A 57,671-nucleotide genomic window follows, 5' to 3' on the forward strand; every position below is an offset into this window, starting at 1 on the left:
AAAAATGTCGGATTTTTCGTCTATTATTAAATGAATAATGTTTGGAAGGGGATGTAATATGACAGAAATTAAAGTAGGGCTTACACAATTTTTAGACTTCACACTGAAAGGTAGTACAGCTAAAACAACCTTTATAAAAAATCTAAAATCCCAACCTGAATATCAACCAGCTTTTGATTACTGGAAACAATTACGAGAAACTGTTATTAAATTTCATCAAAACAAACTACCTTTTGAATATTTCGAAACATTAGTACAAACGGTTGATCAGAAAAAAAAACAAAACTACATTGATGTCATAAAGCAATACAAAAAATTCATTAAAAATAAAGACATCTCTTGGTTTGATCCAGGTAAATCACATTGGAAATCAGATGATTTAATCGTCCGTTCATCACCTGAACTTGGCTTATTCATTAATAATGAGCCACATCTTATCAAACTGTTTTTCAAAGGAAAAAAAGAGCGAATTGATAAATACAACATTAACTCGACACTCACACTATTAAATGAATCAACATTTTCAAATGAACGAAACGATGTGAATTATACGGTACTTAACATCCAAAAGAACAGAATGTATACGAATAACTCTATTAATAATAATCATTTAGTAGCGCTTAAATCAGAAGCTAACCAGTTTTGCTATATATGGAATAATCTATAAAGGACTATTCATCCCTTTCAATACATCGTTGATGCATACTTTAGTTACAATTTTTCTAGATTCATTCAGTTTCGTTTAATTATGGCTCACCCTCTTATTCCTCAGAAACAATGCAGGTGGGCCTTTTTCAAAAATGGTTTCTTTGTTAGTTTTAACATACTAGCTCTCCCCCGAAACAGCTGCAATTGAAATTATTTTTGTTTTATTATCCACTATACCCACCAAGCCCCTTTGTTAACATAATATAATTATAAATTACTATCGTTGCTACTTCTTCCATTCATATTCTAACATACTCATTTCCCATAAATTCCAATACGTTTCTCCTACTCTTTTTGACTCTCTTAATAAGCCTTCTTTTACAAACCCTATTTTTTCGTAACATGAAATGGCCGATGTATTAAAATCATACACACCAAGAGTTACTCTATGTAGTTTTAATTCGTCAAAAGCAATATGAAGTACTGCTTTCATCATATGTTTTCCTATAGAACGTCCTCTCATCTTCGTATTACCAACTAATACTTTTCCAATTCTAGCGGACTTATTAATATTATCTATTTGCCCAAGCGAAATATAACCAATAACGTCTGAAGTCTCTTCATCTACCACTTTGAAAGCGAGTGTATTTGCACTTTCTATATACTTCTCTAATTGCTGTTCGTCTAAAGGGAATGTGAATGCATTTCCTGACCATTGTATTAGAAATTCTTCGGAATTAATCCAATTTATTAATTGTTTAAAATCAGATTTCTTAAAACTTTCTAGTTTAATCACTTCCTTGCTCCTTTCGTACATCATGCTTTATAACCTCAAACTTATTTCTATATAAAGAATATATTCTCCTTTTATATGAAATTAAAATAAAGCCATTCATGTGAATGGCTTTACAAAAAAGCAGCTTAATTATGCTTTGTTTGCTACATCAATACCATTAAAATCAAAGTCAGCAGTAACCGTTGTAACAGGTGGGAAAATTGCTTCAATTTTACAAATGGAAATAATTACTCCAACCGATCCAGGAATAGCCGCAAGCCTAACTACATCACAACTGACAGACGAAACAGTACCTACATAAGTACGTCCCTCTGTATTAATTTGAACTGTTCGATTAATTAATTTCTTAAGTTCATCTCTAATTCCTTGTACACAAGAATTATCACATTTCTCATGCTGTTCTTTTTTACACTCTTCGAATACTTCCCAACAATCATCTTGTTTACATGTACACTTCTTTTTACAATTATTAAATCGAGAACCCAATACCTCACCCCCTAATCCTTTCTATTAGTAAAGTATGTCCACTAGCTTAAAAGGGTACGAGGCAAACACATAAAAAGAAAAAAACAAACAATTGTACCAAACTTTCTTTTCATTATTCATTATAAAAACAGACTTCTCCTAATTAAAAGCTTTTTAATGAGCGGCCGTGAATTTAGTCCTACTCCATTTAATGTTTAGACACCACTTTCTAAAACAAACCTTTTTTCTTTTAAATAAGACGCCCCTTAAAAACACACTAGATTTTCCCATTAACTCACATATACATAGACTTTATTTGTGGATTTCCCATTTTTCATTGTGAAATATACATTTAAAAAGCGTACTCGAAAATAAGATATTATTTGTAATCAGAACATTTTCTTCAACAAGTGTTTATTGAAAATACCATAACTAGTAGTAGTTCTCTCCACTTTCTCTTAAAAATTAGCATAGTTTGTATGAATTCTATATCGAGTAGAAGACACTCTATCATATAAAGATAAAATAGTAGGTTAATAAACAAGCCATTTTTTTATTAAAACATAGAATAATATGAACACTATTGAAAGGAGGTAGAAATAAATGTCCTGGAAAAATGATTGCTGGAGTTCTCAGAAAAAGCATTGCTGTGATGATTGGTGGAAATCTAAAGAAAAGCATCATTGTGATGATGATTGGAGTTCTCAGAAAAAGCATTGTAATGATGATTGGTGGAAATCTAAAGAAAAGTGTCATTGTGATGACGATTGGAGTTCTCAGGAAAAACATTGTAATGATGATTGGTGGAAATCTAAAGAAAAGTGTCATCGTGATGATAATTGGAGTTCTAAACGAAATAAGTGTCGTTGTAAATGTTTCTTTATTTGTTGCCATTGTAAAAGAAAAAATTGGTAATATTTTTAATGTCAACGTAAAGGAAAGAATATGTCTTTTGGAACCCATCGGGCTTTTCCGGAAAGTTGATCCCTCACCTACTTCCTTGCTTTTGCTGAATTTTTAGATGGGGGCATTACTGCCCGGCAAATACTAGAATGTAATATATAAAAAGCTGACTGCTTATAGTCAGCTTTTTATATATTAACACGTAAAGGTTTAAACAGACATATAAGCATTCACGCTTTGTCATCACCTTGTTGTTGTAAATTAGTATTTCTCCATTGAATAGACATTCCATAATATCGTATTTTGATTAAAACTAAAAAACATACTTAACACTAATAGTAAAATTTTTCTTCTTCATCAAATTCACTTCTTTTCTTTTTATAAACATAAAAAAAGGATCTCTATTTATATAGAGATCCTTTCTAACTTTATAATTTACTAGACTGTAACCCCTGAATAAACGGAACTACTTCAGGATTTACAAGCGATGATAAATCACCTAATTCTTTTCCTAAGTAAGCTGCTTTAATAACACGGCGCATTACTTTAGAATTACGTGTTTTCGGTAAATCTTCTACAACGTGGATGTCTTTAGGACACAACGCTTTTCCAATATGAGAGTTTACTAAACTCATTAATTCTTTCTTTAATTCTCCTGTGAATGTTACATGATCTCTTAACACTACAAAACAATGACAAACTTCACCTTTTACTTCGTCAGGTACACCAATTGCAGCAGCTTCGATTACATCGTTATGTTTCACAAGAATAGATTCATATTCAGCAGGTCCAATACGTTTACCTGCAATATTTAACGTATCGTCTGAACGCCCTGTGATGATATATTGTTCACCATCGTAAATGACCCAGTCACCGTGGACCCATTTATTTTCAAAACGCGACCAATATGTGTTTACGTAACGTTCATCATCTTCCCAGAAGCTTTTCGTCATACCTACCCAAGGTTTCTCTAAGCATAATTCTCCGACTTCATCTCGAATTGGTTTACCTTGATCATCCAGTACGACAGCTGCCATTCCTGGTAAAGATGCGTTAAAACTAATCGGTGCTATTGGCTTAATAAGAACATTACCGAAAATCCCACCAGAGATTTCAGTTCCACCTGAGTAGTTACAGATTGGGACATTTCCTTTTCCAACCGTTTCAAACAGCCACATCCATGGATCAGGATTCCAAGGTTCTCCTGTTGATGCGAATACTTCCAAACTCTTTAAAGAATGTTTATTGACATACTCATCACCTTTTGCCATCAATGCTCGGATTAACGTTGGCGAAATACCTAGATGAGTAATCTCATATTTATCAACTGTCTCCCATAACCGGTCTGCTTCTGGGAAGTCTGGAACACCTTCGTACATAACCATCGTTGCTCCATTAATGAGTGAACCGAATAATAGAAACGGCCCCATCATCCAGCCCATATCAGTTACCCATAATACACGATCACCTTGTTTAATATTCATTCCAAATCCTGCATCAAAAGCTGCTTTCAAAGGAAATCCTGCATGCGTGTGTACTGTTCCTTTCGGCTTACCAGTCGTTCCTGATGTATAAATGAGCATTAATGGATCATCACTTTGCATTTCCTCGGCATGTATGAATGGTTTTTCTTTTTCTAGCGTACTCCACGAAAAGTCATAGTTATGTGGTGTAAAATCATTTCCTGCATGACGAACGATAACAACTTTTTCAACAGTTGGGCAATGTTCACAAGCTTTATCTACTTCATCTTTTAAAGAAACAATTTTACCGCGGCGTGAAAATCCATCTGCGGTAATAATCATTTTTGAACCTGCCGCTTGCACACGTGTCATGACTGCATCAGACGCAAAGCCTGAGAATATTGGTGAAATAATTGCTCCGATTTTCATTACAGCTAGCATCGCAACAACTGTTTCTGGAATCATCGGCATATAAATTGTTACACGGTCACCTTTCTCAATACCCGCGTGTTTCAAACCATTTGCAACACGACTTACCCAGTTGTCAAGCTCTTCATATGTAAATGATTTTGAAGTTCCATTTTCCCCTTCGTACTGAAGTGCTGGCTGTATTCTCGTCTCTTCATCCGCAAGCCAGCGGGATAAAGCTGATTCTACAACGTTACATGTTCCGCCATTATACCACTGTGCAAACGGTGTACCATTTTCTAAATCTAACACGTCTGTATAAGGTTTCATCCATTGATAGCCTACTGCCTTTTCTGCCTCTCCCCAAAACCAAGCTGTTTCCTCGATAGATTTATTATAAAAAGTTTCATAATCTTCATATCCCAATGATTTCATCCAACCATATAAACGTGTTTTTTCCTTGTACTCTTCTGTTGGAAACCAAACTGCTTGTTTCAATGTTTTCCCCTCCTTAACTTTTTGAGCAAGAAAGCCCTAAATAGGGCTTTTAAACTGGATATACAGGATGTTTACGATCCGTGAATACTTGATATTTACTCATATACATTTCGAAACGTCCTTTTAATTCTTCACGTAAATTGTTTGGATGAACAATACCATCAATCACCATCTCTGATGCTAAATGATAAATATCAATATCTTTCTTATACTCTTCACGTTTTTCAGCAATGAAGCTAGCACGCTCTTCTTCTGGTAAAGCTGCAATTTTATTTGCATATACAGCATTAACCGCAGCTTCTGGACCCATTACCGCAATAGAGGCTGTCGGTAATGCCAGGCAACAATCTGGTTCAAATGCTGGACCTGCCATCGCATATAAACCAGCACCATATGCTTTACGAACAACGATAGAAATCTTCGGTACAGTTGCTTCACTCATTGCAGAAATCATTTTTGCACCATGGCGAATAATACCAGCACGCTCTACTTTTGTTCCAATCATAAATCCTGGTACATCCGCAAGGAATAATAATGGAATATGATATGCATCACATAAATTAATAAACTTAGCAGCTTTATCAGCTGAATCATGGAATAATACGCCGCCCTTCATACGCGGCTGATTTGCAATAATACCAACAGGCTTACCATCAATACGTGCTAAGCCTGTAATTAGCTCTTGAGCAAATAATTTTTTCACTTCATAGAATGAACCTTCATCAATAACTCTATTAATGAGATCTTTCATATTGAAAGGAGCATTTTGATTTTCTGGAATGATTTGTTCTAACGTTTTATCGAATTGTTTCGGTTCTTGAGGTGTAACCAATGGAGTCTTTTCTAAGTAGTTATTTGGAAAATATGAAATGTATTGTCTTGCTTGTGTAATCGCATCTTCTTCTGTCTTGCATAAAACATCTCCGCATCCTGATACAGAGCAATGCATACGAGCTCCGCCCATCTCTTCTAAAGTTACCTTCTCACCGATAACCATCTCAGCCATACGAGGAGATCCTAAATACATAGATGCATTTCCTTCTACCATCATTACAACGTCGCAAAAGGCTGGAATATAGGCACCACCAGCTGCAGAAGGTCCAAATAATAAGCATACTTGAGGAACTTTACCTGATAATTTCACTTGATTATAGAAGATTCTTCCTGCACCACGGCGCCCTGGGAACATTTCTACTTGATCTGTAATGCGCGCTCCAGCAGAGTCGACTAAATAAAATAACGGAACACGTAGTTTTTCAGCTGTTTCTTGAATACGTAAAATCTTTTCAACTGTGCGTGATCCCCATGATCCAGCTTTTACAGTAGAATCATTGGCCATTACACATGCAGTACGACCATGTATTTTACCCGTTGCCGTTACAACGCCGTCCGCAGGTAAGCCTGTTTGTTCACAGTTAGCAAATAATGCATCTTCTACATATTCGCCATTATCAAATAGAAGCGCTAAACGATCTCGAACAAATAATTTTCCTTTTGCTTTATTTTGTTCATGATACTTTGGTGCGCCGCCTTGTTTAATCGTTTCAACTCGTTCTTCAAATGAATTAGATTGTTGTTTTTGATCTAACATATTTACTCCCCCTTATACGTTGGTGTGCGTTTTTCCTTGAATGCTTGTAATCCTTCTAATCTATCTTTCGTATGGATTACACCTTCATACGCTTGTTTTTCCATTTGTAATCCGGTATGTAAATCAACTTGAATACCATTTGAAATTGCCTCTTTTGCTAATCGAACAGCAATAGGTCCATTACTAGCAATTTTCTCTGCTATTTCAATCGCTTTCTCTTCAAGTAAATTAGCTGGTACAACAAATTCTACTAAACCATATTCTTTTGCTTCTTGCGCTGAAATACGTCTACCTGTATAAATTAATTCTTTCGCTCTACCAACACCAATTAATCTCGGTAAGCGCTGTGTACCACCCGCTCCTGGTATAATTGCAAGTGTCGTTTCAGTAAGACCAAGACTTGCAGATTCAGCAGCAATTCTAAAATCACAAGCTAAACTTAATTCCGTACCACCACCAAGTGCAATTCCATTTATAGCAGCAATAACTGGCTGTGGTAATTGTTCAACCATCTCCATAGTCGTGCGAATCATACTAACAGCATGGCGAACTTGTTCCTCATTCATACCAGCACGTTCTTTTAAATCAGCACCAGCACAAAATGCTTTTTCACCAGCACCTGTTAGAATAACTACACGCGTATTGGACTCTTCACTTATTTGAGTTAATATGTTTTGTAACTCTTCTAATAACGCTAAAGATAATGAGTTTGCTTGTCTTTCACGATATAACGAAATCTTTACAACGTGAGGTGTTACATAATCAACTGAAATGTTTTGTAATTGTAGCATCTTCTCACCTACTTATCGTTTTATGTTGAAGCGCTCTATACACATGACTCGGTAATTGGATATTTAGCTTACTTTGAATAAATTGACTAGCTCGCAATAACTTTTCTTCGTCTATATTCGTTTGAACTCCTAATTTATGGAGCATATGTACTAGGTCATCAGTAGCAACATTACCTGATGCTCCTGGTGCATAAGGGCAGCCCCCAAGTCCACCACAAGAACTATCAAATGTTGTAATACCGTATTCTAATGATTTAACTACATTTGCTAGAGCCATTCCATACGTATTATGAAAATGCATAGCAAACTGCGAAGCATCATACTTCTTTAATAGATGTTCTAATACTTGTTCTACTTGTAATGGATTCGCTACACCGATTGTATCCCCAAGAGAAACTTCATAAATGCCGTATGAAAATAGTTGATTACATAATTCGTCAACTGCTGTGACACTTATATCCCCTTCATAAGGACATCCAAATACAGTAGAAACATAGCCTCTTACCTTTTTCCCTTCGAATAATGCCTGTTTTGTTATATCTTCGATTACAACTAACGCTTCTTTAATCGATTTATTAATATTACTTTTATTATGAGATTCACTTGCTGATAAAAAAACATTCACCTCATCTACATTTTGCAAAAAAGCTCGTTCCAAACCATTTTGGTTCGGAACAAGCGCAGCATATGTAACATTTGGATCCCTTTTCAGCTCAGAAAACACATCATTTGCATCCGCTAATGCTGGGACCCATTTTGGGTGAACGAATGAGGAAACTTCAACATACGACAATCCTGCTTCTGTAAGTAGTTGAATCCATTTTACTTTATCTTTTGTGCCAACAATCTTTTTTTCATTTTGTAAACCATCACGTGGTCCTACTTCTTTAATGACAGCAAAATTAGGTAGTTTCAATTCGCTTCCCCCTATATCTCCCTATTCAATTTCTAATAATACATCTCCTTCATTTACAAAATCGCCTTCTTGCACATTAATTTTCATAACTGTGCCGGCTTCTTCTGAAATGATTGGAATTTCCATTTTCATAGATTCTAAAATGACGACATCCTGCTCTTCCTCTACTGTATCTCCTACTCCTACAACAATCTTCCAAACGTTTCCTGCCATCGATGCGTATACTTTCGTCATCATTTTTTCCCCCTTAATATTGTTAGATCTTATTTTTTAACGAGTTGTTTCGTTACAAAACCCGTTGTATAAATACCCGCTTTGAACACTTCGTCTTCCAAAACTTGCAGTAGCATTGGCGTGTTCGTTTTAATACCTTCTACTTTTAATTCTTCTAGAGCATCATGTAATTTCGAAATTGCTTCTTCACGAGTCTCGCCATGTGCAATGACTTTCGCAATCATTGGATCATAGAAAGGTGTAATCGTTACATGATTTTCTAAGAAGTGATCAATCCGTACATTTGACGGTAATGTTAAATCTGTAATTTTCCCAGGTGATGGGAAGAATGTTTTCGGATCCTCTGCATAAATACGAGCTTCAATGGCATGACCACTACGTTTTACATCATCCTGAGTAAATGATAGTTTCTCTCCACTTGCGATAAGGAGTTGCTGTTCTACAAGGTCTAATCCCGTAATTTCTTCTGTCACTGGATGCTCTACTTGTAATCTCGTATTCATTTCTAAGAAATAGAAATTTTTCTGATTATCTACAAGAAACTCAACTGTACCTGCATTTGTATAGCCAAGTGCTTTGGCAGCTTGTACAGCAACTTCTCCCATCGCCTTTCGTGTACCTTCATCTAAAAATGGTGAAGGTGCTTCTTCGATTACTTTTTGATTTCGGCGCTGTACCGAACATTCACGCTCCCATAAATACACTGTGTTACCATGTGTATCTGCTAAAAGCTGAATTTCAATATGATGCGCATCTGCTATATATCGCTCTAAATACATTTCTCCGTTACCGAAGAAGTTTTGCGCTCTTGTTTTATTACTTTCAAACGCTTTGGTGAGCGTTTGCTCAGTTTCCATCAACTGCATACCAATGCCTCCGCCGCCTGCGGATGCCTTAAGCATTAATGGATAACCAATTTGTTTTGCAATTTCAATTGCTTCTTCAGCAGTTTCAATATTTGTAGTAATACCTGGGACTACTGGGACATCTGCTGCTTGCATTGCGATACGTGATTCAATTTTACTTCCCATCTTCGTAATGATTTCTTCTGAAGGACCGATAAATACGATTCCTTCTTCTTTGCAGCGAACCGGAAAAGACGGATTCTCTGATAATAAACCATAACCCGGATGAATCGCTTCTGCATTTGTCTTCTTAGCTATTTCAATAATTTTTTCAAGGTTTAAATAACTTTCTTGAACACGCGGTCCACCTACTAAGTAAGCTTCATTTGCCATCTTCACATGAAGGGCATTTTCATCTGCTTCAGAATAAATAGCAACAGTGCGAATGCCAAGTTTTTGACAAGTTTTCATAATACGAACAGCAATTTCCCCGCGATTCGCAATTAATATTTTTTGAAACATAGTGATTCCTCCTTTTATCTACATCCTAAATGTCTAGCAATTACGAGACGTTGAATTTCAGAAGTTCCTTCACCAATTTCTAATAGTTTCGCATCACGAATATGTCGTTCAACTTCATATTCACGCATATAACCATATCCACCATGAATCTGTACTGCTTGATTCGCAATACGGCTTGCTGCTTCCGATGCAAATAATTTTGCCATTGCCGCTTCTTTGCCGAAAGGTTTATCGTTATCTTTTAACCAAGCTGCTTTATGTACTAAATTGCGTGCTAGCTCTACTTCAGTCGCCATATCAGCTAATTTAAATTGAATCGCTTGGAAATTAGAGATTGACTTTCCAAATTGTTGACGTTCTTTCGCATATTGTAATGCACGTTCAAAGGCTGATTGCGCAATACCAACTGCCAATGCTGCGATTGAAATACGCCCTCCATCAAGTGTATATAAAAATTGTTTAAAGCCTTTATTTACATCACCAAGAATATTTTCTTTCGGTACACGAACGCCATCAAGTACGATTTCACAAGTATTAGAAGCGCGAACACCCATCTTATCGTAAGGACTTGAAATCGTTAATCCTTCACTCGTAGTAGGCACGATAAATGCAGAAATACGTTTTCTACCATTCTCTTCAATACCGTTGACAGCGGTTACAATAATTGTATTTGCATACTCTGCGTTTGTAATCCAACACTTCTCACCACTGATTACATACTCATCACCATCTAATACCGCTTTCGTTTGAGTACCACCTGCATCTGATCCAGCATTCGGCTCCGTTAATCCGAAGGCACCTAATGTTTTACCTGACGCCATTGGAACTAAATACTTTTGTTTTTGTTCTTCTGTACCGAAATAATAAATTGGAGAAGCACCTAATGAAATTGTTGCAGCATAGCTTAAACCGGTGCCACCACAAGCGCGACCAATTTCTTCAACTGCTAACGCATACGATACCGTATCGCCACCTGAACCTCCATACTCTTCTGGGAATGGGATGCCTAATAATCCTAGTTCGCCCATTTTTTGAAATGTTTCATATGGAAACTCTGCAGTTTTGTCATAATATACAGCTTTCGGTGCGATTTCCTTTTCAGCAAAGTCACGTACCATTTCTTTAATCATTTGTTTTTCGCGAGTTAGAGTAAATTCCATTCCGCTACACACCCCTTATCGAATATTGAGTTTCGACAGCGTGCGAGTTTCTACTACAAACATAACAACTTAAAAGACAAGAATATTAGTTAGACAATTGCTACAATTCTGTCATAACTTAATTTTAAAACAGATTCTGTACTAATGCACAAAAAAATTCCTACATTGTTCTACAACAACATAGGAGATTTTGTGTCGAATTATGTAATTTATTGTTTAATAATCTCTACCTTTTCCCGAATCAGAAATTTCTACTAATGCTTCAGGGTATGGTTCGAAATACGTTTGTCTTAATAAATACTTTTCATCAAATCGAATAGCCCATGATTTTAATATTGTAAGTAAACTACTAAGTGGTATTTTCTTTTCTGCATACTTTTGTAACAGTTCTATAAAATGATCTTTTTCTTGTTTTTTTAACTTTGTTTTAAAATATCCAAAAATGTGCTCGCATACATTTACATTCGATGTATAACGGGGCGCACGCATAAATAATTCATATAAAGTCTTCTCATAGTTTTCAAATACCACTTCAATCTTTTCATTTTTTTGATTTGCAATTATACGACCTAATTCCTTTTGTTTCACCTGATTATATGCCATAAATAAATATTTATTGTCCGACTGAAACGATACAAGTTCTTTCATATTTTTATTGTGTTTAATCATTTTGTAATATGCGATTGTAAATAACCTTGTAAAGAAATGCTCTCTAATAATAAAATTCGACAATCTACCTTCCTCTTCAATAGGAAGATGCGAAAAATTTTTTACTACTGCTCCGCCGAATAAGCCAGCTCCTTTTCCCTTTGCTGGCGCTTTTTCAAAACCAGAATAAATTTTCACATCACGCGTACCACAACTTGGTGAACGATTCTTTAAAATAAAACCATCCACATCCGGTATCGTTTGTAAAAAGTCATTTGAAAACTGCTCCATTTTTTCAGTTACATCTTCTCGTGTCGACGGTTGCACAAGTCTATTCTCACCATTTTCTTCTACAATTCGTATCGTTTCACGAGGAGTCCCCAATCCAATCTCCACTTCTGGACAAACAGGTATAAATGTAACAAATGGCTGCAAATTTCGTATTGTTACATCTGGAATCATCTCTCCATTATAACGACAAGCATCAAATTCTAAACACTTACTTACGACGATTGTAGGTTTTGCAAATTGTCGCATCTTATTACCTCCTTATTGCTAGCCCGTATAATATAAATTGTACTAAGATTAACATTTTAAGCAAAGTTTGATTCAGTTATTTTTATGAGAAATATATATCCAATGATATATTAACAATCATTCAACTCTATTTTCTATAAATGTGCGCCCTATTAATGAGGGTTTAGATATTGTGAAATGAATAATACACACATGCTTCGGAGAAATTAATGATTAAGAAAGGAGGATTGTTATGAAAAGAAATTATCATCTATCTTAAGTGTTTTAGCACTATCTATTATGTTTTTAGGTACATCTACGCAAGCTGAATACGATGGAAATAATATGAATAGAGTGAATAACACTGATATTTCAACTCGAGTAAATGACAATAACTTAGACAGAGTTAATAATGATGTAAGAACTCGAAATGTAAATACAACAAATGATTTAAATGATAATCGTGATAAAAATAATAATTGGGCTTGGCTTGGTTTATTAGGACTAGCAGGATTATTAGGTCTTAGAAGAAGAGACAAAGAAACACGCTGATTTAGAATGTTTTTAGTAAACAAGTACTTATTTATCAAAAATATAATGAAAATAAATCGCCTTTTTAAAGGCGATTTATTTTTACTTAAAAGTAATGTATGTAATTCACACTTCAACGATTAAAATCGTGGAGTTAATCCATACAATATAAATTGAATCGTATTTTCAATTTCCGCTTCATCACTCCATTTTTCTTCAGGCAATAATAAAAATCGTGTTAATAATAAACCTAATACAGCTGATAAAGTAAGACGTAGTACGGAAGATGGTGGTATCTCAATAATTTCCCCTTCTTCTTGAAATTTCACAATCAACTTTTTGAAATGTGAAAACAGTTCTGTTTCTACTAATTGCTGTATTTCATTTTTCAGTTCTGGTTGGAATGGCACCTCTTGAATTAATATTTTTATCATAGGAAAGTGTTTTTGAGCAAATTTAAACCTATTATGAATTACAACCCTTAAAAGTCCTTCGTATGATTCATAATCCGATTTAAATATTTCTTTTGCAAAGGTTTGTACGAAAAATGGTGCAGCGAACTTAGTTAAAGTTGGCATTACGACCGCTAGTAATAAATCTTTTTTTGTTTTATAGTAGCGGAAGATGGTTCCTTCCGCTACACCAGCACGCTTTGCAATTTCACTTGTTGAAGTTGAAGCGTATCCTTTTTCTCCAAACATATCAACAGCCGCCTCTAATATACGCATTTGACGTTCATTTCGTTTATCCGTATTAGTTGCAGCTATTAATTCCTCCAGCCAATCCTTCTGCATTTATAAAGCTCCTTTTTGTCATTATTATATTTTGCGATGTTTCTTTAAAGCAAATACATTTCCTACTGCAAATAATATTGCAAAAAGTAATAACACAGTAAGATCTAATGCAATCTCTGTAAACCCTTGATTCCGAATCATCACTTGTCTCATTGCGTCAGCGCCGTATGTGAGTGGAAATACTTTCCCTAACATTTGTAGGTTCATAGATTCCATTGGAAACAATCCAGAAAAGAAGATTTGTGGCACAATAACAAGCGGTATAAATTGAATCATTTGAAACTCATTATTTGCGTATGCCGATAAAAACGTACCTAATGTTAGTGCAGTTAAAGAGAGCATACATGTAATAAGTAACGTTAGCCATATGGAGCCAGCTACGTATAAATCTAAAATATAAACGGAAAAACTTACGATAATAATGGATTGTATAAAGGCAAAGATTCCAAAACCAATAATATAACCTGCGACTATTTCCCATCTTCTTACTGGGGTGGATAATAACCTTTCTAGCGTACCACTTAAACGTTCTCTTACGAAAGATACACCAGATAATATAAATACAAAGAAAAATGTAAAGAAACCAATTAATACAGGACCAAGCCCATCAAACATCGTAAAGTCTTTAGAGCCATGTAAATAATTTACTTCAGGTTTCATAATCGATACATCATTCTTCTCTGTGCTTTTTTGCAATACTTGAAGTACAGCACGATTTTTTGACGAATCACTACCTTCCAACAGAAGTTTCATTTTTCCATTCTCTATTCGAAATACTGCATCTACCTTTTGTTTTTCCAACTCAGAAATCGCCTTTTCCTTACTGTATTCATAAATTGACGCTTCTTGATTTTTCATCACTTTTACTATTTGAGCGGGCATATCAACAACAGCAATTTGCGGTATATAGTCTTTCTGTGTAAACACTAGTGACAAAAGCCAAAGTAATAACATCGGTGCTCCAAACATCATTGCTAACGAACGCTTATCTCGAAAAAATTGACGAATAATACGTATGATTACACCAGTAACTCTCATGATGGCACCACCTCTTCTAGCAAAAAGACATCTTCAATCCGTCCAGATGACACGCGTTTTTTCAATTCTTCAGTTGTTCCAACCGCAACTAGTTTCCCTTCTCTAATTAACCCTAGACGCTCACAAAATTCAGCTTCATCCATAATGTGCGTCGTTACAATAATCGTTGTGCCTTTCTTTTTAAGATCATAAAATTTTTCCCAAATCGTTTTTCTAAGAAGCGGATCTATCCCCACTGTAGGCTCATCTAAAATTAATATTTCTGGTTCGTGAAGGAGCGCTATTGCTAATGATAAGCGTTTTTTCATTCCACCTGAAAATTGTTGTACTTGCTTTTTCATATACTGTGACAATTGTACAAGTTCAAAAACCTCTGCAATTCTTGTCTTTTTACGTTTTCCCTTTAGTCCATACATCGTTGCTATAAAATCTGCATTTTCATATGCTGATAATTCTTCGTATAATGCATCCGCCTGGGCCATATAACCAATTCGTTTCATCTCATTTAAATTAGGCATATTAGTATTATTAACAAGCACTTCACCTTTCGTTGCCTCATTAATACCTGCAATCATTTTAATGAGCGTTGTTTTCCCCGATCCAGAAGGTCCAACAAAACCAAAAATCTCTGCTTTTTCAACTTGCAATGAAAGATTGTGTAACACTTCTTTTTTTCCAAAACTTTTTGATACAGTCCGTAAAATAATTGAAGGTTGTTGCACGTTTCATCCTCCTTTTCTAATAAAAATGAGTGAGTACTCACTTTTATTTTACTCTTGCTTAATTATATGTCAAACTTCGTTGATTAGTATGTATGTTCAATCACCGATATTAAACAATGAAACAGAGTCGACATTAGAATTTCATTTCCTAAAGTCGACTCTGTTTCATTTAAACTATAAATTTCACTTTACGTTTTTAAATTCATATACTTCCGAATTCTAGCAACGTCTAAAGAATATTCGATAACTAATTGCTGTAACGGTAAAATAACTGTGTCAGGATATAAATGTGCATATTGTAATGTTTCTGCATATTTTTCTAACCTTTTTCTAAATACTTTATTATTTGATCAGGATGACTTACTAATAAACATTTACAATAATAATGGATTTGTTCCTCAATCGCCGTGTATTCTTCAATTTCATATTCTTTATGCATGTGTACACCCTTTAAGTTTTTATATGAATTACTTATCACAATTTTCACTCGACAAATTTTAAGTTTTTTGATTATTTACACTATAACAAACACTGAGGGTCAAATTTTGTTACTTTATGTAACGTAGAAAATTTTTAACAAAATTGTAATGTTTACTCCTGCAAAATACAGAAAGCCCCTTTACTCATTTTTGTATAAAAAAAATCGTACAGCTTAATTTAGCTGCACGACTACAATTTCTGGCCTATTCAAAATCCTTTGCGGAATGATACTATTTCCTAATCCTCTACTCACTACCATTGATGTATTTTGTTCTACATATAAACCCGCTGTATATTTAGGTAAAACACCTTGATTTGGAGCAACTAATCCACCGATAAATGGCAATCTAACTTGCCCTCCATGAGCATGTCCCGATAAAACCAAATCCAACCGCTCATTCGTATATTCCTTTATAAATTCAGGCCTGTGGGATAATAATACATTATATCTATCTGGCTGCATTTCAATTTTTGCTTTTTTAATTTCATCTATTATAATATTTCCTTCATCACGGTTTCCAGTACCAAACTCTGGATCATCAATACCTAGCAAGTTTATCTCTTGCTCACCCTTTCGAATGCCTACATGTTCATTCCTTAAAACATTGACACCATATTTCTTCAACTCTTTTTCTAAACTGTTATACTTTCCAGACCATTGTTCATGGTTTCCTGTCACAAAATATACAGGATACTTCTTTACCATTTCTCGTATTAATTGCATACTAACTTCTGCATCGTATGATTTACTGTCAATTAAATCACCCGTAATTGCAATAATATCTGGGTCTATACTTTTCATTTTTTGAATTAACACATCTTGATTATCGCCAAATTTTTTATTGTGTAAGTCTGAAATTTGTAGAATTTTATACCCTTTAAAAGAGGATGGTATTTTACTAGAGGTTATTTTAATCTCAGTTATACTTATTAAATTGTTCTGTAAATATAAAAAGATTGTAAAACCTACTAATATACAAATAATCATTACAATTCTATTAATCTTCTTTTTCATATTTTCTCCTTTACATTCTCATCAAACACTTCTATATGCTAACTGAGTTATATTATACTTTCTTGAAATTTATTTAAATTAATAAAATAATACAGTACATGAAATTTCATATAAGATATGTCATATATATTCGTTATATTTTTACTTTTACCTTTTTAATAATAAGAATACAAAAACGACTCTTATCACACGAAAAGAGTCGTTTTCTAACTTTATACTTTTAATACTTTCATGTTAAAAATGCGAAAACTAAAATACTATTGCCTAAGAGCCTTAACTATAACTTTAGTTGCCTCTGCAATGAGTTGATTATCATAAGTTGCCTCTTTCTCATCTTTACTAGATAAAATTGCGATGATAATTGGTGCTCTATTTGGAGGCCAAACGATAGCAATATCATTTCTTGTCCCGTAACTGCCAGCACCTGATTTATCTCCAACTACCCAGTCAGTTGGTACGCCTGCACGAATAAGTTTGTCTCCTGTAGCATTTCCTTTCATCCACTCTGTAAGAATTTTACGTTTTTCAGCAGGAAGTGCATTTCCAACCGTAAAAGCTTTAAGATTCGTAGCAATAGCTTTCGCTGTACTAGTGTCACGAATGTCTCCTGGAATAGCTTCGTTTAATTCTGTTTCAAAGCGATCAGACATAGTAATCCGATCCCCCATATGCCTAAGCGCTTTTTCATATCCTTTAGGTCCTCCTATTTTATTAAATAAAATGTTCCCTGCAGTATTATCACTTGAACGAACAGCTGCCTCAGCAATTTCTCCTAGTTTCATTCCAGTATCTACATGTTTCTCTGTAACAGGTGAATAATCCACTAAGTCTTCTTTCGTATATGTGATTACTTCATTTAATGAATCAATTGAGTTTTGCTGTAGTAATACTCCCGCGGCTAAAGCCTTGTAAGTTGATGCGAAGGCAAATCTTTCGTTAGGTCGATAAGAGATTGTTTGATTTGTACCAGTATCAATCGCATATACACCTAATCGAGCATCAAATTTTTTCTCAAGTTGAGAGAACTCTTTATGCGTTGCCTGATTTTTATGTTTCACTTGACCAGTCTTTTCTTTCGCTTCAACTTGCAGTGCCCCTCCTGTAAAAGCTTCTAGGCTTGTAAGACTTAAACCTAATATACCAACGCATATTCCTATTTTTAGCATCCTCTTATTTTTCAAAATCATCATTCCTTCCAAATTTTTAGCACCTTTTTATACGTACACATAATAGACAATCACCGAACCAAATTTGTTCCATAAACTGAAAAAAATTTATAGCTAGTATGAGAGTTATTAACAAAATAAGAGATAGTAGCTACGACGCCTCTATCTCTTATTTCATATTTCATTTTTTTACTTATAAATGGCTTTATATGAACAGGGTCTCTTCCCTGAGAAAAGTACTCTAATTTTGCTTAGAACTACCTGTACTAGTAGCTTCACCATGTATACGTTGCTGTTTCAAATCAAAGTATACATCTAATACTTCCTTTCCAATTATAGAATTAATTCCATTTTTATCATCATGAAGCCATGGAACTACTACGGAAAATGCTACTTCTGGATTATCATATGGAGCATATCCAACTAACGTTAAGTTGTAGCATTCCATACGTTCTCCTTTTGCATTTCTACCAATCGGGTCATCTCCACCATATACAGTTTGGGCTGTTCCTGTCTTTCCTGCTGGTTTATATGGCGCGTTTTTGAAATATTTCACGCCAGTTCCATCACCTTCTTGGAATACCCATCTAAACCCTTCTTTTATCCGATCAATATGTTCTTTCTTCATATCAATTCGATTTAATACGACAGGCTCTATGGAACGTATAACTTTGCCAACCTCTTCTTTTATTGATTGTTCTCGTATTTCTTGTACAATTTGAGGTTGCATTCTATAACCACCATTCGCAATCGTTGAAATATATTGCGCTAATTGCAACGGCGTATACGTATCATACTGACCGATAGAAAAATCTAGTAAAAACCCAGGTTGACTATCTACTTTTCTCGTTTGTCCAATTATTTCATTCGGTAAATCAATACCTGTTGGGACACCTAAACCAAATTGCTTGAAATAATAGCGCATCGTATCAAATGCTCCTTGTTTAATATCCAATGAGCCATTTGGTACGTAATTGACTCCCGCAATTTTTAAAGCTGTCTGGAACATGTATACATTTGAAGATACTTGTAAAGCTCGTAAATCATTAATATTACCAAATCCGGATACATTCCACGATTTTTTAGCTTGTGTACCTTTAAATTTCATCGGCGCGTCATAAAATTGATCTCCTGGATGTATTGCCCCTGTCTCATATCCAGTTAATAAAGTAGCACCTTTTACAGCTGACCCTAGCTCATACGAAGTTGTCATGTTACCTAACGCCAAATCCTCAACCTCTATTTTCCCTTCTTTTTCTACAATCTTTTTGCCTGCCATAGATAAAATTTGTCCGTTATTTGGATTTGTCATGACAACAAAAGCTCGATCGAGCAGTGGCTCTGAACTCTTAAAAGCTCTCAAGTTTTTCTCTATACTTTCTTCCACTTTCTTTTGTAATTCCATATCAATCGTTAATGTTAAACTATTACCACTTTTTCCTTTAGAGATTATTTCTGTGCTAACAATGTTTCCTGATTTATCAGTAATATTTTTCACTTCTTCTTTCGTGCCGTGTAATACATCTTCATATCGTTGTTCAATATAACTTTTTCCAACACGATCATTACGGTTATATCCACGTACTAAATAAGAATCTAAATTTTCTTTCGGTAATCCTTCTTCACTACTCGTAATATTTCCTAATATAGAACGAAATAAATTACCATTTACATAATTACGTTCCCAATCAACAGTGGCATCTACTCCTGGAAAATCTCCAAGATTTTCGCTTATCCGCGCATACTCTTCATCTGTTACATCTTTTTTTATAATTTGTGGTGTTAGTTGATAACCCGAACTCATTTTACTTTTAATAGCTAACACCTTTAAATCTTGTGCTGTTAATTCTGCTAATTCTACCTCTGTAACGCGACCTCGTCTTAAGTCTTCTATTTTTTTATCTAACTCTTTGCCCTCTATACCCTTTTCTTTAAATTTTTCTATATCTTTCTTAGTAATCTTTGTCTCCGCACGTTTCGAATTCAACTGCATCCAAAAATCTTTTTTATCGATATCGGTTAATTTATTTATGTCTTGTTCGGGCATTTCAAGTACTTCCGCCAAGTCTTTTGCTGTTTTTAAAATAGCTTCACTCGTAATCCCCTTTACCCTTGTATACGTAATTGTGCGAAGAGGTTTATTATTAACGACTGTTTTCCCTTCTCGATCTAAAATTTGTCCACGTGGAACTGGAATACTAGTTATTGCATTTTGACTACTTTCCACTTGGTTCCTATAAGCCTCTCCCTCCACAATTTGTACTTTCCCTAGCTGCATAATAATAGCTGAGAATAGTAAAAATATGCAAAGGAACATAATATTTAACCGAATAGATATATATGTCTTCTGTTTCTTTCCTTTTTGTTCTTTCATAAATCCTCCATATAATTCTTCCGGAACTCCTCACTAATACTTAAACGTTCCTATATATTTGAAACCATTATTCGGTTATAAATAGTGTCTTATCTTTTTCTAAATCTTTGTAAGTATTAATTCCTTTTGTATAGCCGCGTAATTGATAAATCTCCCTTCCTTTTTTCTCACTTGTTTTTTGTCGCTTGCAATGTGACTCATATTATATTTTACACATAGGCTTGCTAGTAACTTTTCATATTGATTATTCCTTTCTTCATGCTGTAATACTTAATAGACAACCTAAACAATACAGTTGTTCCACATTTACAAAAAAATAATTAAATATAAGATGAAGTAGGCTACATAAGGGAGGGTTATATGTTACATACAAAAAGATGGAGATTATTTGCGGTTCTTTCTATTGTAGGTTTGATTTTACTAATTTTATTAAAAATCAACTTCATTTCAATTACTATCGCAACTTCTTCAGCTGAAAGAGGAAAGATTTTTGATCAAAATGGTGCAATAATAGCTACAAATAAGAAAGTTAAGTCTCTATACTGCACTTCTAATGATGAAAAGCTATCGAAACAAGATACATCAAGCACATTAGCTTTTTTTAATCAATTTTCAAGCAAGTTTCAACATGATATTTCTACAGAGAACATAAAATCTCAATTACAACAATCTTGTAAAAAGCAGACTATGAATGATATACCGTTATACTCTGATATAACTGAGAATGAACTTGCATTCATAAACAAAAACAAACCCAATAATGTAATAATTAAAGATGAATGGATTCGATATTATCCTAAACACGAAATTGGTTCACAAGTAATTGGGTATGTAGAAAATGACCTTAATTCAAAGCATATGGCTGTTGGAAAAAGCGGGATTGAGCTGCAATATGAAAATGATTTAAAAGGAAAACCAGGTAAAACTCTTATTTTTAAATTGAATAATAAAAAGTTCTTATGGAACATTCAAAAAGTACAAAAAGGAAAAGATGTACGGCTAGCTTTAGACTCTGAGTTGCAGCAAAAGGCAGAAGAAGCATTAAGATCGCAAATTAAGAAAACACCTGATGCTAAAGCTGGTTATGCTGTAGTGAGCGATGCAAAAACTGGCGCGATTTTAACTATGGTCAACTCGACAGTTTTTGATCCAAATATATTAAATACACATGTATCTTCTAGAAAAGAAAATATTAAATCTCTTTCGCAAAATAAAGCGATTCAAAAATTAAAGTATGGTGAATCTTATGTAAATATGGCTTCTACTATAAAACCACTTACTATTTTAATTGGATTAAACGAAAAACTTTTTCAACCCGAAGATACTTATTTAGATAAAGGTACTTTTCAGTATGATAATCAAAATAACATTACGAATGCACCTGGAACACCAACAGGTGAGATTACACCGAGGCAGGCTATCATTAATTCATCTAACACATTTATGACAGCAAAAGTAGCTCTGCCCTTATTCAACCAAAATAATGGAAATATAGAAAAAGTGGCACATATATGGACAGATTATTTAATGCAATTCGGCCTACGTTCTAAAACCGGGATTGATTTGCCCTTTGAAGAAGACGGACAATATGAATTCCATCCATCTAATAAATTTGAAAATGGGATTTCTGCTTTATTAAATGCCTCTTGGGGAGGAAATGAAGTGCATACTCCTCTTCAACTCGCTCAATATGCAGCAACATTGGCAAGTAAAGGTGATAAATATAAACCTCAAATCGTAAGTGCGATTATTGGTCAAGATGGTAAGGAAACCAAAAAGTTTAAAACCATTTTAGAAAGTTCAAATCGTTACCCGATGAACTTTTGGAGTGTCGTGCAAGGTGGAATGAGTCAAAATATAGAGGAAATTAAAAAGTTGCCCTTTGACGTCGCAGGTAAAACAGGTATTACAGGTTTTCCAAATGAGCAAGAAAGAATGATAAATCATTCTCTTTTCATTGCATATGCTCCTACTGAAGATCCACAAATTGCCGTTTCTGTCGTTATTCCTGGCAGTAATTCCGAAAAAAACATTGCCGCTCTCGTTACATCAGAAATTTTAGAGTACTGGAATACTCTTCAAAAAGAGAATAAAAACAAAGAGGAAGGTTCATTAAAGTGAACCTTCCTCTTTTACCATATAGAATCTATATTTATTATTTTCCATATACCTTCATTATTCTTTTCGAACATAAATGAATATTTAATATCAGTTAAAATGTACTCTTTCTGTACATATCCAGTATTACCGTTAATTGTCGATATTTTTATATATCCATCATTCTGCACTTTTTCTGGAATCCAAGCTTTTACCATTTCATTAGATACTTCATATAAAACTTGTGATTCTCGCTTTGGTTCTGCTAAAATTTTTGTTTTATTTCCAGTAACAGTTGCATATATAAAATGTGCTTGCTTTGGTTGGTTACTTTCCGTCAATCCACTTGGTACTTTATATACTTGCTTTGTATCATTTCCAAACTCTCCCCCCATTGTAAGGGCGACTTGCAACTCATGAAAAATATCTTCATCAAACTTCAGTTCATCCTTCTTATAACTCTTCCCTTTAAATAGAACTTCATCATTTAACGCTTTGTACAGGTCATTTTCATTTTTTGAGTTCGTACTTTGATATAGTTCATTCATAAATTGTTTTAATGATGGATCTTGAGCAGACTCATCTTTTGTTTTAGGCTTAATTTGAGTACTACTTTGTACTGGTGATTTATTATCATCAAGCCAAGGTTGTTGAACAATAAAAAATAACATTGTACAAACTAAAACAACTACAATAGGTAATGCTTTTTTACGAAATGGTCTTTTATGTTTTACAAAATCCACTTCATTATTTTCGTATATAGACTGCTTTATTTTAGAAATAAATTCTTCTTCATCTTTACGATTCTCCATTGGGCCTTTTTTTATTTTTCTATACCAGTCAGGATTTTGTTTATTGTTCATCACTACTACCCTCCCCTATTAATTTTGAAACCTTACTTCTCGCTCTACTTAATCTCGATTTTACAGTTCCAATGGATACTCCTAATGTTTCAGCCATTTCTTCATATGATAATTCATATTTTGCGTCCAATATAATTATTTCACGGTGCTTTTTAGGTAGTTTTAATACAACCTTCCACACCTCATTCATCTCTTCTTGGTTAAAAAATTCTTGTTCTGCTGACAGGGATTGCTTATCGTCACTAAAAAATCCTATTAAAGATATCCTTTTAAAATAGGAGGATTTCAAATAGTTTATTGCCGTATTTCTTGTGATTTTTAAAATCCACGTTTTAATAGATGACTCCTTTCGAAATGAATTCCAATTTTTAAACACCTTTATAAATACATCTTGCGTGATATCATCTGATAAGTGTGGATCTTTCGTAATAATAAATGAATAATTCCATACATCTTGCCAATAGTCTTTTATAACATAGTCCAGCTCATCATGATTACACTTTTCAATAAACGTCTGTTCCATTTCCACACCTCAAACTTATTTGAATAAACATAAAAACTGCCCTCACTTTTATTATGGTTTCAATATATAGACAAGATACAAGTTTCATTTGTTCCATTGTTTATCTTTTTTCAAGCAGAATAATACTACTAAAAAACAAGTAAAGCATACAATGATAAAATTCTACTCATGAAAATCTGTTTTTTGAATTTAACGTAACACTCCACTTGTCCATTTCAACTTGCTATACTCTTCTATTTACCATTAGCAATGCCAACTTTTCAGAAATGAAAATTAAGATAAGGTATTAACTTTCTAGAGTCGCAGCAAAAAAGCATTCTCGATTAGAAAGAATGCTTTTTTGAAATTTCATTGCTCTATATTTTCCCCAATTTATATCTTTGAGTTAAGCAAACATGTAATAAATGTAGTCAAAAAATTCACCTTATAATTAAGTATTATTTCTGAAATACATGTTTTACTTTTTCACCTGGAACGTTACTTCCCCCTCTTCCTTTTACATCTTCAATCATCATTGTAACAATCATGTCTGGCGCATTTGCATCGAAAGCTGCGAACCATCCCAGTTCTTTTCCGTCTGCTTCTTTCGACTCTTTCAGTTCTGCTGTACCAGTTTTACCAGCAAGCGTTACACCATCAACCTTTGCAATTCTCCCTGCACCATCAGGGTCATTAATGACTTTGATTAATGCACTCTTTAATATTTCTTGATTCTTTTTAGAAACCACATTTTCTTTCCAATTCCCTGCTACTTTTGCTTCTTTTAAAAGATGTGGCGACGGAATATTCCCTTCATTCACAATCGGTGCATATGTTAATGCTAAATGAAGTGGTGTCATTAATACTTGTCCTTGTCCATAGCCTGTGTCTGCTAGTTGGATATCGTTTCTTATCCCATCTCTTGCAATGATTGAAATAGGAAATTCGTATTCGATTAGTAATTTTTCATGAAAACCGTATTTCTTCAGTTCATTTACATACTGATCTTTTCCTATTTTCAAAGCTTGTTGAGCAAAATAAATATTATCAGAGTACTTCATTGCCTTATCAAAATCAATTGGACTTGCATCCTTTACACGCGTTACATAGTAATTTCCCCAAGATGAATCTTTTGTCCACTTCAATCCTTGAATTTTAAATTCTTCCTTCGGATTTATTGTGTTTGTTTCCAAACCAATTGCACCTGTGATCGTTTTAAATACGGAACCTGGTACAAATGCTTGTGTAAAGCGATTCGTCATTGGTAGTTTCGAGTCGTTACTCCATGCTTCTCGTTGGGCTTTCGATGCTCCTCTAACTATTATATTTGGATTATAAGCAGGGCTACTTACAAGTGCGATTGTTTCACCTGTTTTAGGATTGACCGCTGCACTAGACCCTGCTTCAGTTTTCATCTCATTAAAGATTTTTTCTTGAATTGCAGCATCAATTGTTAACGTAACATTTTCTCCTTCTTTTGCTTCTTTTTTTGCTACGTTTTTAATCTCTTTCCCCTTCTCATCTTCTATAAATACGCGTCCACCCTTTTCACCACGCAATTTATTTTCTAACACTTTCTCTAAACCAGTCTTACCTACTAAATCATCTGCTTGATAACCTTGTTTTTGAAGTGATTTTAACTCCTCCGCATTCACCTTTCCTATATATCCAGTTAAGTGTGCCGCTGCTTCACCTAATGGATACGTACGAATATTTACTGGGTGAGATGAAACTCCTTCTAATTCAATATAATCATTCTGTCTGGTTCCCTCTTTTAAAATGCCAATTGGTACAAAGGAGTCTGGTTTTATCCATTTCGCTGTGAGCTTTTGTTCGACCTCTTCTATAGACATATCAAGTAATTGTGCTACTATTTCTTTCGTTTGCGCTGCTGTTTCGCCTAGTTTCTCTGGAATAATTCCAACCTCAGTCGCTTTACCATTCGTTGCAAGCCCTTTTCCATTTCGATCATATATTTCTCCGCGTTTTCCTTGCTCTATTTGCATACGTACTTTGTAATCTTTTTTCATACCTGGGAAGATGAAGTCTGGTGTCCAATCTATTTCCCAAGACTCTTTATCTTTCACAAGTTTTGCTTCATGGATGAATGAAACTGGTCCTACATCCGTATCCATCTTAACTTCAAAAAGAAAAAGCTCTTTATCTTTCGTATTCTCTCCTTTCATTTTAACTTTTAAATTATTAGCTCCAATCCCCTCATAGATTTTTTGATATTTTTCTGTGAATTCTTTTTTAGAAATCGATTTTTTGGCATGGTCTGATAAATGATCATACATATTTGCAAATTTTCTATCATTCCATAAATTGATATATTCTTCAAATGCTTGTTTTGGTGGTTCGTTTTTATTACATCCTACCAACAAAACTGCGAAACAAACGAAAAGCAGCATCCATAATTTTTTCAATTCAATCTTCTCCCTTAGTTAAAAATGATGATTCCTTTCGTAATTTATTTAATAAAAAATGTTTTAACGCTTAATAGACAGTGTAAGTAATGACATTGTTCCATATTTACAAAAAAATTAATATCTATGTTCATTTTAATACAAAAAAGGCAGGCATAAATATATGCCTGCCTTCCGTTCCCAAAATCAATTACACCCTAAAACAACGTGTGGTTAACCAAATCCAGATACTCTTCTACACCCTATTTTTTACTTTTCTAAAATAATTCCTGCTATTTCATTAGCATATTTTTTAGAGTCAAATCCATCATAGTTACTTAGTACTACAACAGTCAAATATTCTTTTGGAAACCGCATGAAGTATGAACGATAACCTGCCCAGCTACCTGAATGTTCCAAGTATCGACAGTTAAAACCTTCTGCAAGCCTTAGCCCAAAAGCATAATCTTCATTGTCAATAATCGTTTCCCTAGTTGGAGAAATTTCCGGACCTATTTCGCTCATTCTTTTAACAAGTTCTTTTCCGCCAACGGTACCTGTAGTTAAATTTTCTCCCCACTTTACCAGGTCTTCGACTGTTGCATGAACTGCCCCATCACCTGTATGTTCCCAAGGGCTTTCATAGACCATATATGCTCCTTGTTCATTCTTTGAATACCCCCTAGCAATTGATATAGTAGTTGGGTAGCAATCTACAATTGTTGTGTCTTTCATATTTAAAGAATCAAAAATACGTTCTTTTGCAAACTGACGTAAAGACTTCCCGCTTACCTTCTCTACCACCAATGACAATAAAAAATATCCTGTATTGCTATACTCAAATTTTGTGCCAACAGGGAACCTTGCAATTTGATGACCATTAAGGTGTTTTAGCGATTGTTCCACAGTTAATATATCAGTAAATTCAATATTTTCCGCATGAGCCAATTCCATATAATCAACTAGTCCGCCAGTATGATGAATTAGATGCCTCAATGTTACTGGTTCAGCATATGTTCCTATAGAAGGGACAAACTTTACAATTGAATCATCTAAACTCAATCTTCCCTCTTGTTCTAAGAGTAATATAGAAAACGCTGTAAATTGTTTAGAAACTGAGGCGATATTAAAAACGCTCTTTGTGGTTATCGGTAGATTTTCCTCTATAGAAGCTAAGCCAACTGCACCTTTATACGTTACTCCGCTATCAAAACTGGCCATATATGCAAAGCCAGGAACTTTTGGTGAAAACTTTTTTAATAATTGTTTAATCAATGTATGCGTCTTTTCATTATATGTATTATTCACCTTAATCACATCCCCTTCTCTTTGAATGGTTAGGAATACAATAAAAATACTATATATATAAAATGTCAAATTCTCCTTTCAAAATTTAAACTTTTAATGCATTATGCCAAGTACTAAAGGAAAGCAAAATTATTAAAGAAATTAATAGTCTACCTTAGGATTGCTCTTAACAGGTTAAAAGCTTTTACAAACAAATTTTAGCAAACAATGTCTTCCCCCTCTTTTTTTATGACAGTTTTTTGATTGGAATGAAAGCCAATAGAATTAATTATTGAAATATACAAAAATCTTAATATAAACAATATTTTACAGCGCTTCTTCTATAACGTAAATATTCATTTTACTTTATTTTCCACATAACAAAATATTCTACTTGAGAAATTATTGTTCCATGAAAATTTTTTCCTTTTCACCAAATGGAAGAAGAATCCTGACTGTTAGCGCTTTTCGTATTACTCAAACCTGATAACAAGCATGCGTTCTCCGTCAAGTGTACTTCAGCAAAAGTACTAAATCCTGGAGTGTCACCTGTATGCCTCCCAATCGGAACACAGGTTGGAAGCTTAGTTTCATCCTTATAAATAAAAAAATAGGGGGAGCCTATCGTGACAGACTCCTCCTAAAATACAACTCTCGTATACATATCGGAAATGAATTTATTTTACTAATAGTGAATATTCACCATTTTTATCATCAAATTTATGCACATTCAGATAATATTTCCCTGGTTTCGCTACGAATTTTCCCTTTATAGTATTTCCTTCATCTTCACCACAAGCTACATAATTTTGCATATCTGATTCATGATAAAGTACCCATGTCATCCCAATATTTTGTTCATTTACCACAGAAATCTCTACTTCTTTTGGATCTGTAACATTAAACGTATAAACATCTGTTTGATCAGGAGTAACCAGATTTCCTTTTACAAGCGTATTAAACGGGAGTATCTTCTCTTCTTCAAGGGACCCGCCTGTTTGCGGATCTTGTTTTACAGTAACTTTTGTCTGTTCTATACTTTCTTTTCCTCTACTATCTTTCACAGTTAGTTCCACAGTATATGTTCCTTTTTCTCCATATATGTGGGTAGGATTCGCTTTTGTACTTGTTATACCATCCCCAAAGTTCCATAGATAAGAAATAACTTTTCCATTTTCACTTGTTGTACCATTGCTATGGAATTGAATTTCTTCATTTACTATCCCGCTGTATGGTCCATTCATATTTACTATAGTAGTCGTTTTTTCTTTTTCCTCTGTCGCAACACCATGGAAAACAATATCATATTCAAATTGATTAGCTGCATTCACACGATAGTTTACAAAATAGGCTGTAACTGTTTTATAACCGCTCCACCCTTTTTGGGATAACTGCTCTAAAGTTTGATTTACTTGTTTACTCATCGTTTTCCAATCTTCAGACTCACCTTTTGATATCCCACCAACGTACGTGCCTTCCACGCTAAATGTGTTAAAGAATTGCGACTCATGTTTTGTAATTTTTGCATCTTTTATATTTACTACATCTACAATTTCGTTTTTCACTTCAGCTAACGGCTTTGGTGCGTGTTGAATTAAATAATCATTTGTTACTTGAGGTACATTATATTTACCTTGATTATCAGTCAACTGCTGCATATATGCTTGATATTCTGCATTCAATTGTGTATTTTTGCTTAATAATTCACGATACGCATCATAATTTTTCACATCGTTTGCACGGATTAAATCTTGAAGCTTATCAAATGTATCAAATTGATGATTATACAAATAAGACTGTAGTGCAAAGGAATACTTATAAAAATCCCAAGATCCATATTTGGCGAACAAAGTTTGCTTTGCTGTATAACGGCTTGCTGGATCAGATGATAAGCCACTTATTATACTTTTACGTGGAACAACATTGTTTGTACGTGTAGATCCTGCAAAAAATTCTGCATTCCCTTCTTGGAACCAAGTTAACCGTTCATTTTGATACATTTCTCCGCTTCCAAATAAACTAGGAACCTCATATCTTCCTTGTAAATAATGAGTGAATTCATGACGGAACAACTCTTCTAAACTATAAATACTCTGCTTTGGCGTACGCTCATATGTAAAGAAAGTCCCCTTCTCTTCAATATAAATTCCACCGTTGTTTGTTTCATATCCATATAATTGTCTATTTAATTGATATTCATCTGGATTATTATAAATTACTATTGTTAGTACATCATCAGCATTACCCGGTTCTAGTGCTTTATCATTTCCAATTACACGGTGATATTGTGCTTTTACTTCCTTGGCTGCCCAATATAATCTCTTAATTTTTTCTTCTGTTACTTTATCTCCCGTCTTAAAGACAATAGATCCGTCATCAAATATAATTTTTTTCAAATACGTAGAAATATGGTTTAACCAGTAATCAATGATCAGATCTTCTTAACTTAAGTAAACCTAAATCTATTTGTCTCCATACAGAAAGAGATAAATAGTTTTGTTCCTATTCATGAAATAGTACAATATATGCAAAATTACATATCTAATTAATTGCTTTTAATGTTATATTTTAATAGCGATGAATGCTATTATTTCATAAGTTGTCAACAAGCGTTATGTATGTATGAGAAAAAGGAAGGAGCCAAATAGGCCCCTTCCTTTTTCTACTAATTAACTAAATTACTCTCTGGTAAAAATTTAAATAGTAATGCTCATTTACAGGCGTCTCATTATGCATTAAACATGCTAACTTAGCTTGCTGTCGGAAAAAATAAAAACGATAGCATTAAGTTATTAAGAGACAAAAATTCATCAACACGAAGACAGATTTGTCTTGGCTAGATAAATTTGGTGATAAATACAGGAAGTAACTCTTACGATCCAATGATTCTTTTTCCTGCCTTCTACCCTTGCCACTTCTGTTTCATGACTTGTAAATAGAGATCTTCAAACTCGTTAAAATGGACGCGAAAAACACCTAATGTATCGATATAAGCAGAAATCACATCTTTTTCATTAAAATGGATACCTTCCTGTGCTAAGTCATAGCTATCATTAAGGCTGTATAAATCAAAATATTCTTCTTCCCAATACAGGCCTCTATTTACTAGTAATCGAGTAGAGCAAGTAATAGCTTGTTTAATATTCCATTTCTGAACTACTAACTTTTCATTTAAGACTGAAAGAAGGATGTTTACCGAGGGGTTTTCATCAACTATGCGGCTATATGACAGTAAAGCCGATTCTATATATATCAGCTTTGCTTTAGACATTAAAGATATCTCCATAATTTCATATGGCGGGTGATCATTTGCTTCAATCAACCTATCGCACCATGAAATAACCTCCTCTCTATTCCAAAGTCCGCAGCCTAGTCCTAATGCATACAAGTGGGCTAAAGTTTGATAAGATTTCAATATGGTTCACCTTCAATTTAACTGTATAGTGGTATTGCATTCATTTTGGAAATAATCACGCTTAGTAATAAATATAATAAGCTGCCCAAACGGACAGCTTATTTGCATTAAAAACGCTACACATGAACTTTTTCTTTTTTTCGACGCACAAGCCACCAAACTAAAGATAGCAGTACTAGGGGAAACGGAAATATCTGAATAAACAAAAATACTTCCCAAAAATCGTGCATCGTACTACCAGGGGAATCTGTTGCCATCCCGCCAATAAAAAAAGACAATGGAATGACAAGTATATTTATACCTAAGCTAATCATTAGGAATGATAGATTTTTCTTCCAGATTACTGGTAATGCAGCCGCGATTAATAAAACCAATGCAGTACCCAGTATAAGAAACAGTGCTCCAAATAAAAATACAAAGTATAAAATAGCATTGATTAAAGGTTCCACAATAGCCCTCCTAAGGATTCATTCTATAGAAACACTCATGTTATTTAGAAAGTCAGGATGCTATACCTCTTAGTTGTCTTTCAATTTCTTCATCGCTATAGTCTTCATTTATCTGCTTAGAATACTTAATCTACTTGCTTATATTCTGGACTGCGTTAGGACATATGTTTCTATTGTACAACCAGCTAGCAAGAAACCCACACTTATCCCTGCTAATACGGTACCTTTAAAGGCTCTGTTCATATTCATTTGCCCCTTTTATCTTTTCGTATTTTTTCTCCATCCATAGACAGTCCATTATGAACGTTTTCATTATAAGTATTGTCTGCTCCTTACTATCTGTTTCGGCCCTGATTCTTCTCGTTTACCGTTTCAGTATTACGCTTCAATTCGCATTATCATCACATAAAAAGGACATACCTATTCATATATATACCTTTATTATTTTATATTGAAATAAATAATGGTTCAAAGTTATTTTGTGAAAATTATACAAAAATTAACAATTCATCAATTACCCAACAATAGATAATATGGATAAAGAAAAATACTAGAGAATATCACATTGTAGTAGTCTCTAGTATCTTTTCATAGTATTTTAGCGGCTATGCAATACGGAGGGATAAAAAAGGACCTCTTACGGAAAGATAAGAGGTCATCAAAAAGATAAAAATGTTGTATTTGAAACACGCGAGTTTCTAATTCACATCATAACACAATATATTTGTATATTCAATATATACATTAAAGATAAAGAATATTACATCATTGAAGATTACGGTGAACCAGGAGATAGTGTTGAAAATGAACCTACTTTGCGCAACATTTTCCCGAAAAAGTATGCGGATGTAGCACCTGCTAAGACATTTTGAATAATCTTTGCAGCTGCTACATCAACGGGTAATTTATTGTATTTCCAATCTAGAGAATCAATTGTCCAATCCCATACTTTTAAAACTAGTGAAATAGATCTTTTTAATTACATACTTAATTTATTTTTTAATGTCCAATATTTTTCTCCATTAGCTTCAAAAGAGAATTCTACCCATCCATTCGGATCTTCACGATAAATAAAGATGGTTGTTCCAGGAGTTACTGTACCAACTTTATTCTCCTCGACAGCTACATCTGGTCTACTTTTAATTTTTAAATTAAATGGATAAGGTACCTGATAGTAAGTAGCTGATGATACAACATTTGAGCTTGAACCGTCTGCATACATTTTATATGGAATTTCATTAGATAACGCGTCGACATCTAATGTTTCAGGATTCTTTGGTAATTTTTTTGCATATGTATAGTCTTCTACACGAAACGGTTTAATACGTTCCATAATACCCGCAATTTTCTTAGCCCAGCCTTTATCTGATGCATATTTCACGTTCATGCCAGTTAATGTTGACCCGTTATAATACATACCACTTTCTTCTAAATATCTTTCTCGTACATAATTAGCGTTATAAGCAATACTATCGCCGTAGCTTGGTAAATATTTCGCATATTTAAACGGATCTCCATCATATGCACGTAGACCGAATAAATTATGTTTTTGATATGCGATTTCTGATTTTCCGTATCCAGATTCTAAAATCGCATGCGCCGCTAAATAATGAGCACTCACGCCATATTGATTTTGCGCATTGATAAAATCTTGTCCATGTCCAACTAAGGGACTATCTGAATGATATTTTGCAATAAAACTATCAATCTCTTGAGCTGTAATTTTCGAAGCCACTGTTAAATTTAAATCTTCATATGAGGTAGCAGTAATAACCTCTTTTTCATCGTTTAAATTTTGTTGTAACATATCTGTTTTTGCAGTAAGTTGAGCAGCTTCAGCACGTGTTATAAATCTATTTGGTTGCCAACCGTTCTCGGTACCATTAGAAATTTTTAAATCTATTAAAATATTGGCATGTTTTTCTCCCCAATGCCCTTTTAAATCTTCAAATCTAACCTGCTCGTTATGATTTGCTGTGCTTTGTAGTTTATATGCATTTACTAGCATGGTAGCCATAGCAGCACGAGTTACTTTTCCGGATGGATTAAAGATTCCATTACCTTCACCTTTAACAATACCAGCTTTTTCAGCAGCAGCAATATAAGGAGTAGCCCAGTGGTTTTGTGAATCTGTAAAAGATGGTTTTGCATTAGGGTCAATTTTTATACCTAAAACTTTTGTCATAATTTTTGTAGCCGAAGCTCTGTCTAAGGAGTCATTTGAACCAAAAGTTCCATCTGGATAACCATTTAATACCTGTTTATCAACTAAATAGTTAACGGATTTATCAGCCCATGTAGGAACATCAGGGAATTTATGAGTATCTGCTAAAATATTAGAAGAATAGGATAATATAGCTCCTGCAAGGATACCTGTTGCAATTAATTTGTGCTTCATTAAAATAAACACCTCTACCATTGTATTTATCAAATTGAGATTTTCTATTTTTATATTTACATGTTTGTAATAATAATAAAATCGTATTATCACGCATTCAATTTGATGTAACGAGTATAGTTACTTATATACACAAGTGTCAATGAATTTCTTTTACAAAAATACATAATATTTACATGATTTTATAATTGACTTATGTATAAATTTTGTAAAGGACCTTTTGATAGATTTTACCTGAAGAAATCTCTTTAGTTGTTAATTTGCCAATCTTTCTCGTTTACTATTAATCAATTAAAAAGAATTTTTGTTTGAAAATCTTAAGTTGATGGATGTGTGAACGTACCGCTACTAAAATTCTTGCTTTTAATTTATTATTACTGTATTATATTTACGTATCAATATAAGGATTATATTATATAAAAAGGAATCAAGTCTATAAGTAAGATTTAAATCCTTTTCCAATTCAAAAGATTTTGCCAAAATCTAATATAATTTATGCTTATCTTTTAGTATGTATCTAGTAAAACATATTTTTATCCATAGAATTCTGTTTTCAATGATATTAATTAGTGTTCTAAACAAGGAATCCTACAAAGTGATCTGAAAAACCTGAGAGATATTGTATGTAGTTTGCTCATCTCCAGGTACTACAATAAAAGAGCCTTACCTCTCTAGGCAAGACTCTACTAGTTTAGTTGTATACTATTTACATGATAACTAAGAAACAGAAAACATATAACACCAAATAACAGCACCCTATTACTCCTCCTACAGCTAATACCTGTTTAACCCAACTCTTAAATTTTTGATTACTGTAAATCGCTTGCACTCTTTCCATATTTCCTCCTATTAAGGAGAACCCTTAAAGACTCTCACCTCGCTATAGTACCATTAAAAAATGAATAATAGAGATCTAATGTATAAATATGCAATATTGCATACGGAAATGTATTGTTATTATTGTAAGCGCTTACTATAATAAAGTTATAAAGATTTATTACATCTTAATACGAAAAGAGGAGAGAATAATATGGAAATCGCAATGGCAGTTTTAAAATTTATAGGTGGAGCAATCCCATTAATTCAAGAACTACTAAAAGTATTTATGTAAATTCACTATTTAGCAATTATTTATAAAATTATTATACAAATGATCTGTATATCAAAAATGAATTGGTTTACAGATCATTTGCGTGATCAAGGTCCCTTTAACATGACTAATGGGCCTTTTTAAAATTTTTAAATAATTAAGGTTACGTCACATCACCATCAAGTTAGCAAAATAAAACGAAACTTTAACTTGATGGTGATGGGGTAACAGTTGTGATTTAGAGATAAGATCAGATTATACAAAGTTTTGCACGTCAGCGATACCGGAAATAAACTTCGCCTTTAGTAGCAAGAATCCCCAATAAAGATAGTCAACTTGCCTATTTAGGAATAAGAGTGTCAATTTAAATAATGCATTCTGAAACACTACTCTTCTTCTAAAATAGCGTAATAATATTCATCCCACCATTCATTCCCATGTGGTATACACTTCCTGAAATAGCCTTCTCTTCTCATTCCAATCTTCTCCATTACTCGATATGATGGGGTATTTTGTGGCTGACATGTAGCTATAATCCTATGTAATTTCATTTCCTTAAATCCATATTCCAATGTAGCTTGTGCTGCTTCAGAAGCATATCCTTTATTGAAATATTTAGGATTGAACACCCAACCAATCTCATATGTATGCTCACCAAAATATTTATGAAAAACTATATGACCAATCAGAATATCTTTATGAATTAATACTACAGGAAAGTTCTTAGCGTTTTCACCAATGTTTTCATTCACAAAGTTTCTTGTATTTTCTTCAGTAAAAACCCCTTCAGGTATGTATTTCATAACATTGATATCTGATGTATACTCATGAACAGCTTGCCAATCTTTGAACTCAAATTTCCGTATTAATAATCTTTCTGTTTTTATAAACATTTACTTTTCCCCCTCAAAAAATTGCAACTATATTTTAAATCCACATTTAACCCTTAAAACAAAAAGAACTTGTAGGACTCTCTACAAGTTCTTTTTGTTTTAAGGTGAATATACGAGCCAAACAAACTATCTTACAGATTGACTGTAGAAACTTTAGGGGTAATGCTTTGACAAATATATTATATAACAAATATTAACATCCACAGGATTTATTTTTGAAAATTATGTGAATTAAGAAAGGAAGTAGTTTTTCTTAGCTATTATTATTATTATTATTATTAACTGACGGTATCATTATATTTTATTCTGCAACTTATTTAGAAGAGCTATGTACATTTCGAAGAAGTTCTTCAATAAGTTTTGTTTTTTCATTTACCTTTGTGGCATATGTGAAATCACCATAACAATATGGATACCTAAAATTATTTTTATTTCCACCACAAGTATACATCGCTGGATTTTGATCAACTTTCATCTTAGAAAACTTTTTGGCTGAATCCTCCGAGTGTTGTTTAACTTCTTGACTAGCAACAAAATCAATATAACCTGACCCCATATTATAGCTTTGAATAATTGTATCCATGCTAACATCCTTGTCCGTTCCATATTTATACATTTTAGCAAAGTGTTTTACCCCTTGTTCAATGCTCAAGCTTGTCTCTTGAATTTCATTTGGCTTTAATCCAAGTGATTCAGATGACTGCATAGGATCGTTTCCCTCACCTCTACTCTCTTGATACATAATTCCTAATAAAATTGGTGTTTTCTCTCCTAAATTATATTTTTCTAATTCTTTTTTTAAGGTAGACTCATATTGCAATACACGTTTTTCGGTGGCTTGCGCTTTATTTTGTTGAATATTGGTTTTATGATTAAAATATAGCATTCCAAGTATTATTACTAAGCCTAAAATACTAATAAGGAACACTTTTATAATTTGTTTTTACTTGTATCCTTCATATATTCCTCCTCGTATAAAAATTTAATTTTTCAAAGGTAATTGGTTATTTACAAACTATGTAATGAACATCTATCTCCCGCCCTTTTAGACTCAAACATCAATACTTTAAGGTTTTAAGTTTAATATAAAAATTTAAAGATAAGGTAAAGATAAGATAAAGATAAAATAAAGGGTATTTTTAGCGTACTTTAAAGATATTGCTACAAAGGGATATATGGGACAACTTGTTGATATGAATGGATTTAGTGATAATTGAAAGGTTATTGTACAAGTTATTAATTATGGAGACATCATTCCAGAAGATTTAATCCATCTTTTCAATATGCTTTATATAAAAACCACAACATAACATATAATAAAAAACGGCGAACCCTCCACCTAGGAGAATCCACCATCACAAATAACTGATTATTTCACACCTAGTTTTTTTGCTTTCTTAGGGATCCCGTCTTCCAGCACTTCCTCTCAAGCTGTTACACCTGGAATATGATGTGATTGCATTTGAAACAGGGCTTTGGGAAGCAGCAGATGTTCAGCAAAATTTTGATAACTCAACCGCTACAGAAGCGATGAAACAATCCTTATACTCTGTATGGAAAACTGAAGAACTTGAACAATTATTTACCTATATGAAAGAACAAAAAGAAAAAGGAAAGCCACTCACATTAGCTGGTTTTGATATGAATTTGTTTTATAAATCTTCATTCCGCTCTTATGCAAAAGAATGGTTGCAAAAAGTAAATCCTGAAGTAAAGAGTGAATTTGATACAGCAGTGTCAGAGTTGATTGAACTGGATAGGTATTACAATAAAAATAAAACATATCCCTATGATCGGTTTAAAATGGAGATACAGCCTGTAATTAACAAGTTTGAAAAGGTTAGAATGTTTATTCAGAATCATAAATCTGAATTGATTCAAGTTACACCACATCCTACGTATGATGTGAAAGTCAGAGGTGGCATCTCCTCACCTAACCTGACAGACTATTCTTTTTATATCCGAGATCAAAAAATGGCACAAAACTTCGCATGGCTAACTGAAATGCAGTATGGAAACAAACTGGCCCCCTTTATCAAGTAATAATTTGTTCTGCACCCATGTTGATAATTCTTCTGGTAATCGGAATGTAACGGAACCATGTTGCTCTTTTATAATGACATAGGGATTGCGGAATTCTTCTTGAATGCCGATTCCAATCACTTGATACAATTTCCTGCACTGACTCGGAAACAATATATTTGGAATGTCTAATGATTCAATTTCATGAAAAGAATGACGGAATCTCACATCCATTGCAAATACCATCACACCAACTCCCAGCTATACGTAAAACACAATTAGTATACCGATGAGATCTATGTTGCGTGCAGAAATCCCCGTTTTCTCCCCAGACTTATCTACAAGAATAAAAAAGGAATCACAAGATATGTTCCCTTTTCACTATTTGTTTTCTACACTTTTAATTCCAATATTTCTAGATGCTGAATAGATCCGCCCCCTGGCAGGTAGACATCTTCCTCCTTCAGCAGGTATACGGAACTTTCCGTTTCTACTAGTGATGGAAGATTGCGCACGCCAAATAATAATACTTTTCCCCTATTGCCCAAATGACGTGGGGTATGCATGGAAATCGTAAGGTTGTTTATGCATGTAATTGTTCCTGTTCTTAAACATTTTCGGGTATCTATTTTTATTATGTTTTGCTTTTGTAGTATTTCTTATTTTTATTGTTTGATTGTTATGACTGGCATTTGCTCGTTTTCGGAAATTTCACTGTAACCAAAATAAAGTAGAAAAACAATAAAATAATTGTCCAAATAAATATAAACACTTTATAACTATACTTCATATGAAAAACCTCATTTTCCCTATATAAGTGAATGTACATACACCCTATAAATCTAATTACATAAATTATCGGATGTTTTAGTAGTAAAGAGTCATTAAGTATTAGGAATTGTTATTCATAAACATATCCAAGAATTCTTCAAAAAATATCATCTAGGCATTTTAACATTTCATCAAAATGCACAGATGATATTTTGTACGTTTAGCTTGGTAATGCTTTTATGTAATGAATTCTTATCTCTATTTCACCTTAATGTTTATATGTACAAGAGTCTGTGTAGCAATTAGACTGTACTTTAAATATGTACTCAATTGTGTGTGGGAAAGGAAGCACATTTTATTTAAAGTGGTTACTTTAAAGCCCTTAATTAGTTGGTAGTCTTCTTCATTCAGACAAAAAGGAAATTTAAAGTGTGCACGTACTTTCAACTCAGACTTTTTACTACACACACTCCTATACACATAACAATATTTATAGTTTTTTGTAACATTACAGAAATAACAAGAAATAATATCGAAACATTTATGATATATTGTAACAACTTAGTAACATTAATGTAACATAACGTGTATAATCGCACAATACTTTTTAACTGAAAATCAATAAATTTATGTAAGTACCCATAACATATTACATATTTTTTGTGAAACCTTTTAATGAACAAGTATAAGTGGATGGCGGGAATTGAACCCACATCAGAGGTTCTGGAGGCCCCTGTTTTACCCTTAAATTATACCCCCTCGTGGTCGGAATGACAGGACTTGAACCCGCACATTCAACGGCTACTAGATCCACAATCTAGCAAGTCTAGCATTTCGCCACAAACTCCATAAAAATAGAAAAAGACCACCGAATGTACTCGATTGTCTTTTTGCCATGCATATCTGCACAAGAAGTGTATACTTCAAACCCTTTAATATTTTTAGCTATGAGCATACTTATAAAACTCTAAAAACTATTTGATAATCTTTTAGAATCTAACTTTCTTTTAATACTATTTGCTATTTCTTCAATATTTTCATTTAGAAAGAAATGATTACCTTCAAAAGAATGAAAAGTACACGTTTTACTTGTGTATCGTTCCCATTTTATTACTTGATCATATGTAGTAAATTCATCATTTTCCCCATTAAATATAAGAAAATCAATATCACATGGTTGTGTATTTTTGTCATGAATATACGTCTCAACGATTTTAAAATCTGCTCTTAGAATAGGGAGAAAGATCTCCATTAATTCTTCTGATTGCAGTACCCCAGATGGTGTACCTCCCATTGCAATAACTTCTCTTTTAAATTGCTCATTAGAAAGATTATATCGGATATTTCTTATTTTACTATTTGGATGATTTCTACCGGACAAAACAAGAAATTCAGGCGATACGTTTTTAGAATCTTTTATTTTTCTGGCTACTTCATAGGCGATCAAACTTCCCATGCTATGCCCGAATAGAATGTAGGGCGAATCATCTATCTGCATAACTATTTTATTGTAGACATCATTTACTGCCTCTTCCATACTTTGGTACAAGTTTTCTTCAATTCTATATCCTCTACCAGCTAACTCTACCGGGACTACCTCAATATATGGATTAAAGTGATTTTTCCATTTTGCGTAACTAAACGCAGATCCCCCAGCATGTGGAAAGCAAAAAAGTTTAGTCTTCTGCATTGATTTTCTCCTTACTTTCAAATTTGTATATAGTTTGGCAAATTGTATAAATGTCTTTAATTATTATCTCTTGAGGAAATTCATCTCTTGTTGCACAAGCAGATAACTTATAATTTGGATCAATGTTATATTGTTTAAAGTAAAAGTTTTTAGGTATATGCTTGTATGAAATTGAAGTTCGTGATTCTTTTTTTATAGAGAATGAATTTAATGGGGTATAAAGCCCTTTTCCAATCGTTTTTATATAGCTTTCTTTTAATGTCCATAAATCATAAAAATAATTAATTTGTTCATCAGAATTCATATTAGATATATCATAAAATTCTTCCGCTGAAAAATTCTTTTGCTAATTTAAAAGCCTCTATTTCTGAAACTTTTTCTATATCAATACCCACATTAAAATTAGCAGTAGTACAAACCACCCATTCTCCTGAATGAGACACATTAAAATGAAAGTCAGAAAAGTTTTCAACAAAAGGTTTTCCATACTCATTATATATAAATCTAATTTCTTCATTATTAATTTTATACTTTTGGCAGATTAGAGATCGGATTAGTAAATCCCCTATCAGGGTCCTATTAATGTCGCATGAATTTAATAATCGCTTCATTCGCTCTTTCTTCCCATTTGAAACCAAGTTACTAAGTTTCTTAAACAAATGACTTTCAATATTCTTTGGTATTTTCACAGCGTGAATTTGTATGATAAATCACGTCCTTTTTTAAAGAATGGCTTCATATATGAACGTTACAGAAACTCAAATTAACTTTATTAAATTGCATATACAATAGAAAAGGTGCATATTTACATATCAATGAAAATATGCACCTTCCCTCAGTAATATCATCAGGCATTCGCTTCTATTACAAAGATTTCTATGTCTCTACCAATTACTTTTTACATTATCCCCTTAAAAAGTAATGCTCTTAATATATTCATTATTCCCTACACTTGATATGCAGGTATTGGTCTCCCCTTTTCGTTCATTGCTTTGCATCTTTTATACTCTCTACTTTTCCGTTAATAAAATGGACTTCTCTTTTATTCCTTCAAATTCATTTAGTAGATACATAGCTATTTTTTCAACTGCAGGTGAATCTACTATTTCCTCATGTGATCCAGGGACTGAATACCTATTTACTCTACCTTTTAATAAAGGTCCCCAATCTGTAAACAACTCTTTTCCTTCCTCAGCACTAAAGTAGAGAACTTCTCCAGAGTATGGTATTAAATCATGCTCTGCCATTAAGTTCAGGCATTTCCTATGAGCATTGATAACTTGCTTCAAATTCATAAGATCTGCATCAGGCGGGAGTACTCCCTCCATAATTAATCGCTCCACAAGCATATCTTGTTTATGGATGAGGCCTTCTTCCTGCTCAGTAAAATCTCTAGGAATGAAATGCTCATATATATATGAGAGCATTTCTTCTCTTGTTTTATAGTCCTGCTCTGAAGGTACTTTAGTATCCATTAGTATCAACAACTCAACTTCCTCACCTTGATTCTTTAGTACAGTTGCGATTTTATAAGCAATTGCACCGCCTAAAGACCATCCTCCAAGACGATATGGACCTTCTGGCTGAACACGTTTGATTTCTTCGGTGTAAAGTTGAATTACTTCCGGCAAAGTTAACTCGTCAATTTCTTTCTTTTCTATAAGAGGATTCTGTAAACCATAAAATGAACAATGGTTCTTAAGCAATCTTGCTAGTTGAATGTAACAGAATACATTCCCCATAAACGGATGAACGCAGAAGAAAGGTCTTTTCTCTGATTCTTGTAGTGGAACTAGCGCTACTACTGATTTCGTCATATCATGCTTATCACGAATAAGGCATGCGATTCCTTCCACTGTTGGATTCTTAATCAATGTAGACACCTTAATCTCTTTTCCAAACTTCTCCTTAATTTTTGAAATCAATTTAATTACAAGGAGAGAATGTCCCCCTCTATTAAAGAAATCATCATTTACATAGACATCTTCTATCTGTAACACATCCTGCCAGATTTTAATCAACTGATATTCAATTTCATCCCTTGGAATGATTGGTGTAGACAAATTATTTTCTCTTTGAATTGTTAAACTGTTCAATGCCTTTCGATCAACTTTTCCATTCGGTGTAAGAGGAATCTTGTCTACCTTTATAGAGTGTGCGGGAACCATATAATTCGGTACTTGTGTCTTGAGATATTCACGCCAGTCATGCATACTTCCATCTCCAACTACATAAGCAACCAATCTCTGCTCTCCTAATTTATCCTCTGTTACCAAAACTACTGCTTCTTTTACCAATGGATGCCTCTCTATACTCGCTTCAATCTCTTCAAGTTCAATACGAAAGCCCCTAATTTTCACTTGATTATCAATTCTTCTCAAGTAATCTAAATTACCATCAGGTAAATAACGAACCAAATCTCCCGTACGATATAAACGCTCTTCTTCATTAAATGGATGACGGATGAATCGCTCTGTTGTTAATTCTGGACGATTCAAGTATCCTCGCGCTATACCTGCACCACCAATATATAGCTCACCTGTTACACCAACTGGAACAGGTAACAAATTTTTATCTAATACATAAGTTTGAACGTTCGGCAACGGACGTCCAATTGTAACTCTCTTACTATCTGTTTCGATATGATAACACGTTGCATCAACCGTACATTCTGTAGGACCGTATACGTTATAAAAATCAATTTTTTCAGTCTCTACTAGCTGTTTCCATAATGACGGCATGATTGCTTCACCACCGACTAATATCTTACTTGGTACATGAACATCAGCACTTGTTTCTAGTAATCCTCCATCTATAAGTAATTGAAGTAATGAAGGTGTCATATCAAACATTTCCAATTTATTCTCCCTAATATAAGACACAAATCGTTCCGGATTAGTGCGAACTTCACTTGGGATAATATATAAACTTGAACCATACAGCAGCATTTGTAATTGCTGAATAGATACATCAAAGGCAATTGACGCATTCAAACCGACGCGCATATTACTAGGTATGTCATGTGAGAAAACTTCTTTTTGTAAACCATAGGATAGGTTTATTACAGAATGGTGCTGTACTAAAGCCCCCTTTGGATTCCCTGTCGAACCAGAAGTATAGATAACATACGCTAAGTTTTCCCCTGTTACCTCACATATTGGTGAAAGTTTGCTTTCTTGAGAAAGCATTGCTTGGTCCCTATCTAGGCAAACTGTCTTGATGTCTTTAGGTATCCATCCTAGTAATACCTCATTTGTAACTAACACTCTAATTCCCGTGTCTTCTAAAATATATTGCAGGCGGCTTTCCGGATTCGATGGATCTAATGGAACATAGGCTGCTCCAGCCTTCCAAATTCCCATGAGACCAACAACCATCTCAACTGAACGCTCAAAGCAAAGGCCAACTAATGACTCTGTCCCAATTCCACATTTCTGTAAATGATGGGCTAATTGATTAGCTCTTTCATTCAGCTCTCGATATGTTAGTTGCTGTTTTTCATCTACCACTGCCAACGCGTCAGGCGTACGATTTACTTGCTCTTCGAATAGTTGATGGATTGCATTCTCACGTGGATAGGATATAGTATTATTATTCCATTCTTCCAATAGCTTTCTTTGTTCAGCTTCCGTAATATATACTAGCTCCGATAGATTTTGATCAATGTTTTTGAGCATTTGCATTAACACTTGGTGTAAATGACCCAGCATTCGTTCAATGGTTACTCTATTAAACTTACTACGGTCATACATTAACTTTAACGATAACTGGATTCCTGGAACTACAGCTAACCCTAATGGGTAGTGGGTTTGTTCTACCCCTTCCAATTCACCAATTTCCAGATTTTCTGAAGACTCCTCTTTCACTGGATAATTTTCAAACACATATAAACTATTGAACAGCGGTATTCCTCTAGGAACTTCACTCCACCCCTGAATCTCTGTCAAAGAAGCATACTCATATTGTCTTCTTTCTATCTCTTCCTCTTGTATCTTCTGCAACCAATCTATTAATTTTATATCATCCATCAATTGAATTCGCGTCGGTGACGTTGTAATGAAAGGACCTACGATGTTTTCAACATCAATAATCTCCGTAGAACGCCCTGAGCTTGTTACACCAAAAACAATGTCATTTTCTCCACTATATCGGCTCATGAGATATGCCCATGCACCTTGAATTACTGTACTCAAAGTAAGTTTATTGCGTTTCGCCCATCCTTGTAACGCTTGAGTCTGCTCTTCTGATAAATACGTAACCTTCTCTGTGTAACCTTTTTCTTCCTCTTTACTTTCTAAGCCCAGCAAAGTTGGCGCAGTAAAACTTTTTAGCTTCTCTCTCCAGAATTGTTCCGCCTGCTCCTTATCTTGCTCTCTTAACCATTGGATATATTTCTTATATGGTGAGGACTTAGGTAACTTCACAGCTTCTCCATTCATTCTCTTCTGATAGACTGTAAGTAATTCATTAAATACTAATGGTAAACTCCATCCATCCAGTAAAATATGGTGATGGGTCCAAACAATCCGATATTCTTCCTCACCTTCTTGAATGACTGTTACCCGCATCAATGGTGCTTCATCAAATTGGAAGGCTTGTTTTCGATCTAATGCCAAAAAGACTTTTCTTTTTTCCTCTATCTCTTCACTTGTCATTGTACGCCAGTCTTCTTTGTTCACTTTAAATGGGATATTTTCATAAACCACTTGTACAGGTTCTTCAATTTCGTCCCATACAAATGCTGTACGAAAAATTTCATGCCGCTGAATTACAGATTTCCACGCCTGCTCAAATGTAGAAATATTCATTTTTCCTCGAATCATAAAACTCAATTGCACTATATACGGTGCAACATGTTCATCCCCTTGGTCATGCAATGTGTGGAAAATCATACCTTCTTGCAAAGGTGATAGTGGATATAAATCAGTAATCTGATTGTTCTTTCCGCGATGCATTTTGTTTAGTACATTTGTCAAACCTTCTTGGCTAAGATTAGCCATTGCAAAATCCGAAATGGTCAGTGCAGATTCTCTATCTGAAAATTGAATCAATGTACTCAGTTGATATAGCATATTCTGTGCAATACTTTGAATCGTTGATTTGGCAAATTGTCCAACATTGTATACCCAAGTGAACTGAAGTTTTCCATCCGTTACAACCCCAATTACATCAATTACATGCGATCGCTTGGAACCGGCAGCATGATCTAAACGCTTAAATTCGTTCTCCGGAATAAACATTGCATCGCTAGAAAACATTTGGTCAAATTGTCCAAGATAGTTAAAACTAATAGACGGTGTATATTGGGAGCTTAATGGCTCACACATTGTTGTGTTCATGTAACGCAACACCCCATAATCAACACCCTTATTAGGAATTTTGCGAACTTGTTCTTTAACTGCTTTTAATGCTGCAATTGGGGTATTAGCACTAGTAATATTTAAATGAACTGGGTAAATACTTGTAAACCATCCCACAGTTCTCGATAAATCAACATCTTCAATAATCTCTTCTCGACCATGTCCCTCTAAATCTACGCTCAATATCGGTTGCCCCGTACATGCTGCCGTAGCTTGTACTAATGCTGCTAATAATACTTCATTGATTTGGACACGGTGAATGCTTAAAGTCTCTTGCAATAACATACGGGTCTCATTCTCATTTAACACCACAGTAATTTCCTCAGTTACTGCGCTTACTGGATTACTTATAGTACCATCTACCGGCAATTTAACTACGTCTTGTTCAGCCTGCTCCTCCCAGTAATGTAGCACTTCTTTTGATAGTCCAGTTTCAGCGTAATGATGTAATTTCTCCGACCATTCTTTAAAAGATGTACTCTTCATAGGTAATTGAGTTTTCTGACCTTGGACTACTTGCGTATATGCTGTTTGCAAATCTTCCAATAAAATTCGCCAAGAAACACCATCCACGGCTAAATGATGAATTGTCCAAAATAATCGGCCAGCGTGCTCACCTTCATCAAAATACACCATTCTCATTAGCGGACCCTCATGTAAATTCAAACTTTCTTGTGCAACATTAATCTCTTTTTGAATAACCTGATGCCAATCCGCTTCCGGCACTTCGTCTAATGAAATGACAGTAAGCATCAATTGTTCTTCTATTCCTTCATTCCACTGTTTCCAAACCCCATTAGGTAAACGTTCATATCTTAAACGCAGAGCATCATGATGAAGTAGAAGGTTACGCGCTGCCTTTTCCAGTGATCCTATGTCCAATTTCTCTTTCGTTCTGAAGAACATGGATTGATTCCAATGATGTGGGTTAGGATGATTTTGTGCAAAAAACCTTTGCTGAATAGGTGTAAGTATCGTCTCTCCAGTTATAATTCCTTGTTCAGCTTGTACACCTTGTTCTTCTTTGACTACTTGCGCCAACTCAGCAATCGTTTGGTGTTCAAATATTTGTTTTGGTGTCAATTGTAAACCAGCTTGCTTCGCGCGCGCGACAATCTGAATGCTAAGAATTGAATCTCCACCAATTTCAAAGAAGTTATCATTCATACCAATACGTTTTGAACCTAGCACACGTTCCCAAATGATAGAAAGCTTATGTTCACGTTCATTTCTTGGGGCCACGTATCCTTCTTGTGTTCCTTGATAATCTGGTATAGGTAACGATTTCCGATCAATCTTTCCATTTATGGTTAGCGGTAATTCTTTCATTTCGACAAAGTAGGAAGGTATCATATGGATTGGCAGCTTTGTTTTAAGATACTCTCGCCATTCTTCTAAATTGCCTTCGCCCACTACATAAGCTACCAGCCTCTTATCTCCCGACTGATTTTCCCTAACCATTACAACTGCCTCTTTTACCAAGTCATGCTCTTGTAAAGTCGACTCAATCTCTCCAAGTTCAATTCGAAATCCTCTAATCTTCACTTGATTATCCATTCTTCCCAAGTAGTCTATATTACCATCAGGAAGATATCTCACAAGATCACCTGTTCTATATAACCTCTCGCCTTCTTTGAATGGATGAGAAATAAATCGTTCGGATGTTAACTCTGGACGATTCAAGTACCCCCTTGCTAGACCTGCTCCTCCGATATAAAGTTCCCCCATCACACCAACTGGAACTGGCAACCTATTTCTATCTAATACATGAGTTTGGATGTTAGGCAATGGACGCCCAATTGTTACTCTCTTACTATCTTTTTTGATATGATAGCATGTTGCATCAACCGTACATTCTGTAGGACCATATACATTATAAAACTGGATTTTATCAGTCTCTACTAGCTGTTCCCATAATGACGGCATAATTGCTTCACCACCAACCAGTACCTTACTTGGAACATGAACGCAATCGCACGTTTCTAACAATCCGACATCTATAAGTAATTGAAGCAATGAAGGTGTTATATCAAAGATTTCTAACTTGTTCTCCCTAATATAAGCTACAAACTGCTCCGGATCACTTCGTACTTCGCTTGGAATAATATACAAACTTGAACCATAAAGCAGCATTTGTAATTGCTGAATAGATGCATCAAAGGCAATTGACGCATTTAAACCGACATGCATGTTAGATGGTATCTCATGTTCGAAAACCTCTTTTTGTAAACCATGCGACAAGTTTATTACAGAATGATGCTGTATCAAGACCCCCTTTGGGTTCCCCGTCGATCCCGAAGTATAGATAACATACGCTAGGTTTTCTCCTGTTACTTCACATTTTGGTGAAAGAATGCTTTCTTTTGAAATCATTGCCTGATCCCTATCTAGACAAACTGCCTTGACTTCTTTGGGGATCCAACCTTCTAATGACTCATTCGTAACTAATACTTGAATTTCAGTGTCCTCCAAAATATATTGTATGCGACTTTCTGGATATGATGGGTCCAATGGAACATATGCTGCTCCAGCCTTCCAGATCCCCATAATACTAACAATCATCTCAACTGAACGCTCAAAGCAAATTCCAACTAATGATTCAGTCCCAATCCCACACTGCTGAAGATAGTGGGCCAATTGATTAGCTTTTTCATTCAGCTCTCGATATGTTAACTGCTGTTTTTCATCTACCACTGCTACCGCATCAGGTGTACGATTTACTTGCTCTTCAAACAACTGATGAATCGTACTTTCCCGTAGATATGCTACAGCATTATTATTCCACTCTTCCAACTGTTTTTGCTGTAATCCTGATAATATAGGCAACTTAGCTAATGATTTATCAGGATTCTCCACGATTACATTCAACCAGTTTCCAAAATGTTCAGCCATGGATTCAATAGTTAAGCTGTCAAATAAATCAGTTCTATAAACAAAAGTAAGTAATAAACCCTCTTCCACTTCTGCAGCTGTTAAACTTAAATCAAACTTAGCGATTGGAGCATTACTTTCCATTACTTCTATATTTCTTCCATGTAGTTCTGGTAGCTTCTGTCCCGTATTTTGCAAAGTAAACATGGTTTGGAAAATCGGAGAATGGCTTGTATTTCGTTCAGGTTGGATAACCTCTACAATTTTCTCAAACGGAACATCTTGATACTCATACGCCTTCAATGCTTTTATCCGTACTTGAGATAACAACTCTTGAAATGCCGGTGCATTACTTAAATCAGCTCGATAAACCAAGGTGTTGACAAAGAAACCAATTAGCCCCTCAATTTCTCGATAATTTCGATTTGCAATTGGGCTGCCAACAATAATATCCGTTTGTCCCGTATAACGAGCAAGGAAACTTTGATACGATGCCAATAAGGTCATGAAAAGTGTGGCCCCTTCTTGACGACTTAGTTCGTTTAATTTATCCAGTAATGAGCGTGACAACAAAACATTATGAGTTAATCCATGATGGGTTTGCACTGGCGGACGCGGACGATCCATTGGCAACATTAAGACTGGTAACTCACCAGATAATTCTTCCTTCCAATATGCAAGTTGTTGATATAGTACTTCATCTTTCAACCATTCTCTTTGCCACTGAGCAAAATCGGCATATTGAACTGGTAGTGGTTCCAGCTCTGCTTGTTTTTCACCAATCGCATTCTCATAAAATGCCATCCATTCTTGAAGTAAGATTTCCATCGACCATCCATCTGAGATAATATGATGCATATTACACAGAAGAACCCATTCTTCTTCTGAAATTCTTATGAGTTTCCCACGGAACAATGGCCCTTGTTCTAAATCAAATGGAGATTCGACTTCAGTTTGAATCCATTGCTCCAACTTTCTTTCTCGCTCCTCTAATGAAAGCTTAGTTAAATCCATTTGGAGAAGCGGACGGAAAACGTACGGTTGAATCTGCTGCACAGGATAGCCATCCTCTTCATAAAATACAGTCCGCAAAGATTCGTGACGCTCTATCAACTGATTCCATCCCAACTCCAATGCTTCAGGTAACCAATTCCCTGTAAGGCGGCATGCCATTGGCATATTATAAAGTGCACTATTAGGTGCAAATTGATCAATAAACCATAAGCGCTGTTGGGCATAAGATAGTGGAATATTATTTCCGCGTTCCATCGGCACCAATGGTGGAATTTCTCGTTTTTCGCTCCCCTTACGTAACTGATCTATTCGTTTCGATAATGCCTCGACCGTTGAATATTCGAACAGTTCACGTACCGGTAATTTGATTTGAAAGACTTCCTGTAAGCGTGAGACCACTTGTGTAGCAAGTAGAGAGTGACCACCAAGCTCAAAGAAAGAATCCTGAACACCAATTTCTTTTATTCCTAGCACTTGCCTCCACACTGAAGCGATAAGTTCTTCCAGCGGAGTTCGTGGGTATACAGTATTTTCGGCGGATTGTTCACTAAGTATAGGCAATGCCTTCAAATCAAGTTTTCCATTCGGTGTAAGTGGTAAAACTTCCATCTCAATAAAGTTTGTTGGAACCATGTAATTTGGTAAATGTGTTTGTAGATGTTCTCGCCATTCATGTACACTTCCTTCACCAACTACATAAGCTACTAATCTCTTGTCACCTTGATTATCCTCTCGTACCAATACAACTGCTTCTTTCACAGAAGAATGTGCCTGCAAAACAGCTTCTATTTCTCCCAATTCAATCCGGAAACCACGAATTTTCACTTGGTCATCTATACGGCCATGGAACTGGAGATTACCATCAGAAAGATAACTTGCTTTGTCTCCTGTATAATAGAGACGTTCTCCTGACTTGAAAGGATGTGGAATAAATTTTTCCTTTGTAAGATCCGGACGATTAGCATATCCACGTGCAAGATTCTTCCCTCCAATATAGAGATCTCCAATTACACCAATTGGTACTAGCTGAAGATGAGAATCTAACACATAAACTTCTGTATTCGCAATCGGTCGACCAATCGATGGCGTACCTGTTGTCACTCCTACAGGTACATAACAATCTGTGGTAACAACGGTATTTTCCGATGGCCCATACTGATTAATTACCGCAAAAGGAATATCGTTAGATGGATACTGCGTTAATTGATCCCCACCAGTAATGATAAAACGAAGATCCGTTTTATCTGGCCAAGATAATTTCAAGAGCCTTTCCAGAATAGGCGTAGGTGCAAAGCTAGCTGTTATTCGTGAATCAATGAGCCAGTCCCTTAGTGCTTCTGGATTAATTCTCAGTTCCTCTGTTGACAAGTAGAGTGCTGCGCCAGCAGTTAGATACGGCCAAATCTCCTGGACAGCCGAATCAAAAGCAACCCCTGCAATCTGAGTCGCACGATCCTCTGCTGAAATATGATAAACTTCCTGATGCCAAGAAACCATATTCATTAATGAGCGATATTCAATCATGACACCCTTCGGTTTTCCTGTAGAACCAGAGGTATAGACAATATAGGCTAAGTTCTCTGGATTTATTTGACGTGTAGGTGCGATTACGCTTTCCACCGTTAATTCTTCTAACCTCACCATTTCGACGTGTGCGAAATGTCCTTCTTGTCCTTCCGCCGTCACTACAAATTGAATTCCTGCATCTTCAATCATGTATTCTAACCTTGATTTTGGATACAACGGATCTAAAACGACATAAGCTCCACCAGCTTTTAAAATGCCCAGTAAACTTGCCATCAGCTCAGCTGACCTCGGAAGATAAACTCCTACCACTGACTCTGGGGCTACTCCCTTTCGTTGTAAAACATTTGCCAACTGATTTGCTTGTGTATCCAGTTCACCATAAGTCCACTGTTTTGTTTGGTCAACTACCGCAATCGCATCAGGACGCCTTGCTACTTGCTCCTCAAATCTGTCGCAAACAAGACCCTGATGAGACATTTCCATTACAGTGTCATTCCATGTTTCTAATAACAAAGTACGCTCGGGTTCTGATAGCATACTCAGGTCATGCAACGGATTTTGTGGACGATGAGAAACTTCATGTAGCCATTTCTCAAAGTGGCCTGCCATCCGTTCAATAGTAGTAGCATTGAATAAATCCTTATTATACTCAAAAGTAAAAAGTAACCCCTCTTCCGTCTCAGCTGCCATTACACTTAAATCAAACTTTGCAATTGGACTATGGCTTTCTATCATTTCAATACTTCTACTAGATAACACCGGAAACTCTTGTTTCATATTTTGCAAAATGAACATAGTCTGGAAGATTGGCGAATGACTTGTACTTCGCTCCGGTTGCACAACTTCTACAATTTTTTCAAATGGAATATCTTGATATTCATACGCCTTCAATGCCTTTTGACGAACCTGATACAGTACATCTTGAAATGTCGGTCTACCACTCAAATTAGCTCGATAAACCAGCGTGTTAACGAAGAAACCAATTAGTCCTTCAATTTCTCTATAATTCCGATTCGCAATTGGGCTTCCGACCAGAATATCTTCTTGTCCCGTATAACGAGATAGAAAACTTTGATATGCAGCTAAAAGCGTCATGAAGAGTGTAGCCCCTTCTTTTCGACTAAGTTCATTCAATTTATCATGTAGCGTGCTTGGCAGAACCAGAGTGTATATCGACCCGTGATGAGTTTGTATCGCGGGACGCGGGCGATCCATAGGAAGTTGGAGTACAGGAAGCTCCCCAGACAATTCTTCCCTCCAATATTGGAGTTGTTGATCAAGCACATCCTCCTTTAGCCATCCTTTTTGCCACTGAGCAAAGTCGGCATATTGAACCGGCAATGGTTCAAGTTCCGCTACCTTTCCATCCGTTGCTTTCTCATAAAATGCCATCCATTCTTCAAGTAGGATTCCCATTGACCATCCATCTGAAATGATATGATGTAGAGTACAAAGGAGTATCCATTCTTCCTCTCCCACGTGCAAAATACTTGCCCTGATTAATGGACCCTCTGTTAAATCAAATGGCACTTCTGTTTCTTGTTGAATTAAACGTTTAACTTCTTCTTCTTGATCTTCAGAAGAAAGCATAGTTAAATCCGTTTTCGGAATTGATTGAAAAGCATACGGTTCAATTTGCTGTACGGGTTGACCGTTCACTTCGTGAAAGACCGTCCGCAGTGATTCATGACGTTCTATTAGTTGATTCCATCCCGTTTCCAATGCTTCAAGTAGCCAATTCCCTGTAAGGCGGCATACCATTGGTATATTGTAAAGGGCACTATTAGGTGTAAATTGATCAATGAACCATAAGCGTTGTTGGGCATAAGATAGTGGGATAGCTTCTCCTCGTTTCATTGGTATCAGCGGCGGAATCTCTCGTTTTTTATCTCCTTTACGTAACTGATCTAATCGCTTTGCCAGTGACTCCACCGTTGTATATTCAAATAGTTCACGTACTGGTAATTCAATTTGAAAAATTCCCTGTAAACGTGAAACTACTTGAGTAGCTAGTAGTGAATGACCACCGATTTCAAAAAAGGAATCCTGAACATTAATATTTTTTATTCCTAACACTTGGCTCCAAACGGAAACGATAAGCTCCTCCACTGGTGTTCGTGATGAAGTAATATCTTCACTTATGAACTGTTCTTCTAATTCCAGTAAGGCTTTCCGATTCACCTTACCATTTGGAGTGAGTGGCATACCTTCAATTTTGAAAAAGTATGCCGGAACCATATAATGTGGCAGTTGCTTCTTGAGATATTCACGCCACTCCCCAGTATCGCCTTCACCCACTACATAAGCTATTAACTGCTTATCTCCTGGTCGATCTTCCTTCACCAACACGACTGCCTCTTTTACAGATGAGTGATCATGTAAAGCTGCTTCAATTTCTCCCAATTCAATTCGGAATCCTCTAATTTTAACTTGGTTATCTATTCTTCCAATATATTCTAAGTTACGATCATTCATATATCTCACCAAGTCACCCGTTCGATATAATCGTTCCCCATCCTTAAAGGGATGCGGAATAAAACGTTCAGTAGTTAAATCCGGTCGATTGAAGTAGCCACGTGCTAATCCTACTCCTCCAAGGTAAAGTTCCCCTGCCACACCAATCGGGACGACTTGTTGATATTGATCTAACACATACAACTCTGTATTATCAATCGGACGACCAATCGGAATAAGCATTGGTTCTTTTTCTAAATCACAATCGTAATAAGTCACATCCACAGTTGCTTCAGTAGGACCATACAAGTTAATTAACTTTGTTTGCTGAACATTGTAAAAGATCCCCTTAAACCGGCGAACCTGCTCAGTGTTTAACGCTTCTCCACTAGTAAAAACTTGAATTAAAGACGATACATCCCTTTTCGAATTATATAGTTCCATATAATCTAAGAAAGTAGATAACATCGACGGAACAAAGTGCATGGTGGACACGCGATATCGTTCAATATACTCTTCAATCACCGCAGGATCTTTCTCTCCTCCTGGTGGAAGTAAACAAACACGTGCTCCTACAAATGACCACCAAAATAATTCCCATACAGAAACATCAAATGAAAACGGTGTCTTTTGTAGGATTGTATCCGCCCCGGACAATGGGTATTTTTTCTGCATCCACTGTAGGCGGTTGATAACGGAATGATGTTCAATCATTACCCCCTTTGGATTTCCCGTCGAACCCGAAGTGTATATAATATAGGCTAAGTTATTTGCTGTTACTCCACTTACCGGAGCTAAATTACTCTCTTTAGAAATCATCACTTGATCCCGATCTAAACAAATTGCTTGAATATCTTTAGGTAACCAGTCCTGTAGTGCCTCTTTTGTTAACAGCACTTGAATTTGTGAATTCTCCAAAATATATCTCAGGCGGTTTTCAGGATAACTTGGGTCCAGTGGGACATAAGCCCCACCTGCCTTCAAAATCCCAAAGAGACCGATAATCATATCAGGAGAACGTTCAATACATATACCAACCAATGATTCAGGTCCGATACCTCGTTTTTGTAGAAAATGTGCCAATTGATTCGATTTTTCATTTAGTTCTTGATACGTTAGCTTTCCACCCTCATAAACTACCGCCACTGCATCAGGTGTCCGTGCAACTTGTTGCTCAAATAGCTCATGAATCATACAATCATGACCATAAACTACGTCCGTATCATTCCATTCTTCTAAGAGTTGTTTTTGCTCAGTATCCGATAACATTGACAGCTTTGTATATGATTCATCTGGATGATACGTGATTTCATTTAGCCAGTTCTCAAAATGTCCTGCCATACGTGCAATGGTACTACTATCAAATAAATCCGTGTTGTATTCAAATGAGACGAATAGACCTTCTTCCACTTCATAGGCAGTTAAGCTCAAATCAAATTTAGCAATAGACATATTACTTTCTACCATTTCAATACTTCTATCAGGCAAATCTAGTCGTTCTTGTTTTATATTCTGTAGCGTAAACATGGTCTGAAATATAGGGGAATGACTCATGCTTCGTTCAGGTTGCACAGCTTCTACCATTTTTTCAAATGGTATATCTTGATATTCGTAAGCTTTTAACGCCTTTTTCTTTGTTTGGTTCAAAATCTCCCGAAAAGTAGGGGTGCCACTCAAATCTGATCGATAAACCAATGTATTAACAAAGAAACCAATTAATCCTTCTACTCCCTTATGGTTCCGATTTGCAATCGGGCTACCAACTAGAATATCTTTTTGTCCCGTATAACGAGCGAGAAAGCTCTGGTATGCGGCCATTAAAGTCATAAATAAAGTGGATCCTTCTTGTCGACTTATATCCTTCAATTGACTGAGCAATTTATAAGGAAAAATCACGTGATGCGCAGCCCCAGAGTAAGTCTGCTTAACCGGTCGAGGTCGATCCACTGGCAGTTGTAAGATAGGAAGCTCACCAGACAATTCTTCCTGCCAATACGTAAGCTGACGATTTAGCACATCACCTTGCAACCACTCCTTTTGCCACTTCGCAAAGTCTGCATATTGAATAGATAATGAACTTAATTTAGCAGGATTTCCGCCTGTTTCTTCTTCATAGAAAGCAAGGCATTCATTCATGAATATACCAATGGACCAAGCATCAGAAATAATATGATGCATCGTACACAGTAATAACCATTCATCCTTCTCTAATTGAACAAGCTGATTACGAATTAAAGGACCATTCATTAAATCAAATGGTTCTTGCGCTTCTCTCGCAATTAAACTATCTACCTCTTTTTCTTTTACTTCTAGAGGAAGTTGAGAGTAATCCCTTACAGGTAATGCGCTAGGAAGGAATTCGACAATTTGTTGCACAGGCTGTTCTCCTATTTCTTTAAAAACAGTTCGTAATGATTCATGACGTTCAATGAGTCGATTGAATCCCTTCTCTAATGCTTCAGGTATCCAATTTCCTTTTAGATGCCATACTGTTGGAATATTATATAAAGAACTGTTTGGGTTAAATCTGTCCATAAACCACAAACGTTGTTGTGCATAAGACAACGGGAGTGCTTCTTTATTCTCCTTTTTTTGCATTTGCTTCTGAAGCCATGCTCTCTTCTCAGGAGAAAGTGAACTCAGCTTTGCAAGTAAATCACTTCTCATTTTTTTACCCCTTCCTCAATCAAATTACTCTCGAATATCCCTTGTGCTTCTTCCTCTGATAGCTCCTCTAATTGCTTAAGTAGTTCCAATAATTCTTCATCATTACTCACTTCTGCTTCTTTTTGAACATAGTCTTGAAGACTTACATTCTCCTTACTATCATTCTGCATTTCTTGATTTTTGTTATCGAGCAATTGATCAATCTGTTCTGCCAATTGCTGCACCGTATGAAACATAAATAAATCATGCAATGGTATCTCGATTCCAAAAGCCTCTTTAAGATTGGAAACAGCTTGCGTAGCAAGTAATGAATGTCCACCAATTTCAAAAAACGAATCCTGAATTCCGATGTTTTCCATACCTAAAACTTCATGCCATATCGAAACAATTGTTTTTTCCGTAGACGTACGAGGAGCAATATAACAACTCGCTATCTCCTGCTTCTCTGGTGCTGGTAAAGCCTTCCTATCAATTTTCCCATTAGGAGTGAGTGGAAATGCATTTAATCCAACAAAATAGGATGGAATCATATAATTTGGTAGTTGATCCTTGAGATAATCACGCCACTTTTGAGCATCCCCGTCTCCTACAACATAGGCGATCAAACGTGGATCGCCAGGATAATCTTCCCGCACCATTACAATAGCTTCGTTAACTAATATATGCCTTTGTAATGCCGCTTCAATTTCTCCTAGTTCAATCCGGAACCCACGAATTTTTACTTGATGATCAATTCGTCCAACATACTCCAAATTTCCATCTGGTAAATACCTTACTAGATCTCCAGTCCGGTATACTCGCTCTCCTTCTTTAAACGGATGCGATATAAAAAGATTTTGCGTTAAGTCAGGGCGGTTTAAATATCCACGTGCTAACCCTGATCCACCAATGTATAGCTCACCAACTACACCAATTGGAACCATTTTTTGTTCGGCACTTAGTACATATACTTCTGTATTGAATATTGGTTTACCAATTGGTGGTACCCTATACATGACACCCTTTTCTAATTCCATATACGTGGAATACGTAGTATCTTCGGACGGTCCATATAGGTTGTACACCTTTTCGATTGTACTTCTCTCGTATAAATCTTGAACAAGCGAATATGGCAATGGTTCTCCAGCCAAATTCATCACCTTTACCGAAGAAGGGATTGTTTTTACTCGAACCAGTTCCTTCGCTACCGATGGCACAGTATTAACCAAAGTTACACCTTTGGTAGACAACTTCTCTAGATGTAGAGCATTTTCAGTGACAATCACCTTACCACCCATCGTTAAGGGAACAAATAATTCAAAAACGGATAAATCAAAAGATAGCGAAGTTGAAGCTAACACTCCCGCTAATTCCTTTCGGGAATACGTACGAT

At 35.1% G+C, this 57,671-nt stretch carries 33 protein-coding genes and 7 pseudogenes (1 of these 40 running past the window's edge); 7 read left to right on the top strand and 33 right to left on the bottom strand.

The window, feature by feature from the left end:
- Positions 1–58: 58 nt before the first annotated feature.
- Positions 59–667, top strand: coding sequence for a hypothetical protein (locus IQ781_RS03215; RefSeq protein ID WP_000136052.1), 609 nt, complete (start codon positions 59–61; stop codon positions 665–667).
- A 267-nt stretch (positions 668–934) separates the two neighbouring features.
- Here IQ781_RS03215 and IQ781_RS03220 read toward each other — a convergent pair whose 3' ends face one another.
- Both IQ781_RS03220 and IQ781_RS03225 read right to left on the bottom strand, forming a co-directional pair.
- Positions 935–1,468, bottom strand: a complete 534-nt coding sequence (locus IQ781_RS03220; RefSeq protein ID WP_242808219.1) for a GNAT family N-acetyltransferase — start codon at positions 1,466–1,468, stop codon at positions 935–937.
- A 105-nt stretch (positions 1,469–1,573) separates the two neighbouring features.
- Positions 1,574–1,930, bottom strand: coding sequence for a hypothetical protein (locus IQ781_RS03225; RefSeq protein ID WP_000535577.1), 357 nt, complete (start codon positions 1,928–1,930; stop codon positions 1,574–1,576).
- Positions 1,931–2,492: 562 nt separating this feature from the next.
- Here IQ781_RS03225 and IQ781_RS03230 point away from each other — a divergent pair.
- Positions 2,493–2,930, top strand: coding sequence for a hypothetical protein (locus tag IQ781_RS03230; RefSeq protein WP_172459103.1), 438 nt, complete (start codon positions 2,493–2,495; stop codon positions 2,928–2,930).
- A 310-nt stretch (positions 2,931–3,240) separates the two neighbouring features.
- Here IQ781_RS03230 and IQ781_RS03235 read toward each other — a convergent pair whose 3' ends face one another.
- The 8 genes from IQ781_RS03235 to IQ781_RS03270 form a co-directional block, all read right to left on the bottom strand.
- Positions 3,241–5,181 (bottom strand): AMP-binding protein, encoded by a 1,941-nt coding sequence (locus IQ781_RS03235; RefSeq protein WP_000806472.1) that lies wholly within the window; start codon positions 5,179–5,181, stop codon positions 3,241–3,243.
- Positions 5,182–5,230: 49 nt separating this feature from the next.
- Positions 5,231–6,772, bottom strand: coding sequence for an acyl-CoA carboxylase subunit beta (locus IQ781_RS03240; protein ID WP_000886744.1), 1,542 nt, complete (start codon positions 6,770–6,772; stop codon positions 5,231–5,233).
- A gap of 2 nt (positions 6,773–6,774) precedes the next feature.
- A complete protein-coding gene (locus IQ781_RS03245) occupies positions 6,775–7,563 on the bottom strand; it encodes an enoyl-CoA hydratase (protein WP_000939818.1) in 789 nt (262 codons plus the stop codon).
- Positions 7,564–7,567: 4 nt separating this feature from the next.
- Positions 7,568–8,479, bottom strand: a complete 912-nt coding sequence (mvaB, locus tag IQ781_RS03250; protein ID WP_000775436.1) for a hydroxymethylglutaryl-CoA lyase — start codon at positions 8,477–8,479, stop codon at positions 7,568–7,570.
- Between the two features lie 21 nt (positions 8,480–8,500).
- The gene (locus IQ781_RS03255) at positions 8,501–8,716 is read right to left on the bottom strand and encodes an acetyl-CoA carboxylase biotin carboxyl carrier protein subunit (RefSeq protein ID WP_001987345.1); all 216 of its coding nucleotides are present in this window, start codon (positions 8,714–8,716) and stop codon (positions 8,501–8,503) included.
- A gap of 26 nt (positions 8,717–8,742) precedes the next feature.
- Positions 8,743–10,080, bottom strand: coding sequence for an acetyl-CoA carboxylase biotin carboxylase subunit (locus tag IQ781_RS03260; RefSeq protein ID WP_000486749.1), 1,338 nt, complete (start codon positions 10,078–10,080; stop codon positions 8,743–8,745).
- 14 nt (positions 10,081–10,094) lie between these two features.
- Positions 10,095–11,240, bottom strand: coding sequence for an acyl-CoA dehydrogenase (locus IQ781_RS03265; RefSeq protein ID WP_000397279.1), 1,146 nt, complete (start codon positions 11,238–11,240; stop codon positions 10,095–10,097).
- 216 nt (positions 11,241–11,456) lie between these two features.
- A complete protein-coding gene (locus tag IQ781_RS03270; RefSeq protein ID WP_001248640.1) occupies positions 11,457–12,425 on the bottom strand; it encodes a YbgA family protein in 969 nt (322 codons plus the stop codon).
- A 279-nt stretch (positions 12,426–12,704) separates the two neighbouring features.
- Here IQ781_RS03270 and IQ781_RS03275 point away from each other — a divergent pair, with 279 nt between their 5' ends.
- On the top strand, positions 12,705–12,956 hold the full coding sequence (locus tag IQ781_RS03275; protein WP_242808220.1) for a WGxxGxxG family protein: 252 nt from the start codon (positions 12,705–12,707) through the stop codon (positions 12,954–12,956).
- 119 nt (positions 12,957–13,075) lie between these two features.
- Here the strand turns inward: IQ781_RS03275 and IQ781_RS03280 are convergent, their stop codons facing one another.
- The 7 genes and pseudogenes from IQ781_RS03280 to IQ781_RS03310 all read right to left on the bottom strand — a co-directional run bounded on the left by IQ781_RS03280 (position 13,076) and on the right by IQ781_RS03310 (position 20,524).
- A complete protein-coding gene (locus IQ781_RS03280; RefSeq protein WP_001168185.1) occupies positions 13,076–13,729 on the bottom strand; it encodes a TetR/AcrR family transcriptional regulator in 654 nt (217 codons plus the stop codon).
- Between the two features lie 24 nt (positions 13,730–13,753).
- Entirely contained in the window at positions 13,754–14,767 is a 1,014-nt protein-coding gene (locus tag IQ781_RS03285) for an ABC transporter permease (protein ID WP_001266729.1), read from the bottom strand.
- A complete protein-coding gene (locus tag IQ781_RS03290) occupies positions 14,764–15,489 on the bottom strand; it encodes an ABC transporter ATP-binding protein (protein WP_001187071.1) in 726 nt (241 codons plus the stop codon). The genes IQ781_RS03285 and IQ781_RS03290 overlap by 4 nt, the downstream gene beginning before the upstream one ends.
- Positions 15,490–15,677: 188 nt before the next feature.
- A pseudogene (locus tag IQ781_RS03295) lies at positions 15,678–15,928 on the bottom strand (hypothetical protein).
- A gap of 213 nt (positions 15,929–16,141) precedes the next feature.
- A complete protein-coding gene (locus IQ781_RS03300; protein WP_000727181.1) occupies positions 16,142–16,984 on the bottom strand; it encodes a metallophosphoesterase in 843 nt (280 codons plus the stop codon).
- Positions 16,985–17,241: 257 nt separating this feature from the next.
- Positions 17,242–18,171 (bottom strand): class A beta-lactamase Bla1, encoded by a 930-nt coding sequence (gene bla / locus IQ781_RS03305; RefSeq protein ID WP_063219966.1) that lies wholly within the window; start codon positions 18,169–18,171, stop codon positions 17,242–17,244.
- Between the two features lie 220 nt (positions 18,172–18,391).
- Complete coding sequence (locus IQ781_RS03310; RefSeq protein ID WP_065212719.1) at positions 18,392–20,524, bottom strand: peptidoglycan D,D-transpeptidase FtsI family protein; 2,133 nt, start codon at positions 20,522–20,524, stop codon at positions 18,392–18,394.
- Between the two features lie 360 nt (positions 20,525–20,884).
- On the opposite strand from IQ781_RS03310, the gene IQ781_RS03315 reads away from it, so the two are divergent.
- On the top strand, positions 20,885–22,645 hold the full coding sequence (locus IQ781_RS03315) for a peptidoglycan D,D-transpeptidase FtsI family protein (RefSeq protein ID WP_065382198.1): 1,761 nt from the start codon (positions 20,885–20,887) through the stop codon (positions 22,643–22,645).
- Positions 22,646–22,656: 11 nt separating this feature from the next.
- Here IQ781_RS03315 and IQ781_RS03320 read toward each other — a convergent pair whose 3' ends face one another.
- The 7 genes and pseudogenes from IQ781_RS03320 to IQ781_RS03350 all read right to left on the bottom strand — a co-directional run bounded on the left by IQ781_RS03320 (position 22,657) and on the right by IQ781_RS03350 (position 31,542).
- On the bottom strand, positions 22,657–23,484 hold the full coding sequence (locus IQ781_RS03320) for an SH3 domain-containing protein (protein WP_001060762.1): 828 nt from the start codon (positions 23,482–23,484) through the stop codon (positions 22,657–22,659).
- Positions 23,474–24,007, bottom strand: a complete 534-nt coding sequence (locus tag IQ781_RS03325; protein WP_000438330.1) for an RNA polymerase sigma factor — start codon at positions 24,005–24,007, stop codon at positions 23,474–23,476. Before IQ781_RS03325 ends, IQ781_RS03320 begins: the two co-directional genes overlap by 11 nt.
- Positions 24,008–24,444: 437 nt before the next feature.
- Entirely contained in the window at positions 24,445–26,412 is a 1,968-nt protein-coding gene (locus IQ781_RS03330; protein ID WP_000737757.1) for a penicillin-binding transpeptidase domain-containing protein, read from the bottom strand.
- Between the two features lie 249 nt (positions 26,413–26,661).
- Positions 26,662–27,699, bottom strand: a complete 1,038-nt coding sequence (locus IQ781_RS03335) for a serine hydrolase domain-containing protein (RefSeq protein ID WP_001066665.1) — start codon at positions 27,697–27,699, stop codon at positions 26,662–26,664.
- A gap of 656 nt (positions 27,700–28,355) precedes the next feature.
- Positions 28,356–30,071, bottom strand: a pseudogene (colA, locus tag IQ781_RS03340) (collagenase ColA); the annotation flags it as partial.
- 509 nt (positions 30,072–30,580) lie between these two features.
- Positions 30,581–31,093, bottom strand: a complete 513-nt coding sequence (locus IQ781_RS03345; protein WP_065212723.1) for a protein kinase — start codon at positions 31,091–31,093, stop codon at positions 30,581–30,583.
- 116 nt (positions 31,094–31,209) lie between these two features.
- The gene (locus IQ781_RS03350) at positions 31,210–31,542 is read right to left on the bottom strand and encodes a hypothetical protein (RefSeq protein WP_000433519.1); all 333 of its coding nucleotides are present in this window, start codon (positions 31,540–31,542) and stop codon (positions 31,210–31,212) included.
- Positions 31,543–32,288: 746 nt separating this feature from the next.
- Here IQ781_RS03350 and IQ781_RS03355 point away from each other — a divergent pair.
- A pseudogene (locus IQ781_RS03355) lies at positions 32,289–32,396 on the top strand (peptidase M56); the annotation flags it as partial.
- On the opposite strand, the pseudogene IQ781_RS03360 reads toward IQ781_RS03355, so the two are convergent.
- Positions 32,384–32,497, bottom strand: a pseudogene (locus IQ781_RS03360) (polysaccharide deacetylase); the annotation flags it as partial. The pseudogenes IQ781_RS03355 and IQ781_RS03360 sit on opposite strands and share 13 nt — an antisense overlap.
- A 24-nt stretch (positions 32,498–32,521) precedes the next feature.
- Positions 32,522–33,940, bottom strand: a complete 1,419-nt coding sequence (locus tag IQ781_RS03365; RefSeq protein WP_000680975.1) for an S-layer homology domain-containing protein — start codon at positions 33,938–33,940, stop codon at positions 32,522–32,524.
- Positions 33,941–34,866: 926 nt separating this feature from the next.
- Here IQ781_RS03365 and IQ781_RS03370 point away from each other — a divergent pair.
- Positions 34,867–35,051: pseudogene (locus IQ781_RS03370) on the top strand (hypothetical protein).
- A gap of 365 nt (positions 35,052–35,416) precedes the next feature.
- On the opposite strand, the gene IQ781_RS03375 reads toward IQ781_RS03370, so the two are convergent.
- Together IQ781_RS03375 and IQ781_RS03380 are read right to left on the bottom strand one after the other, a co-directional pair.
- Positions 35,417–35,923, bottom strand: a complete 507-nt coding sequence (locus IQ781_RS03375) for a GNAT family N-acetyltransferase (protein ID WP_000470150.1) — start codon at positions 35,921–35,923, stop codon at positions 35,417–35,419.
- Between the two features lie 313 nt (positions 35,924–36,236).
- A pseudogene (locus IQ781_RS03380) lies at positions 36,237–36,883 on the bottom strand (lysozyme family protein).
- A 492-nt stretch (positions 36,884–37,375) separates the two neighbouring features.
- On the opposite strand from IQ781_RS03380, the gene IQ781_RS03390 reads away from it, so the two are divergent.
- Positions 37,376–37,966: an erythromycin esterase family protein gene (locus IQ781_RS03390; RefSeq protein WP_065382390.1), complete on the top strand. Its 591-nt coding sequence runs from the start codon at positions 37,376–37,378 to the stop codon at positions 37,964–37,966.
- Here IQ781_RS03390 and IQ781_RS03395 read toward each other — a convergent pair.
- The 5 genes and pseudogenes from IQ781_RS03395 to IQ781_RS03415 all read right to left on the bottom strand — a co-directional run.
- Positions 37,919–38,191 carry a hypothetical protein gene (locus IQ781_RS03395; RefSeq protein WP_065382389.1) on the bottom strand — a complete coding sequence of 91 codons (273 nt, stop codon included), beginning with the start codon at positions 38,189–38,191 and terminating at the stop codon, positions 37,919–37,921. The two genes, IQ781_RS03390 and IQ781_RS03395, sit on opposite strands and share 48 nt — an antisense overlap.
- A gap of 1,492 nt (positions 38,192–39,683) precedes the next feature.
- Positions 39,684–40,406 carry a thioesterase II family protein gene (locus tag IQ781_RS03400; RefSeq protein WP_139846811.1) on the bottom strand — a complete coding sequence of 241 codons (723 nt, stop codon included), beginning with the start codon at positions 40,404–40,406 and terminating at the stop codon, positions 39,684–39,686.
- Positions 40,393–41,095: pseudogene (locus IQ781_RS03405) on the bottom strand (4'-phosphopantetheinyl transferase family protein). The gene IQ781_RS03400 and the pseudogene IQ781_RS03405 overlap by 14 nt, the downstream one beginning before the upstream one ends.
- Before the next feature lie 321 nt (positions 41,096–41,416).
- Positions 41,417–56,299 carry a non-ribosomal peptide synthetase gene (locus tag IQ781_RS03410; RefSeq protein ID WP_242808221.1) on the bottom strand — a complete coding sequence of 4,961 codons (14,883 nt, stop codon included), beginning with the start codon at positions 56,297–56,299 and terminating at the stop codon, positions 41,417–41,419.
- On the bottom strand, positions 56,296–57,671 hold the final stretch of the coding sequence (locus tag IQ781_RS03415) for a non-ribosomal peptide synthetase (RefSeq protein WP_000503025.1). The gene runs 5,095 nt beyond the window's last position; the window shows 1,376 of its 6,471 coding nt (coding positions 5,096–6,471); the start codon falls outside the window, past its right edge; its stop codon occupies positions 56,296–56,298. The genes IQ781_RS03410 and IQ781_RS03415 overlap by 4 nt, the downstream gene beginning before the upstream one ends.

Origin of the sequence: Bacillus sp. N447-1 (genome assembly GCF_022701035.1) — a bacterium.
Lineage (GTDB): Bacteria > Bacillota > Bacilli > Bacillales > Bacillaceae_G > Bacillus_A > Bacillus_A cereus.

Excerpts from the sequence above, each read along its gene's own strand:
- IQ781_RS03275 (WP_242808220.1), top strand. The coding sequence starts at position 12,705 with ATGTTTTTAGGTACATCTACGCAAGCTGAATACGATGGAAATAATATG.
- IQ781_RS03410 (WP_242808221.1), bottom strand. The coding sequence starts at position 56,299 with ATGAGAAGTGATTTACTTGCAAAGCTGAGTTCACTTTCTCCTGAGAAG.
- IQ781_RS03280 (WP_001168185.1), bottom strand. The coding sequence starts at position 13,729 with ATGCAGAAGGATTGGCTGGAGGAATTAATAGCTGCAACTAATACGGAT.
- IQ781_RS03300 (WP_000727181.1), bottom strand. The coding sequence starts at position 16,984 with ATGAAAAAGAAGATTAATAGAATTGTAATGATTATTTGTATATTAGTA.
- IQ781_RS03310 (WP_065212719.1), bottom strand. The coding sequence starts at position 20,524 with ATGAAAGAACAAAAAGGAAAGAAACAGAAGACATATATATCTATTCGG.
- IQ781_RS03320 (WP_001060762.1), bottom strand. The coding sequence starts at position 23,484 with ATGAACAATAAACAAAATCCTGACTGGTATAGAAAAATAAAAAAAGGC.
- bla (WP_063219966.1), bottom strand. The coding sequence starts at position 18,171 with ATGATTTTGAAAAATAAGAGGATGCTAAAAATAGGAATATGCGTTGGT.
- IQ781_RS03255 (WP_001987345.1), bottom strand. The coding sequence starts at position 8,716 with ATGATGACGAAAGTATACGCATCGATGGCAGGAAACGTTTGGAAGATT.
- IQ781_RS03325 (WP_000438330.1), bottom strand. The coding sequence starts at position 24,007 with ATGGAACAGACGTTTATTGAAAAGTGTAATCATGATGAGCTGGACTAT.
- IQ781_RS03400 (WP_139846811.1), bottom strand. The coding sequence starts at position 40,406 with ATGCAGAAGACTAAACTTTTTTGCTTTCCACATGCTGGGGGATCTGCG.
- IQ781_RS03245 (WP_000939818.1), bottom strand. The coding sequence starts at position 7,563 with ATGCTACAATTACAAAACATTTCAGTTGATTATGTAACACCTCACGTT.
- IQ781_RS03220 (WP_242808219.1), bottom strand. The coding sequence starts at position 1,468 with ATGATGTACGAAAGGAGCAAGGAAGTGATTAAACTAGAAAGTTTTAAG.
- IQ781_RS03315 (WP_065382198.1), top strand. The coding sequence starts at position 20,885 with ATGTTACATACAAAAAGATGGAGATTATTTGCGGTTCTTTCTATTGTA.
- IQ781_RS03260 (WP_000486749.1), bottom strand. The coding sequence starts at position 10,080 with ATGTTTCAAAAAATATTAATTGCGAATCGCGGGGAAATTGCTGTTCGT.
- IQ781_RS03215 (WP_000136052.1), top strand. The coding sequence starts at position 59 with ATGACAGAAATTAAAGTAGGGCTTACACAATTTTTAGACTTCACACTG.
- IQ781_RS03240 (WP_000886744.1), bottom strand. The coding sequence starts at position 6,772 with ATGTTAGATCAAAAACAACAATCTAATTCATTTGAAGAACGAGTTGAA.
- IQ781_RS03285 (WP_001266729.1), bottom strand. The coding sequence starts at position 14,767 with ATGAGAGTTACTGGTGTAATCATACGTATTATTCGTCAATTTTTTCGA.
- IQ781_RS03270 (WP_001248640.1), bottom strand. The coding sequence starts at position 12,425 with ATGCGACAATTTGCAAAACCTACAATCGTCGTAAGTAAGTGTTTAGAA.
- IQ781_RS03365 (WP_000680975.1), bottom strand. The coding sequence starts at position 33,940 with ATGAAGCACAAATTAATTGCAACAGGTATCCTTGCAGGAGCTATATTA.
- IQ781_RS03265 (WP_000397279.1), bottom strand. The coding sequence starts at position 11,240 with ATGGAATTTACTCTAACTCGCGAAAAACAAATGATTAAAGAAATGGTA.
- IQ781_RS03395 (WP_065382389.1), bottom strand. The coding sequence starts at position 38,191 with ATGGTATTTGCAATGGATGTGAGATTCCGTCATTCTTTTCATGAAATT.
- IQ781_RS03375 (WP_000470150.1), bottom strand. The coding sequence starts at position 35,923 with ATGTTTATAAAAACAGAAAGATTATTAATACGGAAATTTGAGTTCAAA.